Below are 57,671 nucleotides of genomic sequence, written 5' to 3'. Positions count from 1 at the left end.
AAATCGGAAAAATTCCGCTAAAATTCGATCTCTTTTCCCGATTTCAACACGCGACCTACAGCCTTTCGAAGAAAGGCACTTCGTAAGCATACACTAACGAATTTCTCTCGGAGCCGGCTTGCTTCTCTCTACTACGTGACTTTTTTGACAGCCTGAAGCCCGCAGCGAACTGCGGGCTTCTTGCCTTTTCTCCGTTAATGCTCGTCTTTTGCCTCCTGCAGAAAAGGCGTGTACATCATCAGCGCGCGGTTGCGCGTGATCTCGCAGTCGTCCACAAGCTCTCCTCCGGGCGCGAAGGTGCGGCGGCGGATCGTATTTTCCCGCACGCAGCCGCCCCAGTATTCCTGCGTCATCCGATGATCTTCTTCGTAGATCTCGTATGTATAAATCGGCGGCGATTCGCAAAGCCATTCCCCGATCAGATTCTCTTCCCCGACGGTCACGCGCAGCTGGTACTCGTGCGGCGTCGGATTATGAATCTGCAGATCGAGATAGTTGTACGAACAAGTCGCCCCGCTGCCGAACGGCTGGGTGCGGTTGGAATCGGGAAACACGTCGTAGCTGTGGCGATGGCGCTCCGTCACTTCGAGCGGCGTATGCAGCGTCATCCAGTAGATCAGGTTGGACATCTGGCACAGCCCGCCTCCGGTGCCGGACTTGAATCCGCCGTAGTGCAGCACCATGCCGTCCAGATACCCTTTCCTTTTCGTGGGTCGGCCGATCAGCTTCCAATACGAAAACGTCTCGCCCGGCCGGATAACGATGCCGTCGAGACGACGCGCCGCGATGCGCAGGTTGGCGACTTTGTTGACCTGAAGCTGCATGTCCACGTCCCGCAGGCGGCGCAGCAGGATCGTTTGATGGCCGAACACGCGGTGAGGCAGCGAAGCTTCCCGGCGCTGCGAAGCGTACTTTTTTCCGCCGAACAGCCAGTCCGCCCGGCGGCGGCCGGTATAGTAGGCGCGGCCGGCGGCCAGGCGAAGAGCGGAACGGGGAATCGGTTTGAGCGAAGCCGGAATCGGACTTTGCGAAGTCGGCATGAGATAAGCCCCTTTCTATTGAACATTGCCTCATTATATTAAACGCAATAAGCGGCGTTTCGTTATGTAGGCCACGCCGAGTTTTTCCCGCATCGCCGACCGATTCTTTCCGATTGTCTTGTGAATCCTGATTTTGGTTGATAATATAAACTTGACACAAGCCAGTCAGCATATGCATATTTCCATGATCAAAAAAACGCGGTTTCGACTGCGAACAAGAGAGGATTTTTCATCATGAAGTGGCGAAACTGCCCTCAATGCGGAGGCAGACGGGTAGCGTTCCGGTACAAATACGCAAGGAAGCCCGGATACGGCCGCTTAAGCGTCATACTCATCGCGATTCTGTTTTTGTCCTTATCCCAATTTTCGAAACTCCCTATCCCTTTCTCTTCGTCGCTTCCGACCATGCTGTTTATCCCGCTCAGCATTTTTATCGTCATTTACTTGAAAAGCAGGGCCGACCGCAAAAAGAAAGCCGTTCAAGAAGCCAACACATACTTATACTGCAAAGATTGCGAATGCGTATTTCGTCCGGGGAAATAAGCGAAGCGGGGCAAGCCTTTTCGAGCGCTCTTAATTCATGTAAGGCTCGATCAGGTAACAGATTCGGTCTCCATTTCGCAGATTCCCCGAATCGCCGCCGCGACCGAATCCTTTCCGCGAAGCGTGATGTCCGGCTGCATGCCGCCTTCCGGAACCCGCGTGCCGCGGCGGTCGATCCAGATCGCTTTCCAGCCCGCGCCTTTCGCGCCGACGATATCGTTCGCGTAAGAGTCGCCGATATAGTACGTGTTCTCCGGCTTGATGCCGAGCAGCCGCTCGACGTGACGGAAGATCCTCACGTCCGGCTTCATGAACTCCAATTCGCCGGATACGACGACGTTCTCGCGTTTGATCCAGTCGTAGATGCCGAGCTGCTTCACTTTTTTGCGCTGATGCTCCGCCGGTCCGTTCGTAATCACGCCGCACTTCAGTCCGCGATCCCGGCAGTAGTCCAGCGCTTCCCGCATATCCGGCGTCGGTTCAAGTTCTCCCTGCGCAGCGGCGTAATCCCGCTGGAATCGCAGCGCTTCTTCTCTCGAAATCTCGATGCCCATCACCCGAAAAGCTTCCGTGATCCGGTAAGCGTGCATATCCTCCAGCGTCATCTCCCCGCGCACGGTCTGCTCGAACACTTCGTCGCTGAAATGACGGTTATGCCGGTACAGATCGTCCAGCGACAATGCGGCATACTGCGCGAAGTTTCGGTCGAACGCCTTTTTAAACGGAATGATCTGGTCATAGACCGTATCGTCGATATCGAAAATGAAATTGTACACGAAAATCTCTCCCTCCAGCCAAGCCGCATCCCTCGCAAGACCATACAGCAAGCTTTTCTCTTTCTACATTCTACTATAAAAAGGGAGGGGACCGGGCGATGTTCAATTCTTGCGGCATTCGACCGAACCAAGACGTAATCCAGATGAAGACGGGGAAACGATTAAGGATCGGCCTGGCCATTTTCGCTTTTTCATGCATGCTGCACAATCCGGCAAACGCCGGACCCGTCGTCGATTACGTCAGCCCCGTGATGACAGAGGAGATTCAAGCATTGTTCGACGAACATTTCGCCGAATACTTGAACAGCATGAAAAAGCGTTACGATACGGACGGCGATTTTCGGCAGGCCCGATTGGGAAACGGGATCATGGTGCAGCAAATCTCCCTGGAAGGGCATGACTTTTTCGGGATGGGCTACGAATTTCCTTTGCGCCTGGCAGGAAAAACGGTCGGAACCGTGGAGGTTGAGCAGGGTATGAACGAATGGGAAATTGTCGATGTCACTCCGATTGCCGATCTGGATCGAGAGCTGAATGACATCACCAAACACATCCCTTCCGCTCAGCGCGCAACCTATATCCACGATCCCAATTTCCGAATCCGGGGATTTTATGTGGAGACGGACGAAGCTCCTCAATTTTTCGATATCCTCACCCATACCGCGCATCCGATCCGGGAGCTCTATGAGCGAATTGACGCAAGGAGACTCGAGCCCGGATTCTCCCCCTCCGAAAAAGCTCGAATTCCGCTCATTCAGGCAGGCTTTGACGCCGAAGCCGATCCTTCTCCCGCCCGCTCGACTCTTCCGATCGTGCCGATCATAGCGGCTATCGGGTTCGTGACAGTCGGAGGAGCGCTCCTGCTGAAAATGAAGAAATCGCGCAGAACGCGACGCCGCTGAATCCGCCCAAACAAAAACCATGCCGAAAGATCGCCGCGATCTCTCCGCATGGTTTTTTCGTTACGATATAACGCGTTTTCAAATCAGCTTATGCCGATACCATTTCCGCCCCATGAACCGCCAGATGAAGATGCCGCCCCGGATCGCCCATTCGCAGTCCATCGCCAGCCAGACGCCGAGGATGCCGAGTTCGAACACGACGCCGAGAATATAGCCCAGCACGACGCGGAACAGCCACATCGACAGCATGGACACGACCGAGGTGAATTTGGCGTCGCCCGCCGCGCGCAGCGCGGACGGAATCATGAAGCTGATCGACCAGAGCGGAATCTGCGCGACCGTATTGATCAGCACGATCAGGAAGATGTCGTCCACGATGTCCGCCGGCGGATTGAACATGCCGATCAGCGGGTGGAACAGCGGCAGGATGATGAGGCCCATCAGCAGATAGAAAAACGAGCCCAGCACGACGAAAGACTTGGTCAGCTTCTTGGCGTCCTTCACGTCGCGGCGCCCCATGCACTGACCGACGACCGTGATCAGCGTCAGCGACAGCGCGTTGGCGGGAATCTGCATCACGCCGGCCAGCGCGCCGCTGATCGCGTTGGTCGCGATCGCGTGCGTGCCCATGCTGACGATGAATACCTGGGTCAGAATCTTGCCGCCGTTGAAAAACATCTGCTCCGCCGCGAACGGCATGCCGATTTTGAATACCCTTTTCAGCATATCGAGGCCGACTTCGAAAAAGTCCCGAATCCGCAGCCGCAGCTCGGCATCGATCTTGATCAGATAGTATACCGCGCAGGCCGCCGCCAGATAACGCGAGATGTTGACCGACAGCGTCATGCCCAGCACGCCCAGGTCGAGCCCGTTGATGAACAGCAGATTCAAGCCGACGTAGCTCAGGTTCATCACGAGCGACAGCGCGAGCGACGCCCTGGTCCGGCCGATGCCGCGCAGCGCGCCGCATACCGCCTCGACGAACGCAATGCCCAAGTACGAGATGCCGCTGCCGATCGTGTACGTGCGGGCCAGCTCCATGACGGCCGGCTCCGCCGAGCCGAACAGCAGGTTCAGCAGCGGATTATGGAACACGATCATGACGAGGCCGATCACCAGCGCCAGCAGCGAGACGGCCGATGCAGCGCCCGCCGTCGACCGGGAGACCATGTTGGCGTTGCCGCTGCCTTTATACTGCGCCACCACCACCGTACCGCCCGTCGCCACCGCGACGAAGATGCTGAGCAGGAAGACGTTCAGCGAGTCGACCATATTGACCGCGCTGACCGCGTCCACCCCCGCCGAACTGATCATCGCCGTGTTGACGAGGTTGAGCCCGACGATGAAGATCTGGTCGACGAGCAGCGGGATAAACAAAGAAATGATCTGTTTGTAATCGATCGAGCGTCCGGAGAGATATCTGTCCAACAGCGCGCTCCGGCGCCCCATGCGTATGTCCGTTTCTGCCATGTCTTACCCTTCTTTATCCGTAAATTTTGAATGTCTTGATCCAAAAACAAAAACGCTCTTCCAGCGCCGCAAGGGCTGAAGAGCGTGGCTGACTATCGTTGAGTTAGGCGTTCGTTGGGAAGCTGCGGGCTTCTTGAGACCCGGCTGCCGGACTCAGTCGAGATACCGTCAGTTCCGCCACGCTTGCCAATATAACACTGTTCTCCGGGCAGGACAAGGCCGCTGGCGGCATTTTTCCGATTTGTTCGGCGGGAAAACGCTGCCATCGATTACTTCATTCCCGAACCTTGATCGTTACCGATAAACAGACGAAAAAAGACCCGAACCTCTGATCGATATCAGAAATCCGGGCCTTGGTTTAAAAAGTAAGATGCGGTCGAGAGGACTCGAACCTCCACGGGGGTTAGCCCACACGGACCTGAACCGTGCGCGTCTGCCAATTCCGCCACGACCGCATATCTTGATGACCGCGATTACCTCGCGAGCACAAGAAATAATATATCATGCTTCCGGCGAGATGGCAAGCTTTCTTTTAAAGTTTTTTCAAAATTTCGTCCATCTCTTTTTGCAGCACCAGATAACGATGAGTGCTTCGCATGATCGGCACCTTGGTCAGCTTGTTTTTGTCCACGTATACCTTCATCTGATCCTTGGTCAAGCCGAGCAGACTCCCCGCTTCCGTCACGGTCAATACCTGTTCGTTGCTCGTTGCGTTGAACGTCTTTTTGACTTTTAGATTCCAATCCTGGAACGTGCTCATGGATCGACCTCCTCTTTTTAAAAGATGCGAACGTGCTGCTGCGAATCTTTCCATTATATCACACTTTAACGTCTTAAAGAGCCGAATCCCCATAAAATATGCGGACCGAGAACGTTCCGGACGCGAAAAAGCGCCGTTCGCACGAAACGGCGCTTTCTCTTTTTTCGTTTTGCCCGATCAGCGGCCGTCCTTACTTCGCCAGCTCCGCCGCCTGTACCGACGTCAGCGCGCCTTCGTACACGCGCAGCTCGTCGATCTGTCCTTTGAACGCCGCGTCCCACCAGTTGGCGCCGAGCGTAAACGTGCCTTTCGCGCCTTCCGAGAACAGGTTCGGGAAGCCGGTTCCGGTAAATTTCCGCTCGCCGTTCACATAGACGGACAGCGTGCCTTCATCTACGGAGAAGGCCAGATGGCTCCACTTGTTCGCGGGAATCTTCACTCCGGTCGCGCCGTCGTACCAGCTTGCGCTTCCGCCCCAGACCATCGTCTGGTCGCCTACTCCGCCTTTCGGCAGCAGACTCAGCCAGTGCGTATCGTCTTTCGCCGCGAAGAACGCCGGCGTATAGGTCGTCAGCTGCTCCGGCTTTACCCAGAGCGAGACGGAATACGACGAACTCTGAATCAGGTCGCCCGGCAGGCTGATGCCGGTGCTGCCGTCGAACGACGCCGCCTGCCCCTGCACGCCGGCCGAATAGCTCAGCTTGCCGCCTTCCTTGCCGATCCGGTCGCCGATGACGCTGCCGTCCGCAAACTTGCCTTCGCTGTCCGACAAATTGTTTTCGAACGCGTAATGCGCGGTCAGGTCCGCATTTTCGTAAGGCAGCACCGTCACTTCGAACGTCATCGTCTTCTTCGCGCTTCCTTTGACGATCGCGGCGGTCAGCGTCGCTTGGCCTGCCGGCTGTCCTTCCTCGGGACGGGTGATTTTACCCGACGAAGACACGACTCCCTCGTCGGAGCTGCTCCATGCAATCGACGTTCCGCGGCTGCCGATCGTCGGCAGCTTCAGATCCGCCGTCACGCGGCTCGTGTCGCCGAGGTTCAAGCCGGCCGCCACGTTCGCCACGACCTGCTCGTCGCTCAGATCCGCCAGACGCGTACCCCAGGCCGACTCGCCCTTTTCCGATACCGCCGTGAACGTCATGACGTTCGACTGCGACACCGGATCCCACTGACGCAGGAACACGCCGTCAAACTCTTGGCCGCCCAGCGTCAGCTTGGCTTTGTTGTCGGCGTTTTTGCGCCATTTGCCTTCCAGCGCTCCCGTGACCGTGCCGTTTGCATTCAATTTGATCGGCTGCGGCTCCAAAATATCGCCGGAGTAGGCTTTGCCGTGATTCACGAAAGCGTAATCGCCCGCGATATCGTCTTTTTTCACCTTGGCCAGCTTCTCGCCGCCGTAGCGGTAAGGCGCCACGACCGGCCAGCCGTCCTTGTTCATGAACATTTGGTGGATGCGCAGCTCGTGCGCCTCGCCCTGCTGCGGGAATCTCGTATGGAAGACGAGGAACATCTGCCCGCTCTTTTCGTCCGTATACACGGAATTGTGTCCGGCCGACACGTAACCGTAGCCGATGCCCGTGCCCGGGTCGCCCGCTTCGCGTTCGAACAGGAAGTTGCCGATCAGCTTGTTGCCGATCTCCGTATTTTCCGTTCCCGCCGGCAGCACCGCGCTCTGACCGAGCGAATCGGTGTAAGGGCCGTCGATGTTTTTCGAACGGAATACGCGCATATTGTAGCCGCCGTCCGCGCCGAGCCAGCCGTAGGTCACGTACAGATAGTAATACTTCGTGCTCTTATTGTATTCGATGTACGGGCCTTCGCCGGATTTGCCGTAGCCGCCCGCGATTTTCGTGCCGAAATAGCGGTCGACCATGCGTCCGTCTTTCGTCGAGCTGTCCTTGCCCGGGAAGATCGGCTGGCCGGTCTTCTTGTCGATCTCCAGCAGGAAAATGCCGCCGGACCAGGAGCCGTACGTCATCCACAGCCGGCCCTTCGTATCGTAGGACAGCGCCGCGTCGATCGCGTTCGGATACTGCTGGTTGTTATACGAGCCGTCGGCGTTGAACCATTTTTCGTTCTCGCCGTTCAGCTTGCCTTCGCCGATCAGCTCGTCGATGTGCGTGTTCGTCCACTTCTTGTTGACCTTGCTGTCCTTGTCGTACGCTTCGTTCTCCGTGAATCCGGAGTACATGACCGTACCGCCGTACTCGTAAGGCCCCTCGATGTTTTTCGACACCGCAAAACCGATCGCCGAGCGGATGTACGTGGAAGACGCGCTGTAGTAAGTCATATATGCGCCTTTGGAACCGTCCTTATTGACGTAATCTTTGTTCCAGAATACGTCCGGCGCCCAAACGGCGAATCCGCCCTTGCTGTCGGAGTCGTTCTCGCCCGCCCAGGCGAACGAACCGGCGAGGTTTTTCGACAGATCGCCGTAGATCGTATTGCCGGGCGTCTTGTAACCGTTTGCAAAAGAGCTCCAGTTCATCAGGTCCGTCGATTTCGCGGCCGCGATATGCGAACCGAAGACGTAATACGTGCTGCCGTCCTTGACGATCGAAGGGTCATGCACGGACACTTCCGAGAACGTCGGAGGGGTGTTCGGAACGCCCGCCTCGGCGGCGCGCGCTTCGTTCTGGCATCCGGCTGACATCGGGGTCAGCAGGACCAGCGACAAAAGAAGAGCGGAATTGCGAATAAGCTTACTGCGGTTCATGTGGGTGTATGCCTCCTCTGGAATGGGATCTCTCTGAAACTCGCCTTGCTCTTATTTCTTTTTCGCCGCCGCTTTTCGATCCCCTTCATGTTTCCTAAAATAAATAACAAAAAAGTTAACTAAATAAGCCCAAAAGTTCAGCAATGAGAGCGTTTTCTTCATATAACTTGCTTGTAGTTAACTTTTATATTATCGAAAACGTATTTGTAACGACCATATTTTACCTTTTTACTTATCTCATTTGATATGAATCATTTTCTAAAAAAGGGGTAATTAATCTGCATCGCCTGTATGAATCAAAAGTCCCCCAATTTGTCGACAAAGGAGCTTCCTCATGCAAAGAACCGTTATTCCTCTCCCCGACTCCGGGCCTTCTGCCCTAACGTCATCCCCGAAGGAAAGGGCGCCCGCCCGAGCGTTCGAATCTCTCGCCGCTTTGTGGTGCCTGATCGTGTCCGCCGTCCTGCTGCTGCTCTGCACCAAATCTTCGCCGCTGTATCCGCTGAACGACTGGGTCGACGCCAATTCTTTTTTCACGATGGGAAAAGGCATGATGCAGGGTCTGGTTCCCTACCGCGACCTATTCGAACAAAAAGGTCCCCTGCTGTATTTCATTCACGGCCTCGCCTACCTCATTTCGAATCGGACGTTCCTGGGCGTATACTTATTCGAAACGGTCTCGTTTGCGCTATTCCTCTACGGCATACATAAAATCATGACGCTTTTTGTCGGCTCCCGCTACTCGCTGATCGCACTGCCGCTGTTTGCCGCCGTGCTGCTCAATCTGCCCAGCTTCTCGCACGGAGACAGCGCCGAAGAATTCACGCTGCCGCTGCTGGCGTTCAGCCTGTATTCGCTTCTGCGCTATTTTAAGCAGCACTACCCGGGTCCCGTCCCTTATTCCATGCTGCTGACCAACGGTATCATGGCGGGCCTTGCGCTGTGGATCAAATATTCGATGCTCGGCTTCTGGTTCGGCTGGATGGCGGCTTTGTTCTTCTGCATGCTGCTGAATCGGCAGGTCGTCCGCTCGCTGATAAGCTGCCTCGTGTTCCTCGCCGGCATGGCGCTGTCCGCCCTTCCGTGGATCGTTTATTTCGGCGTTAACCAAGCGATTCCGCAGTGGATCGACACGTACATTCTCTCGAACTTCCGTTTTTACGGAGAAGACGCGACGCTCACGGATAAATTGATGCTCGTCGCTTACCGTTTCCGGGACAATCTCTTCGACAGCCCCGCGTTTGCCCTGATCTGTCTGGCGGCCGTCTTTTTCCCGCTGTCGAAAAGATGGCTGCCTCCGCTTGCCGGCCGGATTTCGCTGATCGCCGCGCTCGCCTTTCTCGTGCTGGGCGTATACGGAGGCGGCAAAGGCTACGTGTACTACTTCTTGATCATTGCGCCGTTCATGGTGTTCGGTTGGATCGTGCTGCTCGATCTGCTGCGCCGCCGCTCCAAGGACCGGCTGACGCCGCGCCTGGCCGTAGGTCTGTCCGCGCTCGCCCTTCTGTTCACGCTGCCGCTCACGTATCTGTTCAACCACAACGTGCCGATGACGGGCGTGGCGCGGGCAGATCTGATGCAGTACCGCTTCGCGGAAATCGTCGAACGGGACGAGGACGCGACGCTGCTCAACTACGGCAGCCTGGACCGGGGATTGTTCACGACGACGGGCATCGTGCCGGAGCAGCGCTTTTTCCAGAAGCAGAACTTCAAATACGCCAACTTCCCGGAAAACATGGACGAACAGCGGCGCTACATACGCGAAAAACAGACCGACTACGTGCTCGTAACCGTCGATGAACACGATGTCGATCCCGACGCGGACCCTCCGCAGGAATTGTACGATTATTACGAACCCGTCGCGCAGCAAAGACAAACGTTCGAAGGCAGCCCTTATTTCTACACGCTTTATCGCTTGAAAAATTGATCGGTCCGGGAGGGAAAAAGCATGGATAAGCTGTATTTGGTCATCCCCTGCTACAACGAAGAAGAAGTGATCGGCGAGACGGCCGCGCGCCTGCGGAGCAAAATGAACGCCCTGATCGCCCGCCGCCTGATCGCGGAAGACAGCCGGGTCGTATTCGTCAACGACGGCTCGCGCGACCGCACCTGGACGCTGATCGAGGAACTGCATCGCGCCGATCCGCTGTTTGCCGGCATTAATCTGGCCCGCAACCGCGGGCATCAGAACGCGCTGCTGGCCGGCCTGCTGACGGTCAAAGAGCATGCCGACGTCGTCATCTCGCTCGACGCCGATCTTCAGGACGACATCGGGGCGATCGACGAATTCGTGGACAAATACCGTCAGGGCTTCGACATCGTATACGGCGTGCGGAAGGCCCGGGAAAAAGATACCTTCTTCAAGCGCGCCACCGCCCAAGGCTTCTACCGGCTGATGAGCATGATGGGCGCGGAACTGGTCTACAACCATGCGGATTACCGGCTGATGAGCCGCCGCGCGCTGGACGGACTGGCCGAATTCGGGGAAGCGAACCTGTTCCTGCGGGGCATCGTGCCGCTCATCGGCTATCCGTCGGCGATCGTCGAATACGAACGCAGCGAGCGGTTCGCGGGCGAATCCAAATATCCGCTCAAAAAGATGCTCGCCTTCGCCCTGCAGGGCATCACGTCGTTCAGCATCAAGCCGATCCGCATGATCTCGGCGCTCGGCTTCTTCATCTTCGCCGTCAGCCTGATCATGCTGGGCTACTTCCTGTCCGTGCACTTCACGGGACATACCGTTCCGGGCTGGACGACGATCGCCATCTCCGTCTGGGCGATCGGCGGGCTGCAGCTGCTGGGGATCGGCGTAATCGGCGAGTACATCGGCAAGACGTATCTGGAAACGAAAAGACGGCCGAAATTCATCGTGGAGCGGACGCTCGGAGTCGCGGACGGCGGGCTCGTAAGCGTCGGCGCCTCCGGGCGGGCTCCCGGCTCTCTCGAGGTCGCCGGAGCCGCCGGCGGAGCGGCGCGGAAAGCTTGACCGGCGGCGGGCAGGGCACCGGAGCATAATCGGCTTCGGAAACCAAAAAATGCTGCGGAATTTCATCGTTTTTCCTTGATGAATATTCGCAGCATTTTTTTGGTTTTTCGGTCAAATCCGCTTCCGATCGGACAATGCGCTCCCGTCCGGCAAATCAGCTTGCGTCAGCTTTGACCGGACTCTTTTTTCACCGGCCGCAGCACCGCGTACCCGTATCCTTCCGGGAAGTGCCGCTGGTAATTCTGCAGGCCGGCTTCGTCGTTCCAGGAGTATCCGAGCGGCGCCGGATCGCAGTTCCACGCCGCCTCCTCCACCGTCCGCTGCACTTCGCCGTTTTCCTTCAAGTAGTCGTACGGCGGATGGAAAAAGACCAGATACTCCGAAGCCGGCACATCGCGCAGCTCCATCCCTTCCGGCACCGCTCCTTCGTAATCGGCGGGAACCGGAATGCCGTACAGATAGCCTCTCGGCCCGTCCGGACGATCCGGTCCGCCCGCCTGCGTCCAGCCCGCCGTGTGCCCGATCTGCCCTTCCAGCGTCTCGTTCGACAGACTTTCGATCGTGCCGCTTACCTCGTCGCAGTCGTGTCCCCTCTGCCAGAAGTCGCCGTAGTTTCGCGCCTCTTCGTCCCAGATCCCGATAAATCGGTGCGCCGGGATGAATTCCGTTCGGATCTCCGCCTGCCTCGAACCTTTTTCGCCCATTTCGTTTCGCTCCTTCAGCCCGTAGTGATAAGGGGAAAACACCTCCGCGCGAACCGTCAGCGGGATAGGACGCGGCTCCCGGCGGTATTCCTGCGGCGTGACGCCGAACGTCCGCCGGAACGCCCGCGTCATGGCTTCATGCGAAGAAAAGCCGTATTCGACCGCGATGTCGAGCACCCGTTTCTCCGTGTCGCGCAGTTCGAGCGCCGCCAGGCTGATCCGCCGCAGCCGCACGTAATCCCGCAGCGTCATGCCCGTCAGCCGGTGAAAATGCCGCGTGCAGTAAAACGGCGAATAGCCGAGCTGCTCGGACATGCTGCTCAGGGAGGAAGGCTCCCCGATATGGCGCTCCACCCAGCCGATCATCTCCTGCACCCTCTCGTTCCATTCGTATTCGCGCATCATGCTCTCCCCTTTCTTCTTCAGGTTACATCAGGCGCCGAACGCGCGTTTGACCCCGGTTGCACAGTTTCTTCCTATTCACCCTCCTCCCGAACGGGTACTGACATCTTATGTGCGCTTGTCCAAGCATCTTTTTCGGGAAAGGGGAAGCTTCATGTTCCAATTGTCCGATTTCGTCTCGCTGCTCATCTCGGCGTTCATCATTTTGCCGGTCGTCGTTTTTTTGCGGGAATCGGGGTACCTGCTCGGCAGTCTTCTCTTCGGCGTGCGCAATCCGAGGATCACGCTCGGTTCCGGGCCGCGTCTGTTCAAGCTGGGCATCGTCGACGTGCGCCGCTACTATCATCTGTACAGCTGGTTTTCCTACGACGAGATCAAGCGCGAGAACCGCGCCGCCTACGTCTGTCTGTACGCGGGCCCGATTCTCGTCAATCTGGCGCTCGCCTTCATCGTGAACGCCCTGCTGGCGAACGGCGTACTCACATGGCAGCCCACGTTTTGGGACCGGCTCGTTTTCTATGCGTTTTATTACGCGCTGTTCGATATCGTACCCATGCGGACGACAAACGGCAAGCCCAACAACGGCATGATCATTTACGAGATGCTGCGCTACGGCCGGCGGACCGGCTACAACCACGAACCGTTTCTTCCCTCCACGAGCGAGAGCGAGGAACATTACCTTCAGGAGATGGAAGCTTACCGGGAGAACGAGGAGAAAGACCCCGTGCTGAAACGAAAAAAAGAGCGAAGCGAGCGGCTCCTGCGGTCGGTTCGTCTGGGATCGAGAAGGCCGCGCTCCCGCGATTCCGGACAGTCGGAGCGGAGCGGGCGGACCAAGCGCGGCCCCGGCCGGCAAGGCCCGCCGGATCGAAATTCCGAGCGGTAAGTCCGCATCGAACCGACACGCCGAGCGGCGGACCTGCCTTACGAAGCCCCAGGCGAGGAGACGTTTTGCCCGGGCGCAGACGCGCAGCGCGAGTGCAGCCGCTCGAAACGGCCGCGGCCCGCGACATCCTTATACTGCCGGCAGGCGCGCGAAAAAAAGGACGGAAAGCGGCATCGAGGCCGCGTTTCCGTCCTTTTTCGCTATTGTTTCTTTTCGCGGGGCCGCGCTGCGCGGCGAAGCGAAATCGCCGGGCCGCGGCATTCCGGGGAGGCAAGCGGCTAGCCGATCCGATCCAGCACGACCACGCTTACCGAGTTCGCCGGCAGCTTCAGCACCGCGGTGCGGCCCGTTTCCCCGTCTTCCAGCGTAAATCCGCCTTCGACCGGAACGACCTGCTCCGCGTTTTTCTTGTTCACGTTCGGCACGTGCAGCAGCGAAGATTCGCCCGTCAGCGTGACCAACTTGGCGTCGGCCGAGACGTTCAGCCCGTCCAGGTTCAGACGCGTATTTTTCTCCACGCCGTCGGCGTTGACCAGCTTGACGTAGACGCGCTTGCCGTCCGCCGTCACGGAGTGGAATACGTCGCGGTTATAAGCTTCCAGCTTGTAATCCAGCACTTTGCTGCTCCAACCGCCGGAAGCGTACGAGCAGATCAGATTCTTCCCGCTCTCGCCGCCGAAATCGACCGTAATGACGTATTCGCGGCCGTCTTCGAGCGGCTCGTGGCTGGCCGCGCGCAGGTTGCCGGCCGCCGTGCTGGACGAGTAATCGCCGAGCGTGTAGCCTTCCACGCCGCGCTTGAAGACTTTGACGCCCGTAGCGGAACCGCCGTACCCGATCGCGTATTCCAGCACGTCCTTTTTGTCCGGCGAGATATCGGTCAGACCGACGCCGACATAGAACCCGTCTTCGCCGGACGTCTTGGACGCGGCGACTTCGACTTTATAATCGCTCCATTCGTCGTTCAAGAGATACAGCCCGTTCAGGCCGGCGCTCTGCGGCGCCAGCACAAGGCCGCGGCCCGCTTCCAGCGTATGCCCCGCCGAGCCCGGAATGACCTGCCAGATCGGATCAAGCTCCGAAGCCGAAGCGAAATCGCAGTCCAGCAGCACGCTTCCGTCCTTGTTGGACGTGACTTTGACGCTCTTCACGGTCACTTCCGCGTTTCCTGCCGCGATCTCGATGCCTCCGCGCGGAATCAGGTCCACCGGCTTGCCGCCGCGGTACGTGGAGAACGAGGTCGGCAGCACTTTGTCGCCCAGGTATTTCGCGTACATCTGCTGCACGTAATAGTTCGGCGTGAACCAGACCGTCTCGTCGTCGAACCAGATGCAGTCCGGGGTCCAGCGGTAAGTCCCGTCGGTCAGCACTTTGTTGAACAGCGGCGCGTAGGCGGCCAGGCGCACGACATCGGCATTTTTCTCGAAACCGGTCATTACCGCCGCTTCGGCCACCGCGCCCGCCAGCGTGTTTTTGTCCGTGGACGCGTATTCGCCGACGAACACCTTCGACGTCTCGCGCCAGTTCATGCTGCCGTCCGCGTTATACGCCCGGTAATAATAGTTGTAGCGGTCGGCGTTGTTCAGCAGATAATCGTTCGACCGGTAGTAGTGTTCGTCCGCGATCGTGTCCATATAGTTCGGCTGCTTGGCGTACCAGGTCACATGTTCTTCGATGACTTTGTCGCGGTCCGCGAACGCCACGTCCGCCGATCCTTCCATGCCGCCGCTCAGGAACTTCCAACCCTGCTGGTACGCGTCGTCGTCCGCCTGCGCGCCCACGGTGGAGATGATGTGCAGCTCGTGCTCCGGATAATGCTTCTCCATATACTCGTCGATCCGCGCCTTGAACACTTCGAAGTTGGCGAAAAATTCCGTGCCCCAGTTCTCGTTGCCCACGCCCAGATAGCGGAGGTCGAACGGCGCTTCGCGGCCCATTTTCCGGCGCATGGCGGCCCATTCGCTGCCCTCGAAATCGGTGCTGATCGCGAAGTCGATCAGATCCGTGAAGTTCTTGATATAGTAGTCGCGCAGCTCGCCGCCGGCCGGGTGGGCGTAGTCGGAACGGGCTTGGCACAGCACGCCGCACGCCATGACCGGCAGCGGAGTCGCGTTCAGGTCTTCGGCCAGCTGGAAGTATTCCATGTAGCCGAGGCCCATCGTCATCATATAGCCCCAGACGTTGAAGTTCTCTTTGCGCAGCTCGATAGCGTCGACGGAATCTTTCCAGTCATAGACGTTGTCCCAAATGAACGAGCCTTCCGAGATGCAGCCGCCCGGGAAACGCAGGAACTTCGGATGCAGTCCGGCCAGCGCTTCGACCAGATCGCGGCGCAGCCGGTAATTCGGATTGCCGAGATAGTTGGCGCGCGCCGAAGGCGAGCCTGCCTCTTCGCCCGCGCCCCAGACGTCCTGCGGCGTAAGCGACACCAATTCGATGGAGATCTCGCCTTCGAACGTCAGCGCAAGCTGGCCGAGCACGTCCTTCGAGCCGGCGAGCACGAGCGTCGACGATACGCTGCCGTCCGCCGGATACGGAACGCCGTACTTTTTCCACGTGCCGCCGCCTTCGACCTTGAACGTCACGACGTCGCTCGCCGCTTCGCCGTCCGGATCCTGCAGCTGCAGCGTGATACGGCCGTCGCGCTCCGCTTTGGCCCAGACGGTGAAGTCGTATTTCGCGCCCTTACGGATATTCATCGCGTATCCGCCGTTCGTATCGTTGAAGCCGCGGTTATAGATCGTCGCGCCGTCCGCCACCGTGACGTAATAGCCGTTCACGTCCGGATCGTTCGATCCGAGGAACTGGCCCAGCGTATCCGTATGCTGCGGCGTCATCTTGTCGATGTCGCCGTACCACCACAGCAGCGGCTGACGGTTGCGCCCCGTCGAGCATCCGCATTCGCCGGAAGCGTGGGAATACGTATCGAATTCGAACGCTTCGAACGAACGGTTCTGCACCATTTCCGCGTAGATGCCGCCGTCCGCCGCGTTGTTGATGTCTTCGTAAAAGAGTCCGTACATCACTTCGCTGACGTCGATCACGCCTTCGAGTCCTTCGCCGCCGTGAATCGTCAGCGTGTAAGGAGGGAGCTCCGGCGGCAGGACGGACACGTCGAAGCTGCGCTGCGCCGTGCTTGTTCCGACCTTCAGCGTGGCGGTCAGCGTCGCGGCCAGAGGCCGCTGCTTGGAAGAATCGCCGTTCGGCCATACGCGGCCTTCGGGCGTGACGGCTTCCGGACGGTTCGACGACCATTCCACCGCCACTTTGCCGCCCATCAGCGACTGCGGCAGGGTGATATCGCTCGTCAAGATATCCGTCGGGAACGACAGATATTTATCCGCCGCCAGGCGCACGACTTCTTCTTCCGTCAGCGACTCGCACATCACTTCGATTACTTCGTCGGCCGACAAGCCCGCCGCATAGACGCGGAAGTCGGAGATCGAACCGGCGAAGTCGTCGTCCGCCGCGTACTGCGAACGGCCGATATAGTTGCGGGTATAGCTGCTCTCGTCCGCGAACGTCTCGAACCAGCGGCGCAGCTGCGCATAGTTGCCGCTCGACGTCTGGCTGATCGAGCCGTCGGCGGCCGCTTCGCCGTTGACGTACACGATCGGGCCCGCGCTGCTCAGCGTCCCGCCTTCGGTTCCGATGACGCTCATGGCGACATGCATCCATTCGCCGCGCACGAATCCGCGTCCCGGATCGGCGACCAGATCGCCGCCCGCCGACAAAGTGCCGCGCATCGCGCGGGTCAGGAAGAGGGAAGGCCCGCCTTCGCTGCTGCCGAAGTCGCAGATACGCTCCCAGTTGCTCGTTCCGGCGTCAAAGCGCACCCAGGCCGCCACGGTCACGCCGCTGTTATCGCTTACATTTTGCAGCAGATCCGAAGGCAGTTCCAGATACGACGTGCCGTTGCGTCCGCCGCCGAACGTCACGGCAGGTCTGCCGTCGATCTCCGATACGGCCGGGAGCGCGCTGCCCGCCGCCGAAGCGTCGCGTCCGTGTCCCGAACTGTCGCGTCCGACCGCTTCCGCTTCGTCGAACTTATACTGTACGATTAACCGATCCTGAAATGAAGTCATATTCATGCTCCTGTTCTTAATAAATTTCTTAATTAAATTAATATAAATGTTAATCAATAATGTAATTAGATGCGTTTGCTTAATCGTAACGTATTGTACGTACAAGTTCAAGCGTCTGAGCAAAAATTGACGCCAAAATTGAACGCGGCAGTCTGATCGCGGGGCGGCAAGAGCGCATCGATTTGGGGAAGGGCGTAGCGGAGCAATTGGGGAAGCCGGATGGGGCGCAGGTTTAGGAGAGCCGGCAGGGGCCGCAGAGCCGTAGACTCGACGCTGCTTTAAGGCGCTTGAAAACCGACGGCAGGGCTGGGGGCCGTAAGGAAGCCGAAGAGCCAGGTGTCGCTGGGGCCGCCGCAGGGCTGCAGAGCCCCAAGGAAGCCGCAGAGCCGCAAGGGCTTTGCGGTAAGGCCGACAGCCAGCAGCATGCGGCGGCGGCGGGAGGGACACCCAGTCCTAACGAACCCTCATCACGCTAAGAGGATGAATCGAAGCATTTTCATATTCTAAAGAATCCAGATCACGCTAATCGCTCCGTATTTACTATTCAGAGCCGGTTTTCCAAGAAATAGCGTTACCAGAGTTCGTTATTTTTTTCCAACAGCCGATTAACGGCGTTTAACATCATAAGGGTTCGTTAGCCTGTCCCCCGACTCCTCGACTTCTCGACTCCTCGCTCTCCCCATCCTCCATCTCTCGCCCCCGCGACTCTCCGACTCCCCACCTCCTGTCGCTCGCTACCCTTTTTTCTTTTTTAATCGGGCAGCTTATAAGTACGGTAACGCAATCTGCCGCTCGCGATCGCCAGGCTGCCTCTTTCTACCAACGTATGCAGGACCCGCCGCGCGTGCTGGGGACTGACCCGAAGATGATCCGCCAGCTGTCCCGCGGCAAAAGGAATAAGCGAGCGCCGCGCGAAACGCAGCGTTTCCGCTTCGATCCAGGACAACCGTTCCGACGGGTCCGGAGCAAGCACGGTGCACTTACCGGCGAAGGCCAACACCAGCTGGCGGCAGCGTTCCGTCTCTTCATGAATCGACGGGTAAGCGATATGCAGCAGCGTCCATTCCTCCAGAGCGAGCAAACTGTGCCGCCAACATAGATCTTTAAAGCGCCGAACGTCAAGATCCCTTGCATGCGGCCCGTAACCTTGAATTTCGATCGCTCCTTTGGCGAAGCCCGAACCGGAACCCGGCCGATAAGCCAAATCAATGTAGCGGTATTTCCCGTTCAGGTCGCGTACTTCCCACTCCGCATACAAATGATCCAAATTACCGAAAGCCGGCAGCCAAACGCGTTTTAAAAATTCGATGCTTCCGTGCCCCAGCCCCGCTTCCAGCTTTTCCTTTCGCCGCGAACCTTTCTCCGTCTCCAGCTGTACGCGCATCCATCTCTCGTACTCCGTGTCGAATCTCGTCATTCTTTCCGCCTCCTCCATTTTTGCCGACACGCAAAAAAGCCGCTCCGACCCTGGTGAGGTCAAAGCGGCGCGTGCTTCGCATCCGTATGAAAAAAGTTTAGATTAAAACTTCGTTCCAGGCAAGTGCGAATGCTCAGAAGGTGGCTCCCTAGCAAAAAGTATCCGAACCGGTCGGTTCTTTACCGGGATTTATCGGGGTCATCGCCTTTTTTGATCGCGTTTGCTTCTCGTAACGTGACTTACTTCATGACGCGATGCCGCCGCAGCTGATAGGCTTGAGACATTTCATCCGCAGCTGAATCGCAAGCAGCGCACCGTCCTACCCCATTCGCCGTCTTACCGGGCACCGTCCGGGCAGAACGAACCCCGGTACGCCGGACGCTGGATCGTTTCGCAGCGGCCGCGCTTCTCGTTCGATTCACTCTTTTCTGCTTTACCGCAAAGATGAATCATCGACTCGGCGCCGAACGCATTCACCTTACGAAACCGGAGGTTGGCAGATATGGGAAAAGCGACGGGATTCATGGAATACGGGCGCGTGACGCCGAGCGAATGCGGCGCGCTGGAACGGATCGGGCATTGGAACGAATTTGCGGTAAAAATGGACGAAGAAAGCTTGCGCGAGCAGGCGGCGCGCTGCATGGACTGCGGCACGCCCTACTGCCACGCGGGACGAATGCTGTCGGGCATGGCGGCGGGCTGCCCGCTGAACAACCTGATCCCCGAGTGGAACGACCTGGTCTTCCGGGGCGATTGGCGGAGCGCGCTGGACCGACTGCACAAGCGCAACAATTTCCCCGAGTTCACCGGCCGCGTCTGTCCCGCTCCGTGCGAAGGCTCCTGCACCGGCGGCCTGATCGGCAGCCCCGTGACGATCAAGTCGCTGGAAAAAGCGATCGTCGACCGGGGCTTCGAAGAAGGCTGGATCGTGCCGGAGCCGCCGCTCGTCCGCACGGGCAAAAAAGTCGCCGTCATCGGCTCCGGTCCCGCCGGTCTCGCCTGCGCCGCCCAGCTCAACAAAGCCGGCCACAGCGTGACAGTCTACGAACGCGCGGACCGGATCGGCGGGCTGCTGACCTACGGCATCCCGAACATGAAGCTGGACAAAAGCACGGTCCAGCGCCGGGTCGACCTGCTCGCGGCCGAAGGCGTGACGTTCGTGACGAATACGGAGATCGGCCGGGACCTTCCCGTCTGGCAGGTGCGCGCGCATCACGACGCGATGGTGCTGTGCGGCGGAGCGACCGCCGCAAGAGAGCTGAACATCGAAGGGCGCGAACTGGGCGGCATCCGCCAGGCGATGGACTTTCTGACGGCGAGCGCGAAGCGGCTGCTCGCGGGCGGAGCCGACTTTGTGGCGGCGGGTAGAGCCGGCCAAGCGGCGGCTGAAGCAACGGACGGATTCGCCGTGGGATCGGCGCGGGGAGCGGGCGGTGCCGCACTCGAGGCGGCGGAAGGGACGGACGGATTCGCCGGGAGCTCGGCGCGAGGAGCGGGCGGTGCCGCACTCGAGGCGGCGGAAGGGACGGACGGATTCGCCGGGAGCTCGGCGCGGGAAACGGGCGGTGCCGCACTCGAGGCGGCGGAAGGGCCGAGCTCAGCCGAACTGGCGGCGCGGGGAGCGGGCAGCGCCGCCGCGGGGCAGGCGGCAGATGCAGGCGACCCGGCAGCTTCGACTGCGGATCGCCTGGCGTCGGCAGCGGAACGGGCAAGCCTGGCGGCGGAGCGCGAGCTCTCCGCCGCGGGCCGCGACGTCGTCGTGATCGGCGGCGGGGACACCGGCACGGACTGCGTGGCGACGGCGCTCCGTCAGGGCTGCCGCAGCGTAGTGCAGCTTGAGATCATGCCGGAGCCGCCTTCCGAGCGGCCGGCGAACAACCCGTGGCCGGAGTATCCCCGGGTGAAGAAGATCGATTACGGCCAGCGCGAAGCGGAAGCCGTGCAGGGCCGCGATCCGCGCCGCTACGTCACATCCGCCAAGCGCTTCCTGAGCGAGACGGGACAGACCGTCTGCGGCGTACAGACGGTCCGGGTCGACTGGCGCCCGGACGCCGACGGCAGGCTCGTGCCGTATGAAATTCCCGGCAGCGAGGAAACGTTCCCGGCGCAGCTGGTTCTGCTGGCGCTCGGCTTTGCCGGGCCGGAGCCGCAGCTGCTCCGGCAGCTTGAGCTGGAGAGCGACGAGCGCTCCAACGTCCGGACCGGCGGGCACGGCCGGGACTGGGCGAGCCGCGGCGAAGCGGCGGCCCGCGAGGCGGCGCGCCGGGGCGAAGGCCTTGCGCAGCCGGCCTTCGCGGGGTTTGGCGCAGTCGCGGAACGCTGCGCCGAAGCGGGGCCGCAGGCCCGGCTCCGGACGGCAGCCGCGTCCGCCGCGGACCGGACGGCCCGGGCGTCCGGTCCTTCGGCCGGCGCAGCGGCCGTGAAGGCGCGCCCTTCGTTCGGCGCGCCTTCCAGCCCGGCCGGCCTGAGCGGGCCGGGCAAGGGCGACCCGGCGGCGTTCGCGTACGCCGCCAGCGCCGAAGGCGTGTTCGCGGCGGGCGACATGCGCCGCGGGCAGAGCCTGGTGGCCTGGGCGATCCGCGAGGGCCGCGAGGCCGCCCGGGAAGTGGACCGCTACCTGACGGGCGGTACGGGGCTGAACTAAACGGCGGCGATCTTTTCCGCCGTCCCGGCCGCTTTCTCTCCCTCCTCACAGCCGAACACGTCAAAAAACGCCAACCGCAATCCGGTTGGCGTTTTGCTTTTTCCGTCGGCAGATCCATTTCTTGCGATTGTTCCGCCGTGCAGGTCGACTTCGCACAATCAATTCTTGCAATCCGCTGCGCAGGCCGCTTCTTGCGGTCGGTCCGCCGCGCAATCCGGCATACAAACGGTACGCCCCCGCAAGGGAACGAAGGCCAGGCCGTCGTTTCGGGGGTCCGGGCTGCCTGTCCGAGATCTAAAGGATCGCATGTCCGTTAGAGCATGTTTTTTCGCCGGGTTCGAATTGTAACGGATCCTGGAGACGCTTAGCCGTCGCAATCGGTCCGAATGACCGGAATTCTCCTGCTTTTTTGCGTCTAAGCGTCCTCTCGATCCGTTAAAAACTGCAGCAGCTCGATTAGGGTCTCTAAGCGTCGTATCGATCCGTTAGCGGTTAGCCATTAACCGTTAACCGTTAGCCGTTAACCGCAGCGTCCAATCAAATTCGCGCGTGAACCGCGCGGGCAAAACGGAATCCTCCGCTTCGACGGAAGGAGGGTTCGCTCGCCGGCTCGCCGCTTTCGTCGGCATGTTCCGTTCGCTCCCGCGATCGCTTCGACCGGACCCGATCGCCCCGAGCCCTTTACACCCGCTTGAATTCCACCGTACCCAGCTGCAGGCCCGGTTTCGTAAATTCGACTTCGAGCTTGTACGTGCCCAGTTCCAGCTCGATCGTGGCGAGACGCTGCTTCAGCCAGCGGCCTTGGGTGCCGTTCATCTGCACGGTCGTCATGATTTTTCCGTTCAGCAGCAGGTTGCAGGCGCTCTGCGAAAGTTCCGGCTCCGGCGACATGACGTTGACCGCCACCCGGTAGATGCCCGGCTGTTCGATCTTGACGTATACCGGCGAATCGGCGGAAGGCTGCACTTCGCCCTGCTCCGTCAGCGCCTGGGCGCTGTCCAGCTGAGTGACGCCCTGCGCTTCGAATTTCTCGATCTTCTCCGGCGTCCGTTCTCTGGAGAAGACCGGCGCGTTCATGATGAACGAGCAGATATTTTTGGCGCTGCGCTGCAGTTCGCCGCGCGTCAGCGTGCCGTTCGCCAGCGACTCCATCGTGTTATCGCCCCAAATGTTGGTTTCGGCGCCGTAGTTCATCACGACCATGTACAGATCGTTTTGCGCGCGGACCATGAAGTTGGTGTTTTTGCGATCCGCTTCGCCGCCGCTTGCGGAATCGTTCATGACCGCCCACCAGTCCGTCATGACGATACCGTCGAAGCCCCATTCGCCGCGCAGGATCGTCGTGTTCAGATCGTAATTCGACGCCGCCCAGTGGCCGTTGATCGGATTGTACGAAGTCATGATCGAGTTCGCTCCGCCTTCGCGCACCGCGATCTCGAAGCCTTTCAGGTAGATCTCGCGCAGCGCGCGTTCGGACACGACCGCGTTGACTTTGCTGCGGTACTGCTCCTGGTTGTTGCAGGCAAAGTGCTTGAGCGTGCCGTTCGATCCGCCCTTCATGATGCCGCGCACGCAGGCCGCCGCGAACTCGCCCGAGACGATCGGATCTTCCGAGAAGTACTCGAAGTTCCGGCCGTTCAGCGGACTGCGGCGGATGTTGAGGCCCGGTCCGAGCAGCGCGTCCACGTTGTTCAGCAGCAGCTCCTGACCTTCCAGCACGTACAGCTCTTCCACGAGCGCCGTGTCCCACGTCGCCGCAAGCAGCGTGCCGATCGACACCTGGGTCGCCTGGCCGCCGCTGTCCATCCGGATGCCGGAAGGACCGTCCGCCGTGCAGGCGACCGGAATGCCGTAGTTCAGCAGCGCATCGCTGACTCCGCCGAAAGCGGAAGCCGTACCCGGCGTCACGAGCGGGCTGCTCATGCCTTCGCCGCGTACCAGCGTCGCCAGTTCTTCGTCGCTCAGCTGCGCCACGAATTCGTCCATGGAAGCTCTGCCTTCCTTGACGTCGTGCAGCCGGATACCCCGGTCGCCCGTATGCGCCAGCGATTTCGGCAGGCGATCCTGGATGCGCTGCGCCATGTTCACCTTGCGGGTCGGAACGTTTTCGCTGAGCAGCTCGTACGAACCGTCGGCTTTGCGCGATCCCGGCTTGATGCGGGAGAACTCTTCGACCGGCGCCATCGCTTCCTCGAATTGCTGGACGACGCGCAGTTCGTTCACGATATAGCCGTCCGCTCCGTCCACCTGGACGGCGGTCGTGCGCTTCACGCTCGATCCGACGTGGAAAAGGTAAGTCCCTTCTTCCAGCACGTAAGCGTAAGGATGTCCGGTCGCGCCCGCGTCGTCGTACGAAGCCAGTTTATCGACCGGGAACGCGATCGTGACGCGCTCCGATTCGCCCGGCTGCAGCGATTTCGTTTTGGCGAAACCGACCAGCTTTTTGACCGGTTGGCCGAGTTTGCCCTGCGGCGCTTCGACGTAGGCCTGCACGACTTCTTTGCCTTCGAAGACGCTGCCGGTATTCGTTACGGTTACGCCGATCTCGATCCATTCCGCGCCGTCTTTTTGAATCGTTTTGGCTTCTTCGGAAACTTGAGCGAATGTCGTGTAAGACAGGCCGAATCCGAATTCGTACTGCACTTTTTCTGGACGAAACGTTTCGAAATACCGATATCCGACATAGACGTCTTCTTCGTACACGCTTTTGATCTCGCTGCCGTAGTTGCTTGTCGACGGATAATCGGCGATCGAGTAGGCGATGGTGTCGGTCAGCTTGCCGCTCGGCGTAACGATGCCGGACAGCACGTCCGCGATCGCGTTGCCGCCTTCCATGCCTCCGTGCCAAGCGTAAATTACCGCCGCGACCTTGTGCTTGTGCGAAGCTTCGTTCACCCAGCTCATGTCCACGATGTTCGAGACGTTCAAGACGACGATCGTCTTCTCGAAATGGTTCGTGACCTGCGTCAGCATATCCAGCTCTTCCGGCGTCAGGCGGTAGCTGCCCGGCGCGTCGGCGTTGTCCTGGTCTTCGCCGGCCGTGCGGCCGATGACCACGATCGCTTTATCCGACTTGGCGCGCGCGCCCGATACCAGCTCGTCCGTCAAAGGCATTTCTTTCTGGTGCCACGGTTCCGCCGCCCAGCCGCCTCCGCCGTTGTCGAACGGGTTCTCTTCGATCCATTTTTCGTACACGGCCGCCAGTTCTTCGTTCACTTGAACCGACGGTTTATTCCGCAGTCCGTCCAGCAGATTGGTCGTGTGCGAAACGTGCACGCTCCCGCCCGATCCCGTACCGCTGCGGTAATAGTTAAGCTGCACGCGCCCGAAGATCGCGACGTTCTCGTCCTTCCGGATCGGCAGCGCCTCTTGTTCGTTCTGAAGCAGCACGGCGCCCTGCGCGGCTACCTTTCTGCTGAATTCCGCAAAGCCTTTCAGAGGTCCTCCGACATGTGTTTGGCTCAAAATATTCCCTCCCGAATTCTGTGTGGGGTGTTCCTTATGTACGCGCGTTTCCCGCCGCTTCCGAAGTAGTGATCAGCCAATTGGTGACGCTTACCGAAAACCATTTCGTAAAATTCGAAAAAACGCTGCGCATCTGTCTCCACTATAATGAATTCCGGGAAAAGAAGCAAAGCTTTATATAGGAAAACAGCAGAAAGAAGAGAAAAACCGGCAGCCCTGCGGCTGCCGATTTGGAATAGACGGAGCGGCCTGGATTCACCGTAAAGGAAACGGATCGCCCACTGCGTGAGGGCCTCCGTCGAAATAGCGAAACGGCGTCAATGTGTACCGATGCTTGACCGGGTCGATCGCGGGATAACGCGCATAATGCCAACCTTTTCCCGAATAAGCTTCGCCTTCGCAGCTGCCGCCTTCGATAAAGGGAATGGCGTTTCCGTTCTCGTTCGTCATTCGGAGAGCATCCATCTGCGGCTTTTCATGTTCGGCATATTCGTCTTCGTTCAAGACGCGATAATAGACCAGCGTCGATACGGGGCTTAAGATCGCTTTTTCCACCCGGATCTCTTCGCCCGTCCGCAATGTCATCTCCCGGCCGATCCCGATTGTCTTCGTGTCCGCGATCAACTCGCGGGCGGAAGCTTCGATTTCGAATGTCCAAGGCCGGGCAACAGCTTTCCGCTCGCCGTTCCAAACGCCGCTTTTATCGATCGTGTCGTACAGGATCTTGATCCGAAGCGGGTCCCTCTTCGGGACTTCGCTCAGATTCACTTCTCCATACACCGTATAGCGGCCGTCTTCCTCCCGCAGCGATTGTCCTCCGCTCGTCAGCTGCAGGTCTTCCCGGCCGTCGATCGTTACCTTGGCAAGCAGAAACGTGCGGTAATCGAAAGCGAAACCTTCGACCGGCTTGAACGTCGAGCTGATCAGCAGCCTGTCGGCATCGAGGATCACTTCGTTCAAAGTCAGCTGGCCGTACTCGTTCTCCGCCGTCTCGCCGACCATGGTCTTGTAAGCGGAATAATCGGCTTGGGCTCCGCCGCCGGCGCTTCCGAAGTTTTCAAGCAGCCCCGAGACCCACGTCAGCTTGGCCAGCGCAGCAGGGCTGTAGGCCAGCGCGGCGACCGCGATCAGCAGGGCCGCCGCCGCGGCTCCCCACCCGCTTTCGCGCTTTTTCTTTCCCGCGCCCCTCAGCTTCCCTTTTACGCGCCGCTCCCATTTCTTTCTCTCGGCCGCCGTCAAAGGCTCTTCCCCGTATTCCGTCGGATCGAGTTTCATTCCGTTCAATTCGTCGTAAATGCTCATTTCTCGCGCACCCCGTTTCGCGTCATCCCTATTTTTTTCAGCTTTCGGCGCCCCCGCGACAGCTTGTTATGAATCCAGGACTCCTTCACGTTCCGTTCCGCCGCGATCTCCTTCGCCGGGACGCCTTCCAGATAATAGCGCTCGAACAGCTTCCGCTCGTCTTCCGGCAGCTGCTCCAGCATATCCGCCGCATTCGATCTCGCCGCCGAATCCGCGCCGTCCGTGCTTCGCAGCCGCTCCGTGTCCAATTCTTCGCCCGAGTGCCGCTCCTTCTCGCGCAGCCATCTGCGCTGATAGTCGATCGCTTTATATTTCGCGACGGCCGCCGCCCACTGCTTGAACGAATTCCGCTCGCCGTCGAACGATTCGATATGGTTCCAGATCGCCAGCAGCACGTCGTCGAGGCATTCCTCGCGATCCTGCGGGCTGCCGGACAAATGGCGATACACGATCGCTTTCAGCAGTCCGCCGTATTCGTCGATCAGATCGCGCAGCGCCCGCTCGTCTTTTTCCCGGATTCGCCTGACGAGGTCTTCTTCCCGTTCCTTCTTCTGTTCCACCGGACGCCTCCTTCCTTATGCCGATGCCGGTACCGACATTGTATAGTACGAAGCCGAGGCGAAGATTCTATCGTTCGAATCCCGAAAATCAAAAGAAAACAAAATTCCCTAAAACTAAAATCTATTGCAAACGCTTGTTTGATGGAAGAACCAAAAAATCTATAAAAAGGAAGTTCTTCTATGACTATTCTGAAAAAAGCAGCAATAGGTTCGATTTTATTGACGCTTGCCGTATCATCGAACGTCACTGCTTCCCATGCTCAATCTCTTGATCTCAAGACCATACAAGCAGAAGTTGAGAGCGTTACCGATGTCCCGAATCCGGTTTTGACTTCGGAAGAAATTCTGCGAATTGCCGATATGCATATCAACGGTTATCTCAAAGACGATTGGCAGACAAAAGGCTTGAATCTTAAACCTTCTCCCAATCAAATTCCGTTATACGATTTAGAAAGCAACGTGATCGCATACATGATTCCTTTGCTTTCAGGCGATCAAGAAATCGGCTATATCTCGATCGGCGCATTGCGCGATAGCTATGATGCGTACGATATTTTTATCGACGACCAAGTCGTACAATCGATTCGCGACCGGTTATCGCCGCTTTCTATCGCTTCTTTGGATGATCCCTCTTCCTCCAAGCTTGTTTTCGTTCCTCCGATGACTTATATGATCCAGACGAACCAAGGACAGGAAGAACAATATCTTCAGTTGGAAGACGATTTTGAATCAGTCGAAGACGTAACCCAAGCGGTCACCGAACAAAAAGATCAACTGCAACAACAGTATCGAGAATTGAAGACTCCGAAAAACGAACAGCGGATGCAGCGGGTTCTGGAGGAAGGATCGAATGCAAATTCTTTTATGGCAGCGGCAGCTGTGACCAAAGAAGATTATGCGCTTACGGTCGAAGCCAGTCAGCAGAGGTTCGTTCCGGTGAATGTCGGCTCGGGTACTTACAGCTATGGGGGAGATCAAGGATGGTGGGGCGATATAGCGCCTAAAAGTCCGACTAAAGAGACTCGAGGATGCGCTCCTGTAGCAGCGGCCAACCTCACCACGTATTTGGCCAAAATAACGAATCCTTCGGTATACCGGAACTTATATAGCGGCGTTGCCACTTCGCAAAACGATTTTCTTGCTCATATGAATGTAATGTACAATTATATCAATCCGGGCCTATTAGGCGAAACTTCGGTATATCATTTTATCGACTCTGTGGAAAAATATGCGAAAGACAAAAACGTAAATCTCAAAGCTGTATACGACAGCACTCCTTTCACACTGGACAATACGGCTAACTACGCCAAAGCAGGCTTACGAATCAACTCGCCTGTCGCTACATTGAATTTGTCTAAATTTACGGATTATGAATATGAATGGCATTGGATGACCATTACCAAATATTATCGGGATGTAAACGATAACCGTTGGATCGCGGTTTCTACGTGGGGGAAAAGACGCAGCATCAATTATCGGACGCATTTCGAAGCGATGACAAGATTTAAATCCTTGGGCGGCGGGCTTGTATATTTTAAATGAAATTGTTGAAAATTCAGATGCGTTGAAACCGGGAGGTACGAACCCGATGAAAAAGATGCGATTCGAGCAAAAATCTCTGCTGTTTATGGCTTTTTTTACGCTGGCTCTGCTGTTCGGCGGATGCACGATGCCTAACCGAATTTCTTCGGATCAGATCGAGGCCTTCGACAAACAAATTCAAAAAGACCACCCTGCTGTCGAAAATGTGGAGTTTGAGTTCGTGCCTACACGAATCCGGATGTCCTACGTACTCGAAGAACGTCTTGGCGAGGAAGAAAAAAAAGAGATATTCGAACAAAGCCGGGATCTTCTGATGAGCGATACCTTTTTTGAAGAGATCGTTCACGATCGATTCATGAAAACTTATCCCGATAGCGGATATCCGGCTTTTATCATTCTTTTGCAAGAAAAAGATTCTGATTCTTTGAGTCGATTCGAGATTCGAGCGGAAGATTCCGAAGATGCCGGTTCGATGTATCAGCAGTGGTATTATTCCGAAGACGGCTCTACGGACAGCGAACCTTTTATGGAAGAAAGCAGCAAGTAAGCAGATTCGAACACCTTTTTGCAAACGGTGCAAAACAAGCGATTGTTCGATGCAAAAAGCCGATCGGTCCGCAGACCGATCGGCTTTTTGACTTTTTCGTTATCAAACTTTTACCCGCCGCCCTTATCTCTCTCTTTGCACGAGTACATCCAGCAAATGCTTCAGAAACCGCAAGCTTTCCGGCAGTTCGCGCACGGCGTCCGACGCCTCGCAGTAATGATCCCACATCGCCGTCTTCGCGCCGCGAATTCCCAGCACGCTGACGAACGTCGAGCTGCCGTTGGCTTCGTCCTGTCCCGAAGGCTTGCCGAGATTCAGCGCCTCGCCTTCGGCGTCGAGCAGGTCGTCGCGGATCTGGAACGCGATGCCGGCGTGGTAGGCGAACTTTTCGAGCAGCTTGAGTTCCCGCTCCGGCGCGCCCGCCAGCATGGCCGGCATAATGAGGCATGCTTCGAACGCGACGCCCGTTTTGTAGAAGCAGATTTCGTTCAGCCGCTCCAGATCCAGATCCAAGCCGCGCGATTTGAGATCCAGCGCCTGCCCCATGCACAGCTCTTCCGCTTTGCGCGCGGAGTAGCGCATCAATTCCAGCACCGTTTCCGCTTTGAAGCCCTGCAGCGTCGACTGTTCGCGCACGCCCTGCTGGATCAGCAGCAGCCCGGACAGCTCGGCGGTCGCGCCGTCGTAGCGGGCGTGCAGCGTCTGCCGTCCGCGCCGGATGCCCGCGTTGTCCTGCGAAGGCAGATCGTCGAAGATCAGGGAGGCGGTGTGCAGATATTCCAGCGATTTGAGCAGCGGACGCACGCTTTCGCGGCTCAGGCCGTATCCTTCCGTCGCGGTCAGCCGCGCCAGAATCGGACGCAGCCTTTTGCCGGAGCCGGCCAGGCTGTAATTCGCCGCGTCGATCAGCGAATGGCCGACGAACGGTACCGGCGAATCGGAAGCGATCGGCAGCGCTTCGTCGATCTCCGCGCGGATCTCGTCCAGCAGGCCGCGGAACCGCTCGCGCTCCTCGCGGTCCCGCTTCATCTCCGTCAGCATCCGGTCCCGCAGCAGCTTGTCGAAAAACTCCACGTCCTCCGCTTTTTTCACCATTTTCTGAATGACTTTGTTCAGTTCCGGCATGCCGGGAGCCAGCAGCTCCATCAGCTCCTCGTAGCGGGGGATGCCGAGGCGCCGACGCGCCCGCTTCAAGCCGTTGATCGCCCGGTCCAGCAGCACTTCACGCGTATTGGGGTCGCAGCCGTACACGTCGCGGATCAGATAGGCGATCACGGCCCAATACATTTCGAACGGATTCGGGAGGTCGGGCCGCTCGGCGCGATACTTCCAATAATACGTGTACGGCGTCACCGCCCCCGCTTCCAGATCGTCAAACAGATCCGCGAAGTCGTCCGCCAGCTGATTGTAGATGCCGTAGAAAAAAGTCCGCCGCTCGAAGCCCCCGTCCTCGTCCGCCTGCCCTACCGACCGGGCGACCAGACGGGAGCCGGACGATTTCAGGATCACCGGAACGTACAGCTGATCGGCCGTGTATCCGCCGTCCTCCAGACTTTTGGTCCGATCGACGTCCTGCGCTTCGAAGAAGACGTAAGCCTGCTCGAAAAAGGCGCTGTCCATCCCTTCGGCCTGCCGGCTCTTGATGTACTCGAACGCCTCTCCCAGTTCGCCGTGAATATAGCGGATCAGCTCGAGATTGCGGCCGCCGCTCTCGAACGCATGATTCCACTCGTCCCATTTGGGCACCCTGCCGCTCAGCAGCGCGCCGCGGATCAACTCGGAATACCGCGCCTTCTCCGCATCCGTCAGCAGGTCGGAATCGAGCAGATCGTCGACGAACGGATACGTCAGCCCGTACGAATAGCCTAGCCGCACCGCTTCGTCCAATCTGCGCGAGCGCTCCGCCTTCGGCGTGTGCTCGTCCATCTCTTCCCGCGCATGCAGCACGACGCCCGCGATGATCTTCAGCAGCTTGCGCTGGGCATGCTCCGCGCTCATCCCTTCCGGAATGTTCTCCGATACCCGCTTCATCTTGGCGATCATCCAGATGACCGCCTCCTGTATGCCTTCCTGCTGACCCCAGCGGTACAGCGCCGCCATATCGAAGCCGTCCGTCGGCATGTCCTCCTGCGGCCCTCCGGCATTCAGCAGGGAGCGCTTGAGTCCCGCCGCGGTATGGCGTACCCTTTTCTGCGTGTCGGGGTCGTTCAGCGCCCGGCCGAGGTCGCGCATATACAGGTAGGACACGCTGCGTTCCAGGTAATCGTCCAGCTTGCCGGCGGATTCCATCCAGCGGATATAAAGGTCGTAGTCTTGAGGCTGCGGGCCGACGCGGCTTTTGAAAAAGCGCGCCGGCCACGGGCGGACGTGACTCTTTTTCCAAACGTCGAAGTCTTCGGTCAGCTCGTCCGCGTATTTGCCGCTTCGTACAAGCACCGTCAGTTCCTCCAAATATTCCGCCGCCTGACGCTCCGACCTTCGGTACGCTTCGCGCGCCCGATCTTCCAGCGCCCTAAGCTTATGCTCGGATTCGGGCTCTTCGATAGATGATGTCAAACTCATAGTCATTCCCCTTAGGTTTTAGTCGTGGTGTGGATCGTTAACGGGTTATACGAAGGGGAATGGGGATGGGTTACGAATTGTTAAGCATAAAAAGAACACATTATTAAGAATAATGCTTTTACAGAAAGATGCCTTCATTAGAGCGTGTACGCAAACTTCGAAGGAAGCAGAATTAGACGAATTTCAGTTCTTAACAGGGAAGGGTTCCGAAGCCGTGCCGGGCCACGTCAAGGAACACGGACGCCGCGCTGCCGATTCGGTTACGTTTCGGAAGCAAATCGGGAGAAGGCAAAAAGGCGGCTAAAGATGCACGTCGTTAAGTTTGCGTACACGCCCTAGCAAATGCTTACTCCATTACAACACTGCACTGTATAAGTGAAAAAAATCACTTATTAACCCTTACTCTTTTCTTTGATATTCATACGGACTGTTTATATTCCAACCGCTTATTTTTTATGTATAAAATGCTATCGCAGATTTCATCCAACGATTCATCATGCATGATGCAAACCATTGTTTTTTTGTGTTTCAATTCTTTGAAGTATTCAACAAGCTTAGACTGCGTATTTCTATCCAAATTGCTAAAAGGTTCATCCAAAAACAAAATAGGTTTATCCATCGAAAGAACTCGCAATAAAGCTATTTTTTGTTGTTGACCAAAGCTTAAATTAACAGGATTTGCAGTAATGATTTTTTCTTCGAAATCAATATTAAGAATTTCTAGCAATGCAGGATCATAGTTTCGATTAAATAAGTTTTCTTCAAAAGTGCCGTTCAAAAAGAATAACGGATATGTTAGGTAAGCTGTGTCTTCAATATGCTTAGCAAGAGTAAAAGTACCCTGAGAATGAGCAAGCGATATATTGCCTAACATAAGATTTAAAAACATGCTTTTTCCAGATCCGTTATCACCTTTTATGACATAAAATTTTCCTAACTCTAGAGATAGAGAATCCAAATCGTACAATAAATCGGTATCTTTTTCTCCTTTTTGATAGGTAAACTTCGACGTTTCAAACAACATGGTTTCACTCTTATTCAGAGAGCTTGTTTCTTTTGGAACGATACTTAATTCGTCTAAATGATCTACCCTATGTATATGTTCTTTTCCTGCTAAATAGCGAATTAAAATATTGGTAGATTCAGATACGGGTGCCACCAGGTAACTTAAATATTGATAACCTATAATGAGCATTCCGGCCGATAAATTCCCTTGCTGCACCATTCTAGCGCCGATGACCAAAAACAAAATGCTATATATATTATTCAAAAAAGTCGGGATGTACTCTACGATGTTTTGAAAAAACCGATATTTGAGGATATAATTTAACCAATTTTCTCCTTTCCGGATGAATAGATTCAAGAAAAAACCTTCTGCATGAAGAGCGTTAATTTCTTTTTTACTTTCAATTATGCTTTTAGAACTGCTGAGCCAACCATCTTGCAGCTCCATCGCATCTTTTTGCATTTTAAATAGAGATTTGCTTTGAGAAATAGAAAGTAAAATGATTAAAGGAATATAGATTAAAAACAAAATCCCAAAAATCATACTCGTATAAAAAATGAACCCCAATATAGCTGCAATACAAAATAAGTTGCCGATAAATTTTAAAAAGAGCTCCTCATGCAGATCTCCGTAACTAGCCGTGCTGTTCATAATAACGTTATAATAGTAACCTTTATCTTTTTTCTCAAAAGAAGGAACTGTCATCTTCAATACACTTTTCAAAGAGTTTGCTTGAAGATTTATTGTATTTTCTATTCCTTTTTTCACGGGGATGTATTTGACGAAATAAAAAGTAGATAAGCTCGATATTAGCGCAATGGTGATCGCTAAAATAAACCAAGCATTTAATTGGGAATATTGTTTGCCAATGATGATCGTGTCAATTAAATAGCCGAACAGGATAGGGACAATTAAAGAAATTAATGAAGCCAAGCTGTAAGTTAGAATAGAACCCGGATATTTTTTTAAAATTTTCGTTTTCATATTATCCCTCCCAAGATCCATAATAAAATAACTTTGGAGGATAATATACTTTGATTATTTCCGGTTTTCATTTAAATACGGTTAAGCTTTCTATCCAAACAAAAACGGAAAATCCAAGCATTATGTGTTTACTTTTTCTATGTAAGTTTTAAGTGGCTGGTAAGAATGAGTGACATGGCTAAGTTCAATCATTTCGTATAAAAATACTTGATATAATATCTCTGATCCTTCCATATTTAAGGGGAGAATATATTCCAATATAAATTTTTGGAGTTTTTTTGCGGAAAAATTTTGATTATATTTATAATAAAAATAATTATATTCTTGTTTAAATGCATGTTCCGGTTGATAAAAAGTAAAATAATCGAGCTTGCTTTCTTTTCTTTTATCAAGTCTTTTTCTCGCATAATTCAATAAAATCTGGTCGATTAGTATGAAGTCTTTTATTTCTTGAGATAAAGTGCAGGACATTTCCAAATAAAAAATCGCTTTGTCGTATTTCTTTGCATAAGTATAGGAAAGACCTATATTATAGTAATAATCGCGCTCCTTACAACTATCGATATGTACAGCTTTATGTTTAATTTCAAAAAAACTTTCTTGCAGCTTCTTAATATGGTCCTCTAATTGATCGGGCTCAGAAAATGCGATAGGAATCAGTAAAATCTCCTGAGCCATAAGCAGGAAAATCAGTTCCCCCTTTTCGACCCATTTCTTCTCTTGCTTTTTATAATCCTCCAATACCGTTTGATACCGTCTTTTACTGGCGTCTCTTGCTAAGCAGCATAACAGATGTGGTGGAAAGTGATCATGATTTATTCTCATTTTATCAACCACTTTATCTAATTCCTCTTCTTTATGGATGCTTTCATAATAGTGGAAGAGGTAATTCAAAATTAAATCTTGCATAAATGTTGAGAAAATAGCATACCCGCTCGTTAGAAATTCAATTAACTTATGCTGATCTTCTAACGACAATGACTTTTTTTGCAGACTGCACAAAAACAAGCTCAACATTGCCTCGTAAAGATTTTTTGAGATTGATCCTTGATTCTCTTGTTCTAAAGGATCTTTATATGTACCGTTTCTTTGATGATCGTGAATCGTTTGAAATTCATGACGAAAAACAGATAATGTTTTTTGCGAAGTTTGGAAGGTATATCCTAAGCGACCCAGCAAATCTTCGTAAGTCTTATCCTTTACGGTAGTGCTTCCCTTTTCTATATTTCGTAATGTTCGCGTCGAACATATTTTATTGCTTAACTGTTCTTGAGACAGCTTTTTCTGTTTACGTTCGATTCCGATTAAAATTCCGGTAAGAATTAAATATTGATTACTGCAGCAAGAAAACACCTGCTTATCCCTCCTTGACTATTGGAATATATTTAAACTATACCTTTTTTATACATTAAAACCTATGATGAAAGTACTTTTCCAACAAGAAACACCGTCTAAGGCCTAAAACAAGCTCGGCTTTAAACGGTGTTTTTCAAATCAATTGTTCAAAATTCCTCGTACTCCGCCGGGTCCTGATCCCATAATCTCTTATTGTCTTTGCTGAACGCCGAGATCGCTTTCATCTGCGCCTCATTCAGCTCGAAATCGAAGATGTTCAAATTCTCCTCCTGGTGCTCCCGCGAGCCCGCTTTCGGGATCGGTATCGCGCCCAGTTGGGTATGCCAGCGCAGGATGACTTGGGTCGGCGTTTTGCCGTAATCCGCCGCGATGGCCTTAACGCCTTCGTCTTCCAGCACGCCGTCGCCTTTGCCGCGGCCGAGCGGGCTCCACGATTCGGTGACCGTGCCGTGCTTGGCGTTCGCCTCGCGCTGAACCGCCTGCTCGAAGTACGGGTGCAGCTCCACCTGGTTGAGGCTCGGCGCGACGCCCGTTTCGGCGACGATGCGGTCGAGGTGCTCCGGCAGGAAGTTGCTGACGCCGATCGAGCGGACGTAGCCGCGCTTTTTCGCTTCGATCATGGCCTGCCACGCTTCGACGTACTTGCCCTGTTTGGGGTTCGGCCAATGGATGATGTACAAATCGAAATAGTCGAGTCCTGTCCGCAGCAGCGATTCTTCGATCGTGACCAGCGCTTTGTCGTAAGCATGATGGCGCCCCGGCAGCTTCGAGCAAATTCGCAGCTGCTCGCGGGGAACGGAAGCCTCGCGAATCGCCCTGCCGACCGCACCTTCGTTTTCGTAGTTAAAAGCGGAATCGATCAGCCGATAGCCTGCCTCGATGCCGCTTTTGATCGACTCCGCGCCCGCAAATCCGTTCAGGGAATACGTACCGAGACCGATCGCCGGGATCTCGAGCCCGTCATTCAGTTTGATGTTCGGAATATTCGTTGTCATGGAAAAAAGCCCTCCTCTCGTATGACTCTACGATAGCACTTTCGATTAGCCGGAGCAAAATACGGAGTTGACTTGGCGGGAAAATGGATTTACTATTGGTTCAACGAACGTTTAGTGAAAAGAGGAAACACTTATGGAATCGAAACAAACCGGCAAACGCATGACCAGCAGAGACCTTCAAGCCGCTCAGCGCAAACAGCAGATCCTTCAGGCGGCCAAACAGCTTTTTGCGGAAAAAGGGTATCATGCCGTATCCATGCGCGAGCTGAACAAAGCGATCGGCATGGCGGAAGCGCTGACGTATCACTATTTTCCTGGCGGAAAATTCGAAATTTTAACTACCGTGCTGCAAACGGCGCAGGAAGAACGGATCGGCGGCATCGTGCTTTTCTTCCAAGAAATTTTCGCGAAAAACGATCTTCCTTTACCCCATGCGCTCACTCAACTGATGATCGGACTGGCAGAGAAATTGACGGAAGACCAGGCTTATTTTCAAATTCTGATCCGCGAGCGCCCGCTTTTGAACGACGAACAGACAGAAGCGCTCGACAGCCTGACCACCCTTCCGTTCGAAGCGATGTCGGAGTATCTATCGCGGCGCGCGGAGCAAGGCGAGATTCGGAACATGGATTTCTCGATGGCTTCCTCGCAGTTTTTGGCGCATATCGTGTTCACGATCATTCAGCAGCTGCTTAGAGGAACCCGGATAGAGCAGGCCGAGGCGGTCAAGCTGTCGGAGTTCTACGCGGAACTATGGGCCAAATAAGCAGAGTCAGCCAAAAGATAACGCAAGCGAAAAGATAATGAGCACTTCGGTGCTTCTTTTTTCAACCATTTGACTCAACGAACGTTCGGTAAACAAAATAACGATCAAGGAGAAATGAAGATGCAGGAGATCATTCGCACGGAATCTTTGACCAAGCGATACGGCACTCATTCGGTTCTGCAGAACGTATCGCTGACTGTGCATCGCGGAGAAATTTACGGCTTTCTGGGTCTGAACGGAGCCGGAAAAACGACGACGATCCGGATGCTGCTGGGCATGATTCGGCCGACTTCCGGAACAGCGTATATCAACGGCCGAAGCGTAATCGAAGCCAAGCCCGATCTGTGGCAGCAGGTCGGCTATATGGTAGAGACGCCTTATGCTTACCCGAATTTCACGGTACGCGACAATCTTCGGCTGATCGCCAAACTGCGCGGCCTGCCGGAAAACAGCGCGACCGAATCCGTCATGGAAAAATTGCGGCTGACGCCTTACGCCGATACCAAAGCCAAAAACTTGTCTCTCGGCAATGCGCAGAAACTCGGTCTAGCCAAAGCGATGATTCATAACCCCTCCGTTCTGATCCTGGACGAACCGACCAATGCATTGGACCCGGCAGGCATCGTTCATGTTCGCGAGCTTCTGCGCCGACTGGCCAAGGAGGAAGGCATGACCGTATTTATTTCGAGCCACATTTTGGAGGAGATGTCCAAGCTGGCGTCGCGGATCGGCATCATTCACGGCGGCGCGCTGCTTGAAGAGATCAGCTCGCGGGAATTCGAACAGCTCCGGCGCAAGCGTCTGACGGTCAAAGTTCAGGATCGCCGGGAAACCGCGAGTCGATTGCTGCTGCAAGCCGGTTACAATGCGCGAATCGCGGACGAAGGCAATATCGAGATCGCGGACGACGAGGCGATTCGCCAGCCTGAGCGTGTAGCCAAGCTGCTTGTGGATGCCGACCTTTCACTGGCCGGGCTGACGGTGGAAGAAGAAGGCCTCGAGTCGTACTTTTTACAGCGAGTAAGCGAATAAACGGTCCAAGGAGGATATTCGACATGAAATTATTATGGAATGCCGTTTATACGGAGAATCGAAAATTAAGTCGTTCGCCGGTGCTGTGGGGGATGTTGGTCTTCCTGTTGTTTGTCACCGGCATTCGCTCCGGCGGAGCCGACTGGAATGAGCATTTGGGAAACATGTCGTTTTTGTTTGCTTCCGTATTCGGTCTGATGGGGTTCGGCACCATCACCGCTTGGGTATTCGGGCGGGAATACGCGGATCGGACCGTGAAAGATCTGCTGGCGCTGCCGGTCTCCCGTACCGCAATCGTGATCGCCAAAGGACTCGTGATCGCAGGCTGGTGCTTGGCATCGACGCTGATGATTTTCGGCTTCTCACTGCTGCTCGGTCTGCTGATCGGCGTACCCGGCTTTTCCTGGAGCATGATCATGAAACAATTCGGCGAGCTGCTGCTGATTGCCGTTTTCCATCTGCTGCTCTGTTCGCCGATCGCGCTGCTGGCCAGCATCTCGCGCGGTTATCTGGTTCCGATCGCTTATGCGTTCACCACGCTTATGATTGCCCTGACCGCCGGACCTACCGCGCTCGGCGCCTACCTGCCCTGGTCGATTCCGGCGCTGCATCTGTCGATGAGCGGCTTGACGACGTTCCCGCTTGGCAAAGCCAGTTACGTTATTCTCGTCTTGGTGTTTGCAGTCGGTGCGCTGGGGACGATGTCTTGGTGGAAACGGGCGGACCATCGGTAATTCGCCTATAGGGCAGCAAAAAACGAGCCTCAGAATCTCTTCTGCGGCTCGTTTGCTTGGAAATTCGGCTCTTTTCGATACTTTTCGGCGTCTAGGCCTGTTCTTTTAACTTGTTGTTCAGTTCGTCCGCCCGCTTCCTGCTGTCCATCTTCGCATAAATGTAAAACCCCAGCGTATGCAGCACCAGCGACAGCGCGATCATGCCCGGCAGCCAGGGAAGCAGCAGCTCGTACATGTCCCGCGAGAACAGCAGCACCGCCAGCATGGCTCCTCCGAGCGACAGCGCCGACGAGATGAGAATGTTCCAGGCCGGCTTCAGCGTAAAATGATTCCACAGCGCGTTGTACATGACCCCGAACAGGGCGGCGCAGATCGCGGCGATTCCGGCGACGTTCCACAGGTAGCCGATCCCGACCGTTTCCCCGCCGTAGAAAAAGGTCAGCAGCAGCACCACCCACAGCAGCGACAACGTAAACACCTGGAAAAACGAATTGCGAAGCTGGATCATCATCATAAATCCCTCCTGAATTGTCGGATGTAATACCGGCTGACCACATGCTGCGAGCCGTCGTTCAGCGTAACTTCGATACGGGCGTGGGCGGCGGACGAAAATTCACGGATATGCGCGGCGCCGATGATCGTGCCGTTGTTGATCCGGATAAAACGGGGCGCGGCGAACGTGTCCCCGGCGGCCTTCAGACGTTGGTTCCATAAGTACTTTTCGCCGGTGATCAGGGTTACCCCGCACATCCGGTCTTCCGATTGAATCGCGGCGATCTGTCCGAGCGGCACCTGGACGACCCGGTCGTTGGCGGCGTTGATCAGCCCGATCTTCTCCTCCGCCTGCTCGATCGCCTCCCGGATCGGCGTCCATCTCTCCCGGTCGTCGGGATGCGTCAGCACTTTCGCCGTCCGGCGGTCCAGCGCGGCGTCGGTTTCGAATACGATTTTCATGCCGGCCTCCTTTCTCTTCTTCACGCGTTTATCGTACCTTGAGCGGGGCGGAATCGGCTACCGTTTTGCGTTTTGTTGCAGCGATTCGGAAGTTTGTTGCAGGACATGGGAAAAAGGCGCTCCGAAGAGCGCCTTCAGGCTGCCTTGAAAAGTCCTTCTTACGCCCGCCTCCAGACCATCACGATTTCGCGCTCGCCCGTCGCTTCGTCGATCTGCTCATGCTGGGGCTCGAAGTTCTGCTTGCGGTAAAAAGCGGCCGCCCGTTCGTTGCGGGCGAATACATGCAGCGTAACGGTGTTCCGGTCACTTTTGACGCGGTCCAGCAGCATTGCGCCGTATCCGTGTCCCTGACGGGAAGGATCGACGAACAGCGCGGCCAGGTAATCGCCCGCCATCGCGACGAAGCCGGCGGCTTCGCCGTCCGCCATGCAGACATGGACTTCCGACGCAGGCAGATACTGCTCTTCCATCGCCCGCTTGTTCGCCGTCCAGTACGCCGCATCCACGAAAGCATGCGCCGCCAGCGACGCCTCGAGCCAGAGCCGCGCCAGCTGCGGGAATTGGTCGGAAGACGCTTTTTCGATAAAAGGGCCCCGGTTCGGCGAGGAACGATCATCCACCGGAATCCGCCTCCTTTTTCGGATATTGAATAAAGAAAAGGCCGGCTTCGCCGCCCTGCAGCTTTTTGATGCGGTAATCCAGATAGAGGTAGCCGATTCCCCCGTTGAAGATGCCCCGGTAAGCGGGATCGAACGCCGCAAGGTCCGCTTCGTTCAGCTGCGCGATCAGATGATAACGCGGGCTGATCCGCAGCGGATCGTTCAGCCAATGCTCCCGGCCAAACTGCTTGGAGATTTCGATTCCGTTCACCTCGTCCGCAATTTCGCGGTCAAGCTCTTCGTCGGTCATCGGCGAAAGGCCTATCTCTCCCGGCGGCAGATACAGCGACGAGGGATGCCGGAGTTCCGACGCGCTTTTTTCGTGCAGCAGAACTTTGGCGGACAGGTTCTCCGGTTCGAGATACGCTCCCTGCTCGGCAGCGCCGCAGCGAATGCGATCCGCGTAAGTCGGGGAAAACCCCTCCGCTCCGGGCTGCGGCAGAAACACCGTGAGCATGAAGTCTTCGGAAATCGTCGGTATGGCGAAAAATTCGCTTCCCAAGCGGACCAGCGGGAGCATGGGCAGTCCGTCCTCCCCGCCGATCGGCCAAGCAGGCAAAGCGTTCAATCGCGCACCGCCGCCGATGCGGCCGACCGATCCGGTGCCGCAGTATACCGAGCCGAACAAAATTTTGGAATAGCTCATAAGGACGCTTCCCCTTCCCGTATTCGCGAGATATCGTGACCCGTCGGATTCTGGAAAACGCGCAGGCCGAACATCGGAGCCACCGCGAAAATATGGTCGAAAATATCCGCCTGCACGGTCTCGTAGACCGCCCAGGCCGTGTCGCTGCTGAACGCGTAGATTTCCAGCGGCAGCCCGGTTTCTTCCGGCGCCAGCTGTCTGACCATCAGCGTCATGCCCTGGTGAATGCCCGGATGATGGCGCAGGTACTGGCGGATATACTCCCGGAACACGCCGACGTTCGTCAGCTGTCTTCCGTTGACTTTGCTCTCCCGGTTGACGTTGTGTTCCGCGTTGTACGCTTCGATCTCCTGCAAGCGGGACTCGAGGTAATCGGACAAGTAATGAATCTTCTTGAACTCTCCGATCATCTCCTCCGTACAGAAGCCGATGCTGCTCGTATCGATCCGGATGCTCCGCTTGATGCGTCTTCCGCCGGACGTCTGCATGCTTCTCCAGTTGCGGAACGAATCCGAAATCAGCGCATAGCTCGGAATCATCGTGATCGTTTTATCGAAATTCATGACTTTGACCGTGTTCAGCGTAATGTCGATGACGTCGCCGTCCGCATTGTAATTCGGCATTTCGATCCAGTCGCCCACGCGCACCATGTCGTTGGACGACAGCTGGATGCCCGCGACCAAGCCCAAAATGGAGTCTTTGAACACCAGCATCAGCACCGCCGACAGGGCGCCGAGACCGCTGAGAATGATCAGAGGATTTTGCCCGATCAGTCCCGCCACGCTCAAAATGCCGCCGATAATGAACAGCACGATCTTCATGACTTGAATGTAACCTTTGATCGGGCGGATCTTGGACACTTCGAACGAGCGGTAAATTTCGTCGAAAGCGTTCAGCAGCGCGTTCAGCACGGTGATCGCCACGACGATCATGTAGACCGCGGCCAATCGCTCGATCAGGATCTGATAAGCCGGAAAAGACCAGGCAGAGAAATAGATGATGACCGCCGGTACCAGATGCGACAGCTTGTGCAGCACGTTTTTCTCCAGCACGATCGCGCCCCACTTCAGCCTGTTTCTGCTGACGATACGGGATATGGCGTTCAGCACGATTTTTTTGGCGATCAGATTGGCGATGATAGAGACCGCGGCGATGAACAGTACCATGATGATATTGGAAAGGTACACGATCATCAGGTCGCTCATCCCGTAGCCTTTCAGTTGTTCTCGGATAAAGTCCATGATGTCCTCCCAGCATGATTCGCATTAGCCTACTATTATACGGAATAGCCGGCAGAGAGGCAAAATCGGAAGCCTTCTCCCAGAGAAAAGGCAATTCACGAAGGCAAATCCTGCTCCGGGCGGCAGACGGTCGGCTGACAGGAGCGGGCAGAATCGCCGTGCAGAGTCACGTAGGACACTGCGCCATGCAGTCCTGCTTCGTCCGATGGTGCGGCGTGCAGAAGCTCTAACGAACTCTCGTCACGCTATTCGTTCTCCAGGCGGCTTTTGCAAATTCTAACGAATCACAGTCACGCTATTTCAGTAAAATCCGCCTCAAACAGACCTTGCAGCAGCAAATAAGAATATGAAAATTCGTTAGATTGCTAAGCGGACCGAAAATCAGCAAATAGCGAAATCAGGGTTCGTTAAAGTGTCCGGTACAACGCGGCAAACACGGATAGATCCGAGTGGTGCGAACGGGAACAAATTTTGCTTTCTCGACAAAAAAAACACCCCCGAAGGGGTGCTCGTTTAGCGGGAAATCGGGTCGAACGGCTCTGCAGCCGAACCTTACTTACTCCAATACCGCTGCGCGATCTTTTTGCCCTGTTCGATCTTCGCCCACTGCTCCGCCTGCGTCAGCTCGTTGCCGCCGTCGCAGGATGCGAAGCCGCACTGGTGGGACAGCAGCAGACGGTCCTTCTCGATAATGCTTGACGCTTCGTCCAGCAGGCGCAGCACGCGCTCTTCGTCGTCCAGCGTGTTGGTCTTCGACGACAGCAGACCCAGCACGATCTCCGTGTCCGGCTTGTCTTTGAACACTTCCAGCGCCTCCAGCGAACCCGCGCGCTCGTCGTCCCACTCCAGGAAGAAGCGGTCGTATTTGAGCTGCTTCAGGAACAGGTTCGCGATCTTCGCGTACGAGCCGCCGCCCATGTTGCGGGAATCGTAGTTGCCGCGGCAGTTGTGCGTCCACATTTTCAGACCCAGTCCGTGACCGAAGTCGATGATCGTGTTGTTGATGTCGATAAACTCCGCCGCCAGCGCCTGCACCTGCTCCTGGTCGATGTGCTCGCCGGTATACGGGGAATTCGGGTTGTCGTCCGCGAACAGCTCCCACAGGCAGTCGTCGAATTGAAGGATTTTGCCGCCGGCGTCCGCGAATTCCTGCACGAATTCTTTGTACGCCTTCGTGAGGCCGGCTTTGAGCGCCTTGGCGTCCTGGTAAACGGAATCCGTGCCGCCGATGTTGTCCGACCACGACAGCTCGCCGAAGATATGGGACGGAGACGGCACGCACAGCTTCGTTTCGCGGTCGCCGGCGCTGTTTTTCAGCTGCTTGAACGATTCGAGGAAATGATGGTTTTTGCCGCCCAGCTCGCCCGTGATCCGCAGCCCGATGTCTTTGCGCGTCTCGTACTTGGAGGTGCCGTCGACGTCGCGGAAAAAGTAGCCGTGATCCGCGATATAGCGCTCGATCCCCTGGAAGCCCCAGACAAAGTCCAGATGCCACATCGACTTGGAATACTCGCCGTCGGTGATGATCGACAGATCATGTTGGATTTGGTCTTGGACGACCGATTCGATCGCTTTCGCTTCGCACTGCTGATAGCCGTCGAATTCCTGGTAGAACGGATATTGAATGTCGTCGCGGTGCTCGATCTGCGTCTTATATTTCAGCAGCTCTTCGGGACGAAGCAGGCTGCCTACGAGTTGGAATTTATCGGTCATGGTAAAAGCCCCCTTGAGTGTAGTTCGTGCACGTTTCGCGTTCGCTTGGAATGATTCGATTGTAGCACGGCCGGGGCGCTTCTTATGTAAACGTAAAAGGCATGGCTGGTTATAGGGAACGGGTATAAGGAACGCCGCGCAGGGAAGACTCGGAATTCAAAAAAAGAAAGCTTCCATTTAGGAGATAGATTCCATAGGGACGAAGACCTTTCTTTCCCTGCCCAACTTTCATTACTTTAATTCGAAAATGCTTATTTACCCCAATTATTAATATGTAAAAAACTATACTTTTAGGTAAGCCTTAAAAAAATTCTTCCGTTCTTTTTCTTTCGAAAAGCCCATATTTGGAATCAGAAAGTACACTGAAACCAACACAGCAAGCAAATATAATAGCATTTAGGAAATAGATAATAAGCTCTAAATCAAAAGAATCACTTATAAGAACGGAGAAAACGAATGCAAAATGAATCCCCGGCCGTTGACAAATCACCCCCTCCCGCAAGATCCAAGCTTTACCTCCCCTTGAAAGGCAAATTCTACTTGAGTCACGGATTAGCGACAACCTGGATGCTGTTTTCCATCGTTTTATCGGTAGCTTGGGTAAATGATCTCGGTTCGATCATCACGCTCCCTGCAGCTATCCTTATTATCATCGGTTTGTCCTACATTCCGGGTTATACGAACGCCTTTATGGTGTCGAGTCTTTTGCTGGACCGGCAGCCGCCACTGAAAGAGTCCTATCCGTATGATCCGGTCACGATTTTAGTTGCCTGCTACAACGAAGAAGCGGGAATCGCGGATACGCTCCGCTATATATCGACGCAGGATTATACCGGAGAAGTTAACGTCATTGTGATCGACAACAACTCCACCGACCGGACGGCTGCCGTAGCCGAGAATGTCGCGGAGGAATTAGGCATGCGCCTGAAAGTCATTTTCGAAGCTTCGCCAGGCAAAAACCATGCGCTGAATTCGGCTCTGGCTTATGTCGAGACCGAGCTCATGCTTACTTTGGACGCCGACACGCTGCTCCATAAAAAAGCGCTCCGACACATAGTTGCGCGATTCAAGTCGTCGCCTAGCGACGTGTGCGCCGTTGCGGGCGCTGTACTGGTGCGCAACAGCCGCGGAAACTTTTTGGCAAAAATCCAAGAATGGGATTACTTCCTCGGTATCGCCAGCATCAAGCGTCTGCAGGGCTTGTTCCAGGGCACACTGGTCGCCCAGGGCGCCTTCTCCCTCTACAAAACGGATCGCGTGAGAGAAGTCGAAGGCTGGCCCGATGCGATCGGCGAAGATATCGTATTAACCTGGCGCTTTCTGGGCAAAGGGTGGAAAGTATATTTCGAGCCTCTTGCCGTCGCTTTTACGGAGGTACCCGAAAGTTTGTACCATTTCTTCAGACAAAGAAGCCGCTGGGCAAGAGGTATGATCGAAGCTCTCAAAGTCGTCAAACCTTGGCAACAGCCTTCTCCTTACACGAAATATTTAACGTTTTGCAATCTGGTCATGCCTTATCTGGACTTCATCTATACCTTCGTATGGCTTCCGGGCCTGATCATGGCGTTCTTCGGCCACTATTGGGTAGTGGGCCTCACCACCCTGCTGGTTCTGCCTTTGACTTTCGCAGCCAATTTCATTTTGTACACGTATCAGAAAAGGGTCTTTAAGACGCTAAACCTGAGAGTACGCAAAAACGCACTCGGCTTTGTCGCTTATATCCTGCTTTATCAAATCATCATGAGCCCGGTTTCGGTGTGGGGATATATTCAGGAAGCGCTCAAATTAAATCGTGTGTGGAAATAAAAGATCATGCACCAAAAAAATATGTTCCCCTAACGGCAGCGAGGCGGATCCGCGGAGCCCTCTGCCGTTAGGGGAACTTTTTTTGTATGGCAGCCTGCAGAAGGATTTCGACTCTTCCGATAAAAAAAGACGATGCTGTTTGGGCAAAAGGCAGGATCGCGAAGAAGGAACAGAGATTAGGCACGTTACACACTTACACCGGCGGGGGCGAATATGAGGCGGAAAATCATCGGCTTTTTAGTTATACTGCTTATTATGGGAAACTATTCTTTTTATAATCGAACAGCGGAAGCGGACAATAATAAGAACCTGTTGGAAAACGGAGATTTTGAAAAAGGAACGGCGTGGGAAGATTGGGGCGGCTTCTCCTACATCGCCGAGGGTAAGCATGTCTACCAAGGCAAAAGGGCCGCCAAGCTCACCAAAAGCGAAGGAGGAGCCGGCAACCTCGTTTCGATCACCGTCAAAGAAGGGCAGCAGTTCGTCTTATCGGGTTACGGAAAAACGATCGGCCAAAGCCAGACCAGCATTCTCGGCGTAGAATGTATCGATAAAGACGGCAAAAAAATTCCCGGAGGCAGGGCGGTCATCAATTTCTCCAAAAAAGAGTATCAAAAAAAGGAAATCAGCTTCGCGGCCGTTCCGGACACGGAAAAGCTGCTGGTATACATTTACGTCATTCAAGCCGTGCCGAACGGTGCCGCTTACTTCGACAATATCGTGCTGCAAAGCGTGCAATGCGCCTCCGACTGCCATATCAACAACGCGACCTTCCTTTCCCAGGATTGGTTTAACACCAAGCAGACGCCTTCAGATATCGCGAAGTACGTCGAGGAACTGGCGCAGTATCGCATCAAGTACCAGTTTGCCGACATCGGCATGCTGGACGACAAAGGGAACTTGGATGCCAAAAATTACGCCGGGTTGGCCAACTGGATCAAGTATTCGAAAATCAATGCCCCGGATCAACGGGTCATCATCATCTTGAATTATAATAAAAGGGTCGTGACCGACCCGAAAGGCGAGCAAATCCCGAATACCCGGTTCGGAACCGCTGAATTCAACGCCAATATCAACACCTTGGCCGATCAGCTTGTGAACAAAGGCGTATCCGCGAACGGGGCTTTGTACAAAGCCGACGGGGTGCATATCGATTTTGAATCCTTTGTCACCGACGATCCGGCTCTGCTGCAAACGCTAAAGTTTTTAAGATCGAATGCTTTGAAAACCAATAAGTATTTCTCCATCTCTTCGCCGGTCAATTATGCGACGACCAAGACTTGGAACAGCGCTTATATCGAAAAAGTCGCCCGGATCGTCAACCAAATCAATCCGATGCTGTACGATCAGATGGGCTGGGGATCCCCGATCGACGATCCGTCTTCCTATCAGCAGTTCTGGAAAAGCGAAGTGCTGCGCTACAGCAAAGCGATCGGCAGCGTCGGCCCGTTATCCGAACCGAGCCAACTGGTTCCGATCTTGCCCGCCTACGAAAGACGTCTGATTAAGGACCATTTGGTCGTCTATCATGATCCGTATGTCGAAAACGTGGGCTCCGCCCTTGCGGGCTTAAAGTCGGCGATCGCCGACGGCGCTAACGTATACGGAGCCGCGATTTTCTGGTGGCCGACCTTCGCCGGTCATTATCCGTATCTGTATCCGGAGAGTTACTACCTGGTGGATCAGAACAATTGGAAAGAGGTGTGGGTGGATTCGCAGTAGAAGAGGCTGCGTATAGAGCGAACTTTCACGGAAACCGCGGAAGCAGCAGAAATAAAAAGGAGCGATCTTCCGGCGGGTCAACCGCTCGGACGATTGCTCTTTTTCGGAGTTTCGGCTTTGCTCTCCATTCGCGATTCGAATTCCCGTTCGGGCTTAAAGCGTCGACTGCGACTTATTGATATTGAAGCATGCGGCAAAGAACCACCATCCGAGTAACCGGATGATGGCTCTTACGTGTGCTGCATATGGAGGCGAGGGGAGTCGAACCCCTGTCCGAAGATAAATGACATAGCCAAGCTTCGCTGGGTGTAGTCACAGTTTTGATGTCACCCTAGAGACTCCCCGTAACCGGATTCCCTTCGGGTCAGCCTGATTGTCTTCTTCCGTCTACCCCCAGGCGGAGACTAGCCGGCGTATCCCACTATAGGTTGGGCCCTCATCCCGGCACATGGGCGATGCTGAGCGAGAGCACGCATCACAGTTTCTTAGGCTTTATCAGAATTTTTAGAAATTTGATATGTCAGTTCAACTGTGTAAGTGGTCACTTTATCACTAACCTTTATATTTCCTTTTTCACGAGCTTCAAAAAGAGCAAGATTAGTGTACTTTAGATCTGAATGAACTCCCTCATATTTTACACCAGCATAACCAATTGAACTACAGCATGCGCCGATGTAATTTGGTAATAAATATGCTTGTTTTAAAAGGTCTGTACCTTCATTTTTTTCATTAAAGAAACCTTGGAAATCAGGATCAAAGTTTCCTATGTCAAAAACTTTTAAATCCTGTGTTACTTTAAACTCAGCAATATCAATTACATCTTCATGAGATGGGTTGATCTCGTAGGGTACCGCTTGAGAATCATTGGTCACATACAATACAGATACGCCTATGGCGTTGAACCTTCCATGTTGAGGCTTTCCGACCGGAGGAGACCACATACCATCTTTACTATATGCCTCTTTCAAATCTTTTTTACGGGTTCTTCCACGATAAAGAGATGAACCATCTGCACGAACTATGAAGTATTCAGCCTTTTCAAAATGAAGTTTTAAAGCTTCGTAAATTGCACGTCCTGTCTCATTGCGATACGCCAGCATCGGGTTTTTTAGGAGAGCACCTCTAAAGTCACTCAGATCATCTATTGAGAAGAACACATCGTATTGCTTAGCAAATTCACAAAATTTCGAGTCGTCAAACCCCCAAAATTCAGCAATTTCTGCTCTAGTATAAATGTCGTCATCAAGTTCAAAATATCCGCCGTCAGGGTTATCATTTGGATCAGCCCCATCTCCATAACCACAGGGACATTTCATGAATTGTATGAACAATTCGTGGAATTCTTCTGGAACTCTTTGGTCATATAAGTATTCTGACACAGATATGCCTCTTACATCATCAAAATCGATTCTTGATTCTTGATCAAAAGGGTCGTTATTGAAGCTATGAACCATGTGTGCTCTCTCATTACCTTCACAATTTTCACATCCACCAATCTCTTCAGAAAGTGCCTCTGTAGCCGTTTCCAATAAATCATTTTCTATATTAACAAAATAATAAACATCATATTTGACAATACTTCTCGAACAATTTTCACATCTTAAATCTTCTGACTCTTGATGGGTCAGTTCTTCAGAATCAATTTGCTCTTTATTGACATTATGCGACTTTAAATAATCTAAAATCGCTTCCCCGCAAGAGCTACAAAGCGTCTTATCTAGCAAATCAAGAGCTTGGGGCATCGATTTATATCTCCTTCGACAGTATATCTTTGTATCTCACTTTAAATCTTAAAATGATTTTCCACAACACTTTTTAAACTTTTTGCCGCTATTACAAGGACACGGTTCATTTCTACCAATTTTCTTCTTTTTGGGCATGCTAGCTTGTAAAGGATAACTATAAGGAATTCCTTTACTCTCAAAATAAATCTTATCAATTAAACTAGGTCCAGTTGGCCAAAATAGTAAATCGTGTCCCTCTACATTTTCAATTTCTGGACTAAGATAAAACTGTTCTACTATGTCCAATTCGTCTGAAGAGTTTATTACTTCATGTTTCTGAATTCGCCAAGTTATATAGCTAATAAAATCGTTTATATTCTTATTTAAATATTTATGAATTCGAACAATGTTTTCTAAATCATGCAAATTACACACCCAAGGAAATGGTTCATTGATTTCTTTATCAAGTAATAATGAAGTATTGATAGCTAAACTCCCAAATTGATTTAGAGTCAAAACAATAGGTATGATGATTTTCTTAGATGTGTCATTGATTGTAAAAGGTATGAACTTTTCATTGTAAAGAGTAACAGTATCCTCTGCTTCAATGATATTCTTCAAATTGATCGCTTGCGCATATGCGCCACCAATTCCTGAAGCTGACTTAAAATGATCTTTTATTCTTCTAAAAGATCTTTCGGCGTCAAAGAAAGGTTCTCTCACTTTTGAAGCTTTGACTTCAGCAACTAGAATGTAATTTTCATACTCAATCAGAATATCATGTTCTTTAGTGCCTCTTTCTTCGCATACACTTGTGTAGTAAGTAGCTTTTTCACCAAATATGTCTTTGAGTTTTCCTAAAAACAAACGCTCTACTGTTTCACCTTTGATTCTCTTATATTTCTCAGCAAATGCATTGCTTGGTTTTTCAAGAGTTTCAGTTATAAAATCAAATATAGCTGTCAAGATAAACTGAGGATGCACTACAAATAACGATTGTTGTTCTTCAATCCAGCATAGGGGTCTCTCTGCAAAAGGGTTGGGAGAATTATAATAAAGAAAACCTCTATCTTCTCTTCTTAATGAAAAATATTCAAGTAGTTTATCTGCTTTTTGTTCTCCAAAGGTTTGTACTACCTTTTCATATTTCAAAATATTAATTCCTTCTAATGCATTGACTAGATTTTTACTCAACGGTCCATTACCTACTGAGAGTAGACGTTGAAACCGATCTTCCACACTTTCACTAGAGGAGCTTAGATCATCTAAAAATGAAGTAATGTCGTTCCATGCTTTATCAGTTTGTTCAAAATCACTTTTCACCGTATCTTCTACTAATTGGAAAAAACTCATATAATCATCTATTGTAAGACCCGTTAATTCTTCTAATTCTTTGTTGAAAGGCCGATAAAGTTGTTGTATAAGATCTTCTGTCTGTTCTGCATATCTCAGAATTCCGGTATCGAAATATGAAGTAAATGCTTCTAACGCTACTTTACTTCTATTTATCTCTTCCATTTCCCGATCTTGAAATGGAATGTGAGGTTTTATGAAATTATTTACATATTCTAATGTTATTTCTTGAACATTCTCTTCGATTTCTGCATATGTATTCTCATCGTCTAACCGTTCTATACCTGTATAATTAGTACTCATTAATAAACCAGCAAGGTATACATACTGTTTTTGAGGAGACATTAAATTAGTTTTGTTGAAGATATCAGCACTTTCTGAAATACTACCAGAATCATCTCCAAAAGTAGCAAATTTCACGCTAATCATTCCAAGTAATGATCTAGTATCTATGAGTTGAAGTTTATCCTTTAAAGCTTCAATTTTTTCATTCATTTTTATTTCTCCTTTTATACTAAGTTATAGTAAATAGTATATTGAAATTTTAAAATCAATTATGACTGCTTACGTTTTTTGAATTCTTCAAACTTATCTGTCAGCACATAAATGTAGTCACAAATAGCAATCGAAAAATCCAACAAGTCCCTAGCATCTTCTTTTGTTATTTGTACATCTGTAGCATGAGCGCCTATGTTTCGATGTATACGCAAAGCATCTCCCCACTCGTGAATTCTGTTGTCTATAATTTGAGAATCTAGTAACGCTTTAAGTCCTCCAGCTAAATTTCTGCTATTAGGTAACTTATCTTTGCATATCGCTTCAACCACTCTACCGCACATTACTGCACACGCTAAATAGGCTTTCCCAGTAAAACACCTTTCAGCCTCATCAAGTGAACTAGCAACTACAGGCGGTAAGCTTTCTGTTAGAATTCTTTGAGGAGTAGGCCAAACCCTGATTGCTCTCCCCCAATCCAATGTATCATTGAAATAGATCATTCTTTGTTGTGCGCCTATTGCTTCCCCACATTTGGGACATTCCAATAAAGTAGTTTTTTGATCCGGAATCTCGTCAAGATAAACAGTTACAACGCCTTTTTCCATAGCTTCGACTGTAATATCGCAAAATGGACAATCTATAACCACCTGTACACCTCGCTTCCTTAACATAAAAAGCATATTTTCAAACTTATTCCACATTAATCGTGTTATTCCCTCTATTGATTACAAACTATATAGAAGCCAAGCTACATTTAACTTGGCTTCTATATAATCTTGAAGTGATTTATTTAAAACTCACTAACTAAATTCTTTCTAAACAATATTTTTGTTTTCATCACTAGCTCAATATCTATGAAAAATCTTTTCGTTTCCCTCTGTACCTTCACCTCTGACACAAACTTCCCCACCCACTGATTCAACATTTGCGGATTCGGTACTTCTGCATCGAGCAAGCCAATCAACGTCTGCATATCGTACTTCACCGACGTAATGTATTCTTCCGGAATCACAACGTCGCCGATCGTCTCTTTCACAGCCTCATACTCCGTTGTTTTTTTCCGACAACTCCGCCTGCATCTCATCCAACATTTCCTGATGATAAGGCTTTGCTTTTCCGCTTCTCATATCTTCTTCGATGGTCTGTATCCGCTTCTGCAAAAATCCAATCTCCGCTTCCAAACTTGTGGCCTGCTGAATCGAATGACGATGCTGATCGGCATGATACAATCGAATTTCTTCCTCCAACTGATTATCCATCAATAGCCGCATCAAAGTCGTACGCAGTTTGTTGGTCACGATCTCTTCAACGCGCTCGTTGCGCCACCCGACATACGGGCAGAACTCTTTCCCTTTACGCAAATAGCCTCCGCAGACGTAGTATTTCTGGCCGCCGCTTTTTGTACGTGATGATGTTGAATTGCCAACCATGCGCGTGCCGCATTTATCGCATACCATCATTCCACGAAGCCAGAAAGGGGAGGACGGCTTGCCGGATGCCCGATGCGTTTCGCCGCCACCGTTGTGTCGTTGTTTCGCCACTGTCTGGCATTGGTCAAACAGTTCCTTGGTGATGATTGCAGGATGTGCATTTTCGGTGATGATCCACTCGGCACGATCCCGCCACTTCTTCCCTTTTGTCTGATAATCCTGCTTGTTCCATACTTTGCGGCCGATGTACGTTTCATTGAAGATGATTGCGCGGATCGTAATGGCCGACCAAGTTCCTCCTTTTTGCGTCGGCACTTTGCGCTCGTTCAATTCTGAAGCAATACGGTGATACTCTTTGCCTTCAAACGCATACTGATTGAAGATCCATCGCACGGTGTCGATTTCTTCGCGCGCTCCCGGCACCCAGACGGCTTTCGTTTTCTGATGACCCAGTGCAATATGCTCTGTACGATATCCATAAGGCGGCGTGCCCCCGTTGTTGTAGCCCTGCTTCGCATTCTGCGTCATTCCTTTGCGAACTTCGGTTGCGAAGTTGGCATTGAAAAATTCTGAGATGACTTCCAACATACCCTCTAAAAGCATATCTTGTGGCGTCGCCGCTTCCGTCTGTTCGGTGATCGAGATGACTTTGACTCCGTGTTGCGCGAGGAGCGCTTTGTATAGAACGCGATCGTCGCGCTTACGAGAAAACCGATCGAACTTATGCACGACTACAGCTTCAAGCGGACAGTTCGAACGTTTTGCCATCGCAATCATCTTCTGGAACTCGGGACGATCATCGGTCTTCGCGCTTTTCCCTTTTTCAATGAATTTGCTAACGACAATCCAACCTTTATCCTGACAATATTGATGGATCGCTTTTTGTTGCGCCGGAATGGACAGTTCTTTCTCTGCTTGACGATCTGACGAGACTCTAGCATAAATGGCTACTTTCATTGAATATCTCTCCCTACGCTTAAATTTGGGCATAAAAAAAGCAGGTATACCGGATGACCGATATAACTGCTTGGAAAACGACTTCTATTCAGTTGGATTTGTGTTTGCGAGAATCGAGCGAAGCTTGCGCCGCATCCCATATTGATTGATTAACACTAGCGGGTGTGTATTTTGTAACAATTTATCTTACTTCTAAACCTTTGTTTCCTTAGTAAACAACACTCAAACAATTTAAGTTTACAGGATTGGATAAACATGATATTATGTTTGCAAAGGAGGCGATTTCTTGTTTCAAAAACCAATAACTCTTGCTGAGGTACTAAGGAATATTAGGCAAGAGCGCAATTTAACTCTTCGTGATGTTTCGGCACGTGTAAAACTTTCCCATACTTTTATAGGGAAAATCGAAAAAGGAAATGGTACTGCAAATCCAACCGTGTCTAGCATTGGTCAAATAGCCCAAGGTCTCAACCTACCATTTTATCAATTATTAATTTCTGCAAAACAACCTAGGAGTATTAAAAATTTATATACTGAAGATCTTCATTGGGATTTTGAGAAATTGCAAGGAGCTTTTCAAAGCAACTATAAAATCGAAGCAATTTACACTTTTGAAAAAATATATATGTTTAAAAAGAGAATAATACAAGAAAATCCAGAAGGAACAGACTTTTTAAGCGCTCTTGAAGTCCCTGAAGATAGAATGATAGAGATTTCTTTAATGCATACTGATGTCACACTTGAGGAAGCAATTAATATCACAAAAGTATTTCGTACTCCTTTTGATCAGTTATTCCGAGTAAAAAAACCAACTTATGATTTTTCTAAATCTAATGATGACGATGCTAATGTAGCTTATCAAGTACATAAGCATATTGAAGAAAACAAATTTAGAGATGATGATGATCCAAACTCTACGTTTCAGATTTCTCTTAGTAAACTCATTACCAACATCACAACCGTAGAAGAAATTAATTTTCTTAATGATTCACTTAACCTGTACAAAAAATACAAGTAAAACAAGAAACGACCACCAATCGGTGGCCGTTTCTGATTGTACATATGGAGGCGAGGGGAGTCGAACCCCTGTCCGAAGATAACGCAACATAGGCTTCTACGGGTGTAGTCACAGTTTTGATGTCACCCTAGAGACTCCCCGTAACCGGATTCCCTTCGGGTCAGCCTGATTGTCTTCTTCCGTCTACCCCCAGGCGGAGACTAGCCGGCGTATCCCACTATAGGTTGGGCCCTCATCCCGGCACATGGGCGATGCTGAGCGAGAGCACGCATCACAGTTTCTTAGGCTGCGAAAGCGTAGTTGTTTTGTTGTTTGCCATTTAATAGGCTTTAGCGTTGATAAAGCGGCCGCGTCCCCACTACCCGCTACCCATGCCCGAACTACCCCCGTCGAATCCATAAACGCCCCCTGATGGGAGAAATGCCGCCCTCCGACCCATAAGCCGGCGCGCATTTTCCGTAAAAGGGAACTTCCGGATTAAAGGGACGTCGCTTGAGGAACCGCAAGGTTCCGGCACGAGCCGCATTGTCCAAAGTTCGCGCAGCCTTTCCCTCCATAAAAGAAAGAACTGCCGGTGAAAAACGCAAGGTTTCCCACAGACTTAGATTATACCATAATCCGCGTCGTAAGGGTAGATTACCCGGGCTTTTCCGGCATAAAACCTAGAAAAAATTTCCTGGTCGCCTGCCGGGTTAAGCCGTGCGGGTCTCCCTCCGGCCATCCGCGGGCGAAGCGCGTTCCCCGGACCCGCGTTCCGCTTACCGCTGCCGCGCCTTCAGCGCTCGCTGGATATCCCGCTGAGCGTCCCGCTTGGCGGCCGTATCGCGCTTGTCGTACTGCTTCTTGCCTCGGCCGAGGCCGATCAGCAGCTTGGCGTAACCGTTGCGGACGTAGACTTTGAGCGGCACGATCGTATAGCCTTCCTGCTTGGCCTGACCGATCAGCTTGCGGATCTGCTGTTTGTGCAGCAGCAGCTTGCGCGTGCGCGTCGGGTCGTCCGGATTGTTCCGGTTGCCCTGCTCGAACGGACTGATATGCATGTTGTGCACGAAAGCTTCGCCGTTCCGGATCGTCGCGAACGCGTCGCCGATATTCGCTTTGGCTTTGCGCAGCGATTTGATCTCCGTCCCGGTCAGCACGAGCCCCGCTTCATACGTGTCTTCGATGAAATAATCGTGGGACGCCTTTTTATTCTGAGCCAGCACTTTGCCCTGCTCCGTATTTTTAGGCATGTCTTGCACCCCCTTGATCTCGTTCTCGAGTGTCTATGTTGATTGTAGCAAGCGTCTTTCGGAAAAGGCAACCGAACGCCTCTTTCGCAAACGGCATTTCGAAGCCCTTCGCTCCGCTTTTAACGGATCGAGACGACGCTTAGAACACTTTTTCGGCGCTTGAAAAAAGGTAACGGATCGAGCGGACCCTTAGCGGTCCGCTCAAGCCGAATGCCCTGCCGTTCCGCCGCTCTTCCGCGCGCTAAGGGATATGCGATCCGTTAGCGCGGCGCAGAGGCCGAAAAACAGCTTCTAACGGACATGGAATCCGTTAGAAGCTGACGCCGGCCGCTCGCCGCGATCGGATCGATCGTCCTTCCGGAGATGCGGGCGAGGCGGTTTTACTTTTTCTTCTTCCCTTCGGACGAAGAAGACGCGCCTTTCGCTCCGCCTTTCTTCGCCCGGCCGCCGCCCGGCGCATCCGAGCCGGAGCCCGAGCGGCCTCCGCCGCCGGAACGTCCGCCCCGCGAGCCTTTCGGCCGGTCGTTGCCGTTGCGCGAGAACGTCGCCGTCTCGCCGCCGTAGCCGCCCGTGCCGGAGCCGAAGGCAAATTTGCCTTTGCCCGGCTCGCTGCCGCCGCCCGCGCCGCCGTTCACGCCGCCTCCGCGGCTCGAACGGCCTTTGCGTCCGCCTTCGCCCGGCGGACGGTTGGACCACTCGCCGCCTGCGTCCGGCGAGCCGTTGAAAGCATCTCCGCCGCCCTGGCCGGCTTCGATATGAATGCCGCCGCGCTTCCCGGAGCGCTTGCGGCCGCTATCGCCGGCTGCGCCGGAATCCGGCGCTCCGCCGGCTTCGCTGCCGCTCCGGCTGCCGCCTTCGGTCGGCACGCCGCCGAACGCCCAGCCGCCGTCCGCGCCGGCGCTGTCGCCGCCTTTGCGTCTGCGAGGCGCGCTCTGGCTGCCCGGCGCCGTACCGGCCGCTTCGCCCTGCGCGGAGCCGCCTTTGCCTTTCCCTTTGCCTTTGCCTTTGCGGCGCGAGCGCCCGCCCGCGCTTCCGGCTTCCGCAGGGGCTGCGCCGCCTGCCGGTGCCGTGCCCGCGCTTTCCGTCGGACGGAACACTTCCGGCTTTTTCTTTTTGTCCTTTTTCTTGCCCTTGCCTTTGCCTTTGTCTTTGCCGAACTTCTCTTTGCCGGTCTTGTCGCCGCGTCCCGCCTGGCCGCGCTTGAACGAATCGCCGGCCGCGCCTTCGCCTCGGCGTCCGCCGCCCCGGCCGCCGCGGAAGCTGCTCTTCTTCATGTCGACCAATTCGAAGTCGATCGTATGCTCTTCCATGCTGACCTTCGCCACGCGGATCTCCACGATGTCGCCGATGCGGAAGATGCGCGACGTGCGCTCGCCGACCAGCGTCATGCGGGCTTCGTCGAAATGATAGTAGTCGTCGGTCAGGTTGCTGATGTGGATCAGGCCTTCGACCGTATTTTCCAGTTCGACGAACAAGCCGAAGCTGGTTACGCTGCCGATGACGCCTTCGAACGTCTCGCCGACCTTATCCATCATATACTCGGCTTTTTTCAGCTGATCCGTGTCGCGTTCTGCATCGACCGCGACGCGTTCGCGGATCGACGACTGCTGCGCGTAGTCCGGCATGCGCGCCGACAGATGCTCTTCGCGCTGCGCTGTCAGCTTGCCTCCGTTATCCAGCACTTCGCCGATGACCCGGTGGATGACCAAGTCGGGATACCGGCGGATCGGCGACGTGAAGTGCGTGTAGAACTCGGCCGCCAGGCCGAAGTGGCCCAGATTGGCGGAATCGTACTTCGCCTGCTTCATCGAACGCAGCAGCAGCGTGCTGATCGCTTTCTGCTCCGGCGTATCCTGCACTTCTTCCAGCAGCGACTGCAGCTCGCTCGGCTGGATGGTGCCGCCGCGCGTGCCTTTGACCTGATAGCCCAGATTCGCCGCGAATGCCGCGAACGCTTCCAGCTTCTCCTGCGCCGGATCTTCGTGGATCCGGTACAGGAACGGCACTTTGGCTTTGCTGAAATGCTCCGCCACCGTCTCGTTCGCCGCCAGCATGAACTCCTCGATAATGCGCTCGGCGATCGTGCGCTCGCGCTTGACGATATCGATCGCTTTGCCCTGGTCGTCGAGCAGCACTTTCGCTTCCTCGAAGTCGAAGTCCACCGCGCCGCGCTTCATCCGGCGTCCGTTCAGCTTGAGCGCCAGCTCGCGCATCAGATTGAAGGTATCCACCAGATAGCCATAGCGCTCCAGCAGTTCCGGATCTTCTTCTTCCAAAATGCGGCGCACGTTTTTGTACGTCATCCGCTCGACCGTTTTGATCACGCTGCGGAAAATGTCGTAGCGGACCACCTTCATCGACGCGTCGAATTCCATCTCGCACGACAGCGTCAGACGGTCCACGCGCGGATTCAAGCTGCAGATTCCGTTGGACAGGCGCGGCGGCAGCATCGGAATAACCCGGTCCACCAAATACACGCTGCTGCCCCGGTTATACGCCTCTTGATCGAGCGCGGAGTTTTCTTTGACATAGT

The 57,671-nt window shown here is 53.9% G+C and carries 39 protein-coding genes, 1 tRNA gene, 2 other RNA genes and 2 pseudogenes (1 of these 44 cut by a window edge); 13 read left to right on the top strand and 31 right to left on the bottom strand.

Annotated elements, in window-relative coordinates; genetic code table 11:
- Window positions 1–194: 194 nt before the first annotated feature.
- Window positions 195–1,040 (bottom strand): VanW family protein, encoded by an 846-nt coding sequence (locus tag GYN08_RS18120; RefSeq protein ID WP_166277182.1) that lies wholly within the window; start codon window positions 1,038–1,040, stop codon window positions 195–197.
- A gap of 593 nt (window positions 1,041–1,633) precedes the next feature.
- Window positions 1,634–2,359 carry an HAD family hydrolase gene (locus GYN08_RS18115; RefSeq protein ID WP_166277179.1) on the bottom strand — a complete coding sequence of 242 codons (726 nt, stop codon included), beginning with the start codon at window positions 2,357–2,359 and terminating at the stop codon, window positions 1,634–1,636.
- 98 nt (window positions 2,360–2,457) lie between these two features.
- On the opposite strand from GYN08_RS18115, the gene GYN08_RS18110 reads away from it, so the two are divergent.
- A complete protein-coding gene (locus tag GYN08_RS18110) occupies window positions 2,458–3,261 on the top strand; it encodes a hypothetical protein (protein WP_166277176.1) in 804 nt (267 codons plus the stop codon).
- Between the two features lie 78 nt (window positions 3,262–3,339).
- Here GYN08_RS18110 and GYN08_RS18105 read toward each other — a convergent pair whose 3' ends face one another.
- The 4 genes from GYN08_RS18105 to GYN08_RS18090 form a co-directional block, all read right to left on the bottom strand.
- Window positions 3,340–4,731, bottom strand: coding sequence for an MATE family efflux transporter (locus GYN08_RS18105; RefSeq protein WP_166277173.1), 1,392 nt, complete (start codon window positions 4,729–4,731; stop codon window positions 3,340–3,342).
- Between the two features lie 371 nt (window positions 4,732–5,102).
- A tRNA-Leu gene (locus GYN08_RS18100) sits at window positions 5,103–5,186 on the bottom strand.
- Between the two features lie 77 nt (window positions 5,187–5,263).
- On the bottom strand, window positions 5,264–5,491 hold the full coding sequence (locus GYN08_RS18095; RefSeq protein ID WP_166277170.1) for a helix-turn-helix domain-containing protein: 228 nt from the start codon (window positions 5,489–5,491) through the stop codon (window positions 5,264–5,266).
- A gap of 190 nt (window positions 5,492–5,681) precedes the next feature.
- Entirely contained in the window at window positions 5,682–8,210 is a 2,529-nt protein-coding gene (locus tag GYN08_RS18090; protein WP_166277168.1) for a LamG-like jellyroll fold domain-containing protein, read from the bottom strand.
- Window positions 8,211–8,661: 451 nt separating this feature from the next.
- Between GYN08_RS18090 and GYN08_RS18085 the strand changes: the two genes are divergently transcribed.
- Together GYN08_RS18085 and GYN08_RS18080 are read left to right on the top strand one after the other, a co-directional pair.
- Window positions 8,662–10,137, top strand: coding sequence for a hypothetical protein (locus GYN08_RS18085; protein WP_166277165.1), 1,476 nt, complete (start codon window positions 8,662–8,664; stop codon window positions 10,135–10,137).
- A 21-nt stretch (window positions 10,138–10,158) separates the two neighbouring features.
- Window positions 10,159–11,196: a glycosyltransferase family 2 protein gene (locus GYN08_RS18080; protein WP_166277162.1), complete on the top strand. Its 1,038-nt coding sequence runs from the start codon at window positions 10,159–10,161 to the stop codon at window positions 11,194–11,196.
- A 164-nt stretch (window positions 11,197–11,360) separates the two neighbouring features.
- Here GYN08_RS18080 and GYN08_RS18075 read toward each other — a convergent pair whose 3' ends face one another.
- Entirely contained in the window at window positions 11,361–12,305 is a 945-nt protein-coding gene (locus GYN08_RS18075; RefSeq protein WP_235946375.1) for an AraC family transcriptional regulator, read from the bottom strand.
- Window positions 12,306–12,456: 151 nt separating this feature from the next.
- Between GYN08_RS18075 and GYN08_RS18070 the strand changes: the two genes are divergently transcribed.
- A complete protein-coding gene (locus GYN08_RS18070) occupies window positions 12,457–13,188 on the top strand; it encodes a hypothetical protein (RefSeq protein ID WP_235946374.1) in 732 nt (243 codons plus the stop codon).
- A 278-nt stretch (window positions 13,189–13,466) separates the two neighbouring features.
- On the opposite strand, the gene GYN08_RS18065 is transcribed toward GYN08_RS18070, so the two are convergent.
- The gene (locus GYN08_RS18065) at window positions 13,467–17,273 is read right to left on the bottom strand and encodes an alpha-L-arabinofuranosidase C-terminal domain-containing protein (RefSeq protein WP_166277159.1); all 3,807 of its coding nucleotides are present in this window, start codon (window positions 17,271–17,273) and stop codon (window positions 13,467–13,469) included.
- Window positions 17,274–18,024: 751 nt separating this feature from the next.
- Complete coding sequence (locus GYN08_RS18060) at window positions 18,025–18,690, bottom strand: transcriptional regulator (protein WP_166277156.1); 666 nt, start codon at window positions 18,688–18,690, stop codon at window positions 18,025–18,027.
- A gap of 502 nt (window positions 18,691–19,192) precedes the next feature.
- Between GYN08_RS18060 and GYN08_RS18055 the strand changes: the two are divergent.
- Window positions 19,193–20,035: pseudogene (locus tag GYN08_RS18055) on the top strand (glutamate synthase subunit beta); the annotation flags it as partial.
- A 1,980-nt stretch (window positions 20,036–22,015) separates the two neighbouring features.
- On the opposite strand, the gene GYN08_RS18050 reads toward GYN08_RS18055, so the two are convergent.
- The 3 genes from GYN08_RS18050 to GYN08_RS18040 form a co-directional block, all read right to left on the bottom strand.
- Window positions 22,016–24,799, bottom strand: a complete 2,784-nt coding sequence (locus GYN08_RS18050) for a glycoside hydrolase family 3 protein (RefSeq protein ID WP_166277153.1) — start codon at window positions 24,797–24,799, stop codon at window positions 22,016–22,018.
- A 255-nt stretch (window positions 24,800–25,054) separates the two neighbouring features.
- Window positions 25,055–26,101, bottom strand: coding sequence for a DUF4179 domain-containing protein (locus tag GYN08_RS18045; protein WP_166277150.1), 1,047 nt, complete (start codon window positions 26,099–26,101; stop codon window positions 25,055–25,057).
- Window positions 26,098–26,661 carry a sigma-70 family RNA polymerase sigma factor gene (locus GYN08_RS18040; protein ID WP_166277147.1) on the bottom strand — a complete coding sequence of 188 codons (564 nt, stop codon included), beginning with the start codon at window positions 26,659–26,661 and terminating at the stop codon, window positions 26,098–26,100. Before GYN08_RS18040 ends, GYN08_RS18045 begins: the two co-directional genes overlap by 4 nt.
- Window positions 26,662–26,841: 180 nt before the next feature.
- Between GYN08_RS18040 and GYN08_RS18035 the strand changes: the two genes are divergently transcribed.
- Together GYN08_RS18035 and GYN08_RS18030 are read left to right on the top strand one after the other, a co-directional pair.
- Window positions 26,842–28,203: a hypothetical protein gene (locus tag GYN08_RS18035; RefSeq protein ID WP_166277144.1), complete on the top strand. Its 1,362-nt coding sequence runs from the start codon at window positions 26,842–26,844 to the stop codon at window positions 28,201–28,203.
- Entirely contained in the window at window positions 28,187–28,750 is a 564-nt protein-coding gene (locus GYN08_RS18030; protein WP_166277141.1) for a hypothetical protein, read from the top strand. The genes GYN08_RS18035 and GYN08_RS18030 overlap by 17 nt, the downstream gene beginning before the upstream one ends.
- A 123-nt stretch (window positions 28,751–28,873) precedes the next feature.
- Here the strand turns inward: GYN08_RS18030 and GYN08_RS18025 are convergent, their stop codons facing one another.
- From GYN08_RS18025 to GYN08_RS18010, 4 genes are all read right to left on the bottom strand, one after another.
- Window positions 28,874–31,312, bottom strand: a complete 2,439-nt coding sequence (locus GYN08_RS18025; RefSeq protein ID WP_166277138.1) for a polyprenyl synthetase family protein — start codon at window positions 31,310–31,312, stop codon at window positions 28,874–28,876.
- 418 nt (window positions 31,313–31,730) lie between these two features.
- Window positions 31,731–33,302: an ABC transporter transmembrane domain-containing protein gene (locus GYN08_RS18020; protein ID WP_166277135.1), complete on the bottom strand. Its 1,572-nt coding sequence runs from the start codon at window positions 33,300–33,302 to the stop codon at window positions 31,731–31,733.
- Window positions 33,303–33,422: 120 nt separating this feature from the next.
- The gene (locus GYN08_RS18015) at window positions 33,423–34,655 is read right to left on the bottom strand and encodes a helix-turn-helix domain-containing protein (protein WP_166277132.1); all 1,233 of its coding nucleotides are present in this window, start codon (window positions 34,653–34,655) and stop codon (window positions 33,423–33,425) included.
- 149 nt (window positions 34,656–34,804) lie between these two features.
- Window positions 34,805–35,653, bottom strand: a complete 849-nt coding sequence (locus GYN08_RS18010; RefSeq protein WP_166277130.1) for an aldo/keto reductase — start codon at window positions 35,651–35,653, stop codon at window positions 34,805–34,807.
- 133 nt (window positions 35,654–35,786) lie between these two features.
- Between GYN08_RS18010 and GYN08_RS18005 the strand changes: the two genes are divergently transcribed.
- The 3 genes from GYN08_RS18005 (at window position 35,787) to GYN08_RS17995 (ending at window position 38,185) form a co-directional block, all read left to right on the top strand.
- Window positions 35,787–36,419 (top strand): TetR/AcrR family transcriptional regulator, encoded by a 633-nt coding sequence (locus tag GYN08_RS18005; RefSeq protein WP_166277127.1) that lies wholly within the window; start codon window positions 35,787–35,789, stop codon window positions 36,417–36,419.
- Between the two features lie 120 nt (window positions 36,420–36,539).
- Entirely contained in the window at window positions 36,540–37,451 is a 912-nt protein-coding gene (locus GYN08_RS18000) for an ABC transporter ATP-binding protein (protein ID WP_166277124.1), read from the top strand.
- A gap of 23 nt (window positions 37,452–37,474) precedes the next feature.
- Window positions 37,475–38,185 (top strand): ABC transporter permease, encoded by a 711-nt coding sequence (locus GYN08_RS17995; RefSeq protein ID WP_166277121.1) that lies wholly within the window; start codon window positions 37,475–37,477, stop codon window positions 38,183–38,185.
- A gap of 91 nt (window positions 38,186–38,276) precedes the next feature.
- On the opposite strand, the gene GYN08_RS17990 is transcribed toward GYN08_RS17995, so the two are convergent.
- The 6 genes from GYN08_RS17990 to GYN08_RS17965 all read right to left on the bottom strand — a co-directional run bounded on the left by GYN08_RS17990 (window position 38,277) and on the right by GYN08_RS17965 (window position 43,398).
- Complete coding sequence (locus GYN08_RS17990; protein ID WP_235946373.1) at window positions 38,277–38,699, bottom strand: hypothetical protein; 423 nt, start codon at window positions 38,697–38,699, stop codon at window positions 38,277–38,279.
- Window positions 38,696–39,139, bottom strand: coding sequence for a LytTR family DNA-binding domain-containing protein (locus GYN08_RS17985; RefSeq protein ID WP_166277118.1), 444 nt, complete (start codon window positions 39,137–39,139; stop codon window positions 38,696–38,698). Before GYN08_RS17985 ends, GYN08_RS17990 begins: the two co-directional genes overlap by 4 nt.
- Window positions 39,140–39,297: 158 nt before the next feature.
- Window positions 39,298–39,759 (bottom strand): GNAT family N-acetyltransferase, encoded by a 462-nt coding sequence (locus GYN08_RS17980; protein ID WP_328802974.1) that lies wholly within the window; start codon window positions 39,757–39,759, stop codon window positions 39,298–39,300.
- A complete protein-coding gene (locus GYN08_RS17975; RefSeq protein WP_166277116.1) occupies window positions 39,752–40,444 on the bottom strand; it encodes a hypothetical protein in 693 nt (230 codons plus the stop codon). The genes GYN08_RS17980 and GYN08_RS17975 overlap by 8 nt, the downstream gene beginning before the upstream one ends.
- Complete coding sequence (locus GYN08_RS17970) at window positions 40,441–41,685, bottom strand: mechanosensitive ion channel family protein (RefSeq protein ID WP_166277113.1); 1,245 nt, start codon at window positions 41,683–41,685, stop codon at window positions 40,441–40,443. Before GYN08_RS17970 ends, GYN08_RS17975 begins: the two co-directional genes overlap by 4 nt.
- 552 nt (window positions 41,686–42,237) lie before the next feature.
- Window positions 42,238–43,398 (bottom strand): cobalamin-independent methionine synthase II family protein, encoded by a 1,161-nt coding sequence (locus tag GYN08_RS17965; protein WP_166277110.1) that lies wholly within the window; start codon window positions 43,396–43,398, stop codon window positions 42,238–42,240.
- Window positions 43,399–43,854: 456 nt separating this feature from the next.
- Here GYN08_RS17965 and GYN08_RS17960 point away from each other — a divergent pair, with 456 nt between their 5' ends.
- Window positions 43,855–45,204 carry a glycosyltransferase family 2 protein gene (locus GYN08_RS17960; protein WP_166277107.1) on the top strand — a complete coding sequence of 450 codons (1,350 nt, stop codon included), beginning with the start codon at window positions 43,855–43,857 and terminating at the stop codon, window positions 45,202–45,204.
- A 312-nt stretch (window positions 45,205–45,516) separates the two neighbouring features.
- A complete protein-coding gene (locus tag GYN08_RS17955) occupies window positions 45,517–46,926 on the top strand; it encodes a glycoside hydrolase family 18 protein (protein WP_166277104.1) in 1,410 nt (469 codons plus the stop codon).
- A gap of 243 nt (window positions 46,927–47,169) precedes the next feature.
- Here GYN08_RS17955 and ssrA (GYN08_RS24165) read toward each other — a convergent pair.
- The 6 genes and pseudogenes from ssrA (GYN08_RS24165) to GYN08_RS17935 form a co-directional block, all read right to left on the bottom strand.
- Window positions 47,170–47,504: a transfer-messenger RNA gene (gene ssrA, locus GYN08_RS24165) on the bottom strand.
- A pseudogene (locus GYN08_RS24160) lies at window positions 47,493–47,867 on the bottom strand (RES domain-containing protein); the annotation flags it as partial. The pseudogene GYN08_RS24160 and the gene ssrA (GYN08_RS24165), both read right to left, overlap by 12 nt.
- 849 nt (window positions 47,868–48,716) lie before the next feature.
- Window positions 48,717–50,498 carry a YecA family protein gene (locus tag GYN08_RS23830; protein ID WP_235946372.1) on the bottom strand — a complete coding sequence of 594 codons (1,782 nt, stop codon included), beginning with the start codon at window positions 50,496–50,498 and terminating at the stop codon, window positions 48,717–48,719.
- Window positions 50,499–50,557: 59 nt separating this feature from the next.
- A complete protein-coding gene (locus GYN08_RS17940) occupies window positions 50,558–51,202 on the bottom strand; it encodes a DUF4145 domain-containing protein (RefSeq protein WP_166277098.1) in 645 nt (214 codons plus the stop codon).
- An 89-nt stretch (window positions 51,203–51,291) separates the two neighbouring features.
- Window positions 51,292–51,537, bottom strand: a complete 246-nt coding sequence (locus GYN08_RS23825; protein WP_235946371.1) for a hypothetical protein — start codon at window positions 51,535–51,537, stop codon at window positions 51,292–51,294.
- Between the two features lie 4 nt (window positions 51,538–51,541).
- Window positions 51,542–52,888, bottom strand: a complete 1,347-nt coding sequence (locus GYN08_RS17935) for a recombinase family protein (protein ID WP_235946370.1) — start codon at window positions 52,886–52,888, stop codon at window positions 51,542–51,544.
- Window positions 52,889–53,174: 286 nt separating this feature from the next.
- On the opposite strand from GYN08_RS17935, the gene GYN08_RS17930 reads away from it, so the two are divergent.
- The gene (locus tag GYN08_RS17930; protein WP_166277095.1) at window positions 53,175–53,906 is read left to right on the top strand and encodes a helix-turn-helix domain-containing protein; all 732 of its coding nucleotides are present in this window, start codon (window positions 53,175–53,177) and stop codon (window positions 53,904–53,906) included.
- A gap of 42 nt (window positions 53,907–53,948) precedes the next feature.
- On the opposite strand, the gene ssrA (GYN08_RS17925) is transcribed toward GYN08_RS17930, so the two are convergent.
- The 3 genes from ssrA (GYN08_RS17925) to rnr all read right to left on the bottom strand — a co-directional run.
- Window positions 53,949–54,315, bottom strand: a transfer-messenger RNA (tmRNA) gene (ssrA, locus tag GYN08_RS17925).
- Window positions 54,316–54,664: 349 nt separating this feature from the next.
- Window positions 54,665–55,138, bottom strand: a complete 474-nt coding sequence (smpB, locus tag GYN08_RS17920; protein WP_166277093.1) for an SsrA-binding protein SmpB — start codon at window positions 55,136–55,138, stop codon at window positions 54,665–54,667.
- A gap of 380 nt (window positions 55,139–55,518) precedes the next feature.
- A protein-coding gene (rnr, locus tag GYN08_RS17915) for a ribonuclease R (protein WP_166277470.1) crosses the window boundary here: on the bottom strand, window positions 55,519–57,671 show its 3' portion. The gene runs 874 nt beyond the window's last position; the window shows 2,153 of its 3,027 coding nt (coding positions 875–3,027); its start codon lies off the right edge, out of view; its stop codon occupies window positions 55,519–55,521.

The organism is Saccharibacillus alkalitolerans (assembly GCF_011090185.1).
GTDB classification, from domain to species: Bacteria; Bacillota; Bacilli; order Paenibacillales; family Paenibacillaceae; genus Saccharibacillus; species Saccharibacillus alkalitolerans.
This window is presented reverse-complemented; position numbering and strand designations above follow the sequence as displayed.

Excerpts from the sequence above, each read along its gene's own strand:
- GYN08_RS18020 (WP_166277135.1), bottom strand. The coding sequence starts at position 33,302 with ATGAAAACGAAAATTTTAAAAAAATATCCGGGTTCTATTCTAACTTAC.
- GYN08_RS18110 (WP_166277176.1), top strand. The coding sequence starts at position 2,458 with ATGTTCAATTCTTGCGGCATTCGACCGAACCAAGACGTAATCCAGATG.
- GYN08_RS17990 (WP_235946373.1), bottom strand. The coding sequence starts at position 38,699 with ATGATGATGATCCAGCTTCGCAATTCGTTTTTCCAGGTGTTTACGTTG.
- GYN08_RS18090 (WP_166277168.1), bottom strand. The coding sequence starts at position 8,210 with ATGAACCGCAGTAAGCTTATTCGCAATTCCGCTCTTCTTTTGTCGCTG.
- GYN08_RS18095 (WP_166277170.1), bottom strand. The coding sequence starts at position 5,491 with ATGAGCACGTTCCAGGATTGGAATCTAAAAGTCAAAAAGACGTTCAAC.
- GYN08_RS18005 (WP_166277127.1), top strand. The coding sequence starts at position 35,787 with ATGGAATCGAAACAAACCGGCAAACGCATGACCAGCAGAGACCTTCAA.
- GYN08_RS23830 (WP_235946372.1), bottom strand. The coding sequence starts at position 50,498 with ATGAATGAAAAAATTGAAGCTTTAAAGGATAAACTTCAACTCATAGAT.
- GYN08_RS17960 (WP_166277107.1), top strand. The coding sequence starts at position 43,855 with ATGCAAAATGAATCCCCGGCCGTTGACAAATCACCCCCTCCCGCAAGA.
- smpB (WP_166277093.1), bottom strand. The coding sequence starts at position 55,138 with ATGCCTAAAAATACGGAGCAGGGCAAAGTGCTGGCTCAGAATAAAAAG.
- GYN08_RS17940 (WP_166277098.1), bottom strand. The coding sequence starts at position 51,202 with ATGTGGAATAAGTTTGAAAATATGCTTTTTATGTTAAGGAAGCGAGGT.
- GYN08_RS18105 (WP_166277173.1), bottom strand. The coding sequence starts at position 4,731 with ATGGCAGAAACGGACATACGCATGGGGCGCCGGAGCGCGCTGTTGGAC.
- GYN08_RS18025 (WP_166277138.1), bottom strand. The coding sequence starts at position 31,312 with ATGAGTTTGACATCATCTATCGAAGAGCCCGAATCCGAGCATAAGCTT.
- GYN08_RS18080 (WP_166277162.1), top strand. The coding sequence starts at position 10,159 with ATGGATAAGCTGTATTTGGTCATCCCCTGCTACAACGAAGAAGAAGTG.
- GYN08_RS17935 (WP_235946370.1), bottom strand. The coding sequence starts at position 52,888 with ATGAAAGTAGCCATTTATGCTAGAGTCTCGTCAGATCGTCAAGCAGAG.
- GYN08_RS18120 (WP_166277182.1), bottom strand. The coding sequence starts at position 1,040 with ATGCCGACTTCGCAAAGTCCGATTCCGGCTTCGCTCAAACCGATTCCC.
- GYN08_RS18065 (WP_166277159.1), bottom strand. The coding sequence starts at position 17,273 with ATGACTTCATTTCAGGATCGGTTAATCGTACAGTATAAGTTCGACGAA.
- GYN08_RS18075 (WP_235946375.1), bottom strand. The coding sequence starts at position 12,305 with ATGATGCGCGAATACGAATGGAACGAGAGGGTGCAGGAGATGATCGGC.
- GYN08_RS18035 (WP_166277144.1), top strand. The coding sequence starts at position 26,842 with ATGACTATTCTGAAAAAAGCAGCAATAGGTTCGATTTTATTGACGCTT.
- GYN08_RS17970 (WP_166277113.1), bottom strand. The coding sequence starts at position 41,685 with ATGGACTTTATCCGAGAACAACTGAAAGGCTACGGGATGAGCGACCTG.
- GYN08_RS17975 (WP_166277116.1), bottom strand. The coding sequence starts at position 40,444 with ATGAGCTATTCCAAAATTTTGTTCGGCTCGGTATACTGCGGCACCGGA.
- GYN08_RS17965 (WP_166277110.1), bottom strand. The coding sequence starts at position 43,398 with ATGACCGATAAATTCCAACTCGTAGGCAGCCTGCTTCGTCCCGAAGAG.
- GYN08_RS18010 (WP_166277130.1), bottom strand. The coding sequence starts at position 35,653 with ATGACAACGAATATTCCGAACATCAAACTGAATGACGGGCTCGAGATC.
- GYN08_RS17985 (WP_166277118.1), bottom strand. The coding sequence starts at position 39,139 with ATGAAAATCGTATTCGAAACCGACGCCGCGCTGGACCGCCGGACGGCG.
- GYN08_RS18000 (WP_166277124.1), top strand. The coding sequence starts at position 36,540 with ATGCAGGAGATCATTCGCACGGAATCTTTGACCAAGCGATACGGCACT.
- GYN08_RS17995 (WP_166277121.1), top strand. The coding sequence starts at position 37,475 with ATGAAATTATTATGGAATGCCGTTTATACGGAGAATCGAAAATTAAGT.
- GYN08_RS18045 (WP_166277150.1), bottom strand. The coding sequence starts at position 26,101 with ATGAGCATTTACGACGAATTGAACGGAATGAAACTCGATCCGACGGAA.
- GYN08_RS18060 (WP_166277156.1), bottom strand. The coding sequence starts at position 18,690 with ATGACGAGATTCGACACGGAGTACGAGAGATGGATGCGCGTACAGCTG.
- GYN08_RS18070 (WP_235946374.1), top strand. The coding sequence starts at position 12,457 with ATGTTCCAATTGTCCGATTTCGTCTCGCTGCTCATCTCGGCGTTCATC.